General features: G+C 63.5%; 38 protein-coding genes and 1 pseudogene. 20 read left to right on the forward strand and 19 right to left on the reverse strand.

The genetic code is table 11. The annotated features are described in order from the left end of the window. From groEL to AB4Z51_RS33480, 3 genes and pseudogenes are all read left to right on the forward strand, one after another. A pseudogene (groEL, locus tag AB4Z51_RS33470) lies at positions 1 to 218 on the forward strand (chaperonin GroEL); the annotation flags it as partial. 583 nt (positions 219 to 801) lie between these two features. After that, on the forward strand, positions 802 to 1,185 hold the full coding sequence (locus AB4Z51_RS33475; RefSeq protein ID WP_135215055.1) for a hypothetical protein: 384 nt from the start codon (positions 802 to 804) through the stop codon (positions 1,183 to 1,185). 321 nt (positions 1,186 to 1,506) lie between these two features. Then, the gene (locus AB4Z51_RS33480) at positions 1,507 to 2,181 is read left to right on the forward strand and encodes a Crp/Fnr family transcriptional regulator (protein WP_063984903.1); all 675 of its coding nucleotides are present in this window, start codon (positions 1,507 to 1,509) and stop codon (positions 2,179 to 2,181) included. A 63-nt stretch (positions 2,182 to 2,244) separates the two neighbouring features. Here the strand turns inward: AB4Z51_RS33480 and AB4Z51_RS33485 are convergent, their stop codons facing one another. Next, positions 2,245 to 2,643 (reverse strand): hypothetical protein, encoded by a 399-nt coding sequence (locus tag AB4Z51_RS33485; protein ID WP_144030843.1) that lies wholly within the window; start codon positions 2,641 to 2,643, stop codon positions 2,245 to 2,247. 382 nt (positions 2,644 to 3,025) lie between these two features. Next, positions 3,026 to 3,982: a hypothetical protein gene (locus AB4Z51_RS33490; RefSeq protein WP_441498829.1), complete on the reverse strand. Its 957-nt coding sequence runs from the start codon at positions 3,980 to 3,982 to the stop codon at positions 3,026 to 3,028. Positions 3,983 to 4,238: 256 nt separating this feature from the next. Here AB4Z51_RS33490 and AB4Z51_RS33495 point away from each other — a divergent pair, with 256 nt between their 5' ends. Then, positions 4,239 to 4,706 carry a hypothetical protein gene (locus tag AB4Z51_RS33495; RefSeq protein ID WP_085404540.1) on the forward strand — a complete coding sequence of 156 codons (468 nt, stop codon included), beginning with the start codon at positions 4,239 to 4,241 and terminating at the stop codon, positions 4,704 to 4,706. Positions 4,707 to 4,753: 47 nt separating this feature from the next. On the opposite strand, the gene AB4Z51_RS33500 is transcribed toward AB4Z51_RS33495, so the two are convergent. From AB4Z51_RS33500 to AB4Z51_RS33510, 3 genes are all read right to left on the reverse strand, one after another. Next, a complete protein-coding gene (locus AB4Z51_RS33500) occupies positions 4,754 to 5,776 on the reverse strand; it encodes an alpha/beta hydrolase (protein WP_441498830.1) in 1,023 nt (340 codons plus the stop codon). Positions 5,777 to 6,011: 235 nt separating this feature from the next. Continuing rightward, positions 6,012 to 7,262 carry a multidrug effflux MFS transporter gene (locus tag AB4Z51_RS33505; protein WP_085404538.1) on the reverse strand — a complete coding sequence of 417 codons (1,251 nt, stop codon included), beginning with the start codon at positions 7,260 to 7,262 and terminating at the stop codon, positions 6,012 to 6,014. An 84-nt stretch (positions 7,263 to 7,346) separates the two neighbouring features. Beyond that, positions 7,347 to 8,693 carry a glycosyltransferase gene (locus tag AB4Z51_RS33510; protein WP_085404537.1) on the reverse strand — a complete coding sequence of 449 codons (1,347 nt, stop codon included), beginning with the start codon at positions 8,691 to 8,693 and terminating at the stop codon, positions 7,347 to 7,349. A gap of 391 nt (positions 8,694 to 9,084) precedes the next feature. Between AB4Z51_RS33510 and AB4Z51_RS33515 the strand changes: the two genes are divergently transcribed. The 7 genes from AB4Z51_RS33515 to AB4Z51_RS33545 all read left to right on the forward strand — a co-directional run bounded on the left by AB4Z51_RS33515 (position 9,085) and on the right by AB4Z51_RS33545 (position 15,944). After that, positions 9,085 to 9,387: a hypothetical protein gene (locus tag AB4Z51_RS33515; RefSeq protein ID WP_441498838.1), complete on the forward strand. Its 303-nt coding sequence runs from the start codon at positions 9,085 to 9,087 to the stop codon at positions 9,385 to 9,387. Positions 9,388 to 9,401: 14 nt separating this feature from the next. Then, complete coding sequence (locus tag AB4Z51_RS33520) at positions 9,402 to 10,034, forward strand: c-type cytochrome (protein ID WP_441498837.1); 633 nt, start codon at positions 9,402 to 9,404, stop codon at positions 10,032 to 10,034. Positions 10,035 to 10,399: 365 nt separating this feature from the next. Beyond that, a complete protein-coding gene (locus AB4Z51_RS33525; RefSeq protein WP_085404535.1) occupies positions 10,400 to 11,125 on the forward strand; it encodes a response regulator in 726 nt (241 codons plus the stop codon). A 107-nt stretch (positions 11,126 to 11,232) separates the two neighbouring features. Further along, positions 11,233 to 11,868 (forward strand): DUF1127 domain-containing protein, encoded by a 636-nt coding sequence (locus AB4Z51_RS33530; RefSeq protein WP_441498831.1) that lies wholly within the window; start codon positions 11,233 to 11,235, stop codon positions 11,866 to 11,868. Positions 11,869 to 12,054: 186 nt separating this feature from the next. Beyond that, positions 12,055 to 12,963: a cytochrome-c peroxidase gene (locus AB4Z51_RS33535; protein ID WP_234678505.1), complete on the forward strand. Its 909-nt coding sequence runs from the start codon at positions 12,055 to 12,057 to the stop codon at positions 12,961 to 12,963. Next, positions 12,960 to 15,461: a two-component system VirA-like sensor kinase gene (locus tag AB4Z51_RS33540; RefSeq protein ID WP_441498832.1), complete on the forward strand. Its 2,502-nt coding sequence runs from the start codon at positions 12,960 to 12,962 to the stop codon at positions 15,459 to 15,461. The genes AB4Z51_RS33535 and AB4Z51_RS33540 overlap by 4 nt, the downstream gene beginning before the upstream one ends. Positions 15,462 to 15,659: 198 nt before the next feature. Continuing rightward, positions 15,660 to 15,944, forward strand: coding sequence for a hypothetical protein (locus tag AB4Z51_RS33545; RefSeq protein WP_135215059.1), 285 nt, complete (start codon positions 15,660 to 15,662; stop codon positions 15,942 to 15,944). Positions 15,945 to 15,998: 54 nt separating this feature from the next. On the opposite strand, the gene AB4Z51_RS33550 is transcribed toward AB4Z51_RS33545, so the two are convergent. Next, positions 15,999 to 16,886, reverse strand: a complete 888-nt coding sequence (locus AB4Z51_RS33550) for a VOC family protein (protein ID WP_085404532.1) — start codon at positions 16,884 to 16,886, stop codon at positions 15,999 to 16,001. 172 nt (positions 16,887 to 17,058) lie between these two features. Here AB4Z51_RS33550 and AB4Z51_RS33555 point away from each other — a divergent pair, with 172 nt between their 5' ends. The 4 genes from AB4Z51_RS33555 (at position 17,059) to AB4Z51_RS33570 (ending at position 22,004) form a co-directional block, all read left to right on the forward strand. Beyond that, positions 17,059 to 18,246 (forward strand): CaiB/BaiF CoA transferase family protein, encoded by a 1,188-nt coding sequence (locus tag AB4Z51_RS33555; RefSeq protein ID WP_085404531.1) that lies wholly within the window; start codon positions 17,059 to 17,061, stop codon positions 18,244 to 18,246. 105 nt (positions 18,247 to 18,351) lie between these two features. Next, on the forward strand, positions 18,352 to 19,407 hold the full coding sequence (locus tag AB4Z51_RS33560; RefSeq protein ID WP_085404530.1) for a LacI family DNA-binding transcriptional regulator: 1,056 nt from the start codon (positions 18,352 to 18,354) through the stop codon (positions 19,405 to 19,407). Between the two features lie 213 nt (positions 19,408 to 19,620). Then, a complete protein-coding gene (locus AB4Z51_RS33565) occupies positions 19,621 to 20,979 on the forward strand; it encodes an ABC transporter substrate-binding protein (protein WP_085404529.1) in 1,359 nt (452 codons plus the stop codon). 92 nt (positions 20,980 to 21,071) lie between these two features. Continuing rightward, positions 21,072 to 22,004, forward strand: coding sequence for a dihydrodipicolinate synthase family protein (locus AB4Z51_RS33570; RefSeq protein WP_085404528.1), 933 nt, complete (start codon positions 21,072 to 21,074; stop codon positions 22,002 to 22,004). Between the two features lie 94 nt (positions 22,005 to 22,098). On the opposite strand, the gene AB4Z51_RS33575 is transcribed toward AB4Z51_RS33570, so the two are convergent. The 12 genes from AB4Z51_RS33575 to AB4Z51_RS33630 form a co-directional block, all read right to left on the reverse strand. After that, a complete protein-coding gene (locus AB4Z51_RS33575) occupies positions 22,099 to 22,401 on the reverse strand; it encodes a hypothetical protein (protein WP_085404527.1) in 303 nt (100 codons plus the stop codon). A 116-nt stretch (positions 22,402 to 22,517) separates the two neighbouring features. After that, a complete protein-coding gene (locus AB4Z51_RS33580; protein WP_441498833.1) occupies positions 22,518 to 23,255 on the reverse strand; it encodes a caspase family protein in 738 nt (245 codons plus the stop codon). 67 nt (positions 23,256 to 23,322) lie between these two features. Beyond that, complete coding sequence (locus AB4Z51_RS33585) at positions 23,323 to 24,003, reverse strand: SDR family NAD(P)-dependent oxidoreductase (protein WP_085404525.1); 681 nt, start codon at positions 24,001 to 24,003, stop codon at positions 23,323 to 23,325. Between the two features lie 4 nt (positions 24,004 to 24,007). Further along, positions 24,008 to 25,222, reverse strand: a complete 1,215-nt coding sequence (locus AB4Z51_RS33590) for a sialidase family protein (protein WP_135215060.1) — start codon at positions 25,220 to 25,222, stop codon at positions 24,008 to 24,010. Further along, positions 25,219 to 26,646, reverse strand: coding sequence for a sodium:solute symporter family protein (locus AB4Z51_RS33595; RefSeq protein ID WP_441498834.1), 1,428 nt, complete (start codon positions 26,644 to 26,646; stop codon positions 25,219 to 25,221). The genes AB4Z51_RS33590 and AB4Z51_RS33595 overlap by 4 nt, the downstream gene beginning before the upstream one ends. Before the next feature lie 294 nt (positions 26,647 to 26,940). Further along, on the reverse strand, positions 26,941 to 28,089 hold the full coding sequence (locus tag AB4Z51_RS33600; RefSeq protein WP_085404523.1) for an amidohydrolase: 1,149 nt from the start codon (positions 28,087 to 28,089) through the stop codon (positions 26,941 to 26,943). A gap of 193 nt (positions 28,090 to 28,282) precedes the next feature. Then, positions 28,283 to 29,371 (reverse strand): mandelate racemase/muconate lactonizing enzyme family protein, encoded by a 1,089-nt coding sequence (locus AB4Z51_RS33605; RefSeq protein WP_441498835.1) that lies wholly within the window; start codon positions 29,369 to 29,371, stop codon positions 28,283 to 28,285. A gap of 163 nt (positions 29,372 to 29,534) precedes the next feature. After that, entirely contained in the window at positions 29,535 to 30,296 is a 762-nt protein-coding gene (locus AB4Z51_RS33610) for an alpha/beta fold hydrolase (protein WP_201266257.1), read from the reverse strand. A gap of 90 nt (positions 30,297 to 30,386) precedes the next feature. Beyond that, positions 30,387 to 31,580: a M20/M25/M40 family metallo-hydrolase gene (locus AB4Z51_RS33615; RefSeq protein ID WP_085404521.1), complete on the reverse strand. Its 1,194-nt coding sequence runs from the start codon at positions 31,578 to 31,580 to the stop codon at positions 30,387 to 30,389. 179 nt (positions 31,581 to 31,759) lie between these two features. Then, positions 31,760 to 32,521 (reverse strand): outer membrane protein, encoded by a 762-nt coding sequence (locus tag AB4Z51_RS33620; protein ID WP_085404520.1) that lies wholly within the window; start codon positions 32,519 to 32,521, stop codon positions 31,760 to 31,762. Positions 32,522 to 32,779: 258 nt separating this feature from the next. After that, positions 32,780 to 34,024, reverse strand: a complete 1,245-nt coding sequence (locus AB4Z51_RS33625; protein ID WP_085404519.1) for an MFS transporter — start codon at positions 34,022 to 34,024, stop codon at positions 32,780 to 32,782. 187 nt (positions 34,025 to 34,211) lie between these two features. Continuing rightward, positions 34,212 to 34,496: a hypothetical protein gene (locus AB4Z51_RS33630; RefSeq protein WP_135215062.1), complete on the reverse strand. Its 285-nt coding sequence runs from the start codon at positions 34,494 to 34,496 to the stop codon at positions 34,212 to 34,214. 355 nt (positions 34,497 to 34,851) lie between these two features. Here AB4Z51_RS33630 and AB4Z51_RS33635 point away from each other — a divergent pair, with 355 nt between their 5' ends. Both AB4Z51_RS33635 and AB4Z51_RS33640 read left to right on the forward strand, forming a co-directional pair. Further along, positions 34,852 to 36,075, forward strand: coding sequence for an efflux RND transporter periplasmic adaptor subunit (locus tag AB4Z51_RS33635; protein ID WP_085404518.1), 1,224 nt, complete (start codon positions 34,852 to 34,854; stop codon positions 36,073 to 36,075). Position 36,076: 1 nt separating this feature from the next. Beyond that, entirely contained in the window at positions 36,077 to 39,259 is a 3,183-nt protein-coding gene (locus AB4Z51_RS33640) for an efflux RND transporter permease subunit (protein WP_441498836.1), read from the forward strand. A gap of 173 nt (positions 39,260 to 39,432) precedes the next feature. Here AB4Z51_RS33640 and AB4Z51_RS33645 read toward each other — a convergent pair whose 3' ends face one another. Continuing rightward, positions 39,433 to 40,140 (reverse strand): LysR substrate-binding domain-containing protein, encoded by a 708-nt coding sequence (locus AB4Z51_RS33645; RefSeq protein ID WP_085404516.1) that lies wholly within the window; start codon positions 40,138 to 40,140, stop codon positions 39,433 to 39,435. A gap of 174 nt (positions 40,141 to 40,314) precedes the next feature. On the opposite strand from AB4Z51_RS33645, the gene AB4Z51_RS33650 reads away from it, so the two are divergent. The 3 genes from AB4Z51_RS33650 to acuR all read left to right on the forward strand — a co-directional run bounded on the left by AB4Z51_RS33650 (position 40,315) and on the right by acuR (position 43,307). Next, positions 40,315 to 40,833 (forward strand): hypothetical protein, encoded by a 519-nt coding sequence (locus AB4Z51_RS33650; protein ID WP_085404515.1) that lies wholly within the window; start codon positions 40,315 to 40,317, stop codon positions 40,831 to 40,833. Between the two features lie 28 nt (positions 40,834 to 40,861). After that, on the forward strand, positions 40,862 to 42,547 hold the full coding sequence (locus AB4Z51_RS33655; RefSeq protein ID WP_135215063.1) for an alpha/beta hydrolase domain-containing protein: 1,686 nt from the start codon (positions 40,862 to 40,864) through the stop codon (positions 42,545 to 42,547). Positions 42,548 to 42,674: 127 nt separating this feature from the next. Then, positions 42,675 to 43,307 (forward strand): acrylate utilization transcriptional regulator AcuR, encoded by a 633-nt coding sequence (gene acuR, locus AB4Z51_RS33660; RefSeq protein WP_085404513.1) that lies wholly within the window; start codon positions 42,675 to 42,677, stop codon positions 43,305 to 43,307. Positions 43,308 to 43,765: the final 458 nt, after the last annotated feature.

Raw genomic sequence — 43,765 nt, forward strand, 5'->3', positions numbered from 1 at the left:
CCCAGACCGGCGAGTACGTCAACCACGTCAACCTGGTCACCAAGGGCATCATCGACCCGACCAAGGTGGTCCGTACCGCGATCCAGAACGCAGCCTCGGTTGCGGCTCTCCTGATCACCACCGAAGCCATGGTGGCCGAGGTGCCGAAGAGGAACGCCGGCGGCGGCGCGCCTGCGGGTGGCGGCGGCATGGGAGGCATGGGCGGTATGGATTTCTAGGTCAAACCGCTCATGGCTGAACGGCAGACAAGGGAAGGGATGGCCGATTTCCAGGAGGCAGAAGCGACGATCTGCTCACAGGAAAGGGTCAGTTGAGAACCGCATGCGCACTCCGCAGTCCGGCAAACCCTTCCAGGGAAGCTTCTCCTCGTTTGCCGAGACGCCGAGGTGAGACTGCTGTTCTATCGCCCTCGACTGCGAACGGCCTTCCCAAGCGAAAAGCCCGGCCGCGAGGGCCGGGCTGATCGGTAATATATTCAAGTCAGGCAATGCAGGAATAAAGCGGGGAGAGGCGTCGCCGTCTGTTCGAAAAGGAACACCTGAACCGATTATTGGTACCGCCCGCGCTCAACTGCGAAAGGCGGAGAATCTCACAAAGGCCCTGCATTTCCAGGAGCATCAAGGGTGCAGATACTCGCCGTGGCGCGCTGGCATCAGACTGCAGCGAGCCGGCGCATCAAGCCATCCCGAAGGTATCCCTACGCGAGTGTAGTGAGCAATTTGGTACAGACGCCGATCCCTCGACGTGTCTAGCCTCCTTAACCGGTGAAGCTCAACATACCTCCAAATCAAGGCGAAAATCATGGAAATCTCCAGCGAGACGAAAGCTGCCGTGCGGCCGGCACTGTGGGGAGCCGCGGCCGGAGCAATTGCTCTGGCAATCGTGGGTTTCAGCTGGGGCGGCTGGGTGACGGGTGGGGCCGCCGAGACGCTCGCGAGGAATAGTGCTGCGACGGCTGTCGTCGCAGCTCTCACACCCATCTGCGTTGAGAAGTTTCAACAAGCCGCTGATGCCTCGGAAAACCTGGTCGCAATGAAGAAGACGACCTATGCGTGGGATCAGAGCAAGTTCGTCGAAAAAGGCGGTTGGGCCACGATGCCGGGAAGCACTGAGCCAAATTCAGCCGTTGCGAAAGCTTGTGCCGAATCGCTTGGTAGCAAGAAAGCTGTGGAGCTGCGCGGATAGTCAGGCAAGTCGCGCGGCGGAAATCTGCGCATAGACGCGCCGGCCCCTCGACACGTCTGCATCTTGCGCAGTGGAAGGGGGCTCCTGCAAAGCAGACCAGGCAGTCGTCGCCAGATGGTCAAGCATCAAATTCGTCGTATCTACTTTGAACGGAGAACTCGATGGGACGAAATCCCTGAAGCCCAGGTCGAGCCGAGCGCTTCCCCTCGTCATTTCAGTTCCCGATTTGCCGCACGCCACGCGGCCTTCCAACGGGTGAACATCCTTTCAATTGTGGTAGTATGATTGCGTGTTAATGGTCCAGCGAACGAGAGTCCTGCCTTGGTGAAAGCGGCGAAGGACTTTGATCCCAGAGCATTCCTTGCCAAGGTCGGGGCCGGGAAATCGATCTCGAAAGTTGGCAAAGGTCGGAGCGTGTTCGTGCAGGGAGATGCCGCGGACGCGGTATTCTACATTCAAGAGGGAAAGATCAAGCTCACGGTCGTTTCGGACCAAGGCAAGGAAGCCGTCGTTGGGATTTTGGAGCCCGGACAATTCTTTGGCGAGGGCTGCCTCAATGGTCATCCATTGCGTCTTGCCACGACTACGGCAATGGAGTCCTGTGTCATCACGAGAATATCGAAGACGGCGATGACTACGGCGCTCGAAGGCAAGCCGAAGTTCTCTCAATTGTTCATGGCGTATTTGCTCGCGCGCAATAGCCGGATTGAAGAAGACCTGATCGACCAACTCTTCAATTCGAGCGAGAAACGCTTGGCGCGCCTGCTGCTTCTGCTGGCGAACTTCGGCAAGGAAGCCAGCTCGCAGCCCATTGGCGTCAATATCAGCCAGGAAACGCTGGCCGAAATGATCGGTACGACCCGGTCACGGGTCAGCTTCTTCATGAACAAGTTCCGGAAGCTTGGCTTCATCAGCTACAATGGAAAGATCGAGGTCCATAGCTCGCTTCTGAACGCGGTTCTGCGCGACAAACCCGAGATAGACCGGAAGAACTGACCGCCGCGCGGCCAAACCGAGCGCCGGGCCAAACGCGGGACATTAGCCCACTCGAATAGCGGATCAGGGCGGCAGTTCGTCGCGGACCGAGCCTCCCTCGTTCTCCCATCGTGACAGAGCGGTTGCGCTCGATCTCGCATCGCCAGGCGTGTCCTTTTTCAAAGGCAGCTTGTTGCGACCGATTTCATTGTTGCGCCTGTGATCCGTCAAAAAGACGAAGCCGGCCCGCCAGGTGTTGAATTTACAGCTTCCCTCAGCGCTGGCCGAATCCTTAACGAGCTCGCCGGACGCGGTCGCTCTTGCGCGATGCTGCTGAGATTTGGACATATGCAGAGCCCTTTCGTTGGAAGTCTCCGCGCACTCCGGCCAATCTCGACGGTTGACCAAGGTGGACTTGAATGTGGGGATCGAAGCGATGAATAGCGAGCCCTCGGCATAAATAAGATTGCCAAAGGAGCGCACGGATCGCTTTGCCGTGCGTCCAATCGTGCCGCGCGGCAAAAGAGCCGCTGTAGCGGATTGTAGTCAGAAACAATTCACTGCCATCTTCGACGACATCGTAGTTGCGAGCGATGGAGTCGGCAGCAATTGGCGGCGAGGAGCACGCGCCCGGCAGCGTCCGACCAATCCCTCAGGCGCGGCAATGATGCTGACAGACAGAAACACCGTAATCGCGTCCCGGCGCTGGTTCGCACCCAAGCTTCTGATCTATCGACCAGTGGGATTCGCTGCCGGATGGTAAGACAAGCTGTCCTTGCTTCATTTGGAAATGGCGCAGTCCGCTGCCCGTTGAAGAGAGATCGGGCAGCGACGGCGGCACGGTGGGGCCGTTGGCGATTGATGATCAACTCGGCGTTCGCGGCTTGCTGCTGTTTGATGATGGGCCGCCTGATGCTTGCCGTTCCTTCGCTTCGTAATATTCGGCCGAGAACTTGATGGACCATCGCGCGAAGAACGAACGCAATTCCTGAGTGGGCTTCTCGACGCCCAAATGCTCTGCGACATGCGCCTCGCGCAACCATCGCACCGCCGATGTGAGACCGGCGATGCGCTCGAGCCTCTCAACCGCCGCGGTCCCGGCGATCTCTGCCTGCCGATAGCGAAGGCCGAATTTTCTGATCACATGCACGCGCTTGATGATGTCGTAGCCCTTGAAGGCGAGCTGAACGAGTGGATGCTTTCTGGCCTGCGGCCAGGCTGCCGGATAGACCGGTAGCACCAGAAGCTTGCTCTTCGCGATGACCGTTGCGAGCGGATGCAGGAGTTGCATCCAGGCTGGCCAGGATGTGACCTTGGCAAACAATACCGCGTGCATCGCCGTTGCCGCACCGAAAGAGATCGGCAGCCAAAGGACCGCGCACAGGATCACGAGCAATGCGGCGTTCGGCGTGAGATGCCGGCATGTTCTGAACACCCATGCCATGCCGCCTTCAAAGGCATCATGCACAGCGTGTTCGAAYGCCCGATAGCTGATCTTCCGCCGGAACCACAACCAGTTGCGCCGAATCGATCTACCCCACTGTCGACGCTTCGCGGCGGACAGGGGAAGGAAGCGCACCGCGCCATCGATGACGGTCAAGATGACATCGCCGACAAGTCTGGCCGCGAAGAGCGGCAGCCAGACAATCTGCATCGCATAGGGGAAGGCGTAGTCGAGCATCCGCATCAAGATCGAAAGAACGAAACGCAGGATCTTGTTCGTGACGAGCGCGACAACAACAAGTGGGATGATAATCACATCGTCGAGCGCACCGCGAAAGCGGCTTTCCTCGGTCCATGCCGGGTGACGACCATCGGTCACGGTGCACCGTCCGGGCTGAGTGCCGGCTCAGACTAGCACATTGCGCGCTCGAGGGGGGCCTCAGGTGCCGGTCGTTAGGCGACACCGAGCACTCCGCATAAGGGACCAGTTCGCATGACCCGCGTTAACCCTGTCTCTGATCTTGTCCGGTCGCCGCGCCGGCTGGTTTAGTTCTGCCGCCAAGCCGCCTTATTGGATGTCTGCAATTGGTCTCCGGCTTTGAACGAGGCGTCTCGTTCGGGAAGCGTGAAATCAGATGAAGGCGGCTCTCATCCTCGTTGGCTTCAGTACACTCGCGGTGATGGAGCTTGAGACGGCGCCCCGCATGACCAAGCCCGTGAACGCGCCGCCTGTTCAGGCGACCGTCGGGTTACGCGTCTCAGCCGATACGCTGACGACGGCAGACCGGCTCGGGACCCCGCACATGCACATGCAATTTGAAGCGCCTCCGCAGCTGGTCTCCTTGAGCGAACCGATGCCTCCGCCGGATCAAACGGCGAATGTTGCGCCAGAGCCTTTGAAGATCATCGCGCCACACCAGCGCACCGCAAGCGGGAGAAAATTCGCGGTCATGCTGCCCAGACCTCGGCCCGTGCAGGAAACGTCCAAGGCATTTGCGAATGCCAAGCGCGCCAAGCCAGTCGCGGAGGTCAAGCCCTGCCGGTCAGGTGTCTTCGATGGCCTGTTCAAGGCATTGAACCTGTCAACGGGATGTCAGAGCTAGCCCTAAGATACCTCTCTATCAGCGATATCGTTTCCGCCACGCCGGGTTCACGCGGCCACGGTATCAATCGAGCGGCGTATCACCTGGCGCACCTCTGCATTCGACAGGAACAGGTCGTGGTTGATAACGCCCCAGCCTGCCTCGGACGCATCGACCACGCGCACCCCGAGCCCTTCGATGGCGGTCTTCTCGGCAGCGCCGACCCGTGTCATCCCACCAGCGAGTTGCCCCGACAACGCCAGCGCGCGGTCGTTCGTTGCGGCGATGACGGTGATCTTGCGCGAAAGCGGACCGATGCGGTTGATCGACGACGAGAACACGTCCATGTCGATGTCCGGCGCGGCGAACACCACGGCCCCGATCCTGCCCGCAACGGCGTCACCGGATCGCGCATAGAGCTGGCGCAGGCTTTCGAGCGTCAGCATGGTTCCCATGCTGTGCGCGACGATGTGGACGCGGCCGGCGCTTGAACTCGTCACGACGGATTGCAGCACGCGTTCGAAGCCATCGCGGGACCACATTGCGCTGTCGCGGTCATAGGCGTAGTCGAACAGTCCAGCCTTCGAGGGCCAGGAGAATACCATCGTCTGGCCGCGGAACCTGATGCCATCGGAGAGATGCGCGGCATCGAGCGCCGCTGTCTCGAACGTCTGCTCGAAGCCGTGCACGTAGATCAGGACGTCTGGTCCGCCGCCGGCCTGCGCGACAAGACTGCCGACATCGCCCGATACCGGCTCGATCCCATCAAGACGCCAATCGTCAAGTCCGGCTGCAGCCAGAGAAAAACGGCTGTCACCAGGCGCCACAAGCTTCGCTCGTGCGACGGTCATCGTAGAAGCCCGCTCCGGCCCAAACCACGGCTTCGACCGGCCGCCGTTCACTGGCTTGCGCGTGGTTACGACGAGCAACGTAGGGTCGACCGAGAGCGACGAAGCGTCGTACCGTGCGCCGGTAGCACCCAGGCTGGCGCATCCGCCCAACGCGACGACGCAGGCTGAGGACGCAAGCCCGCCAAGGAGCGCACGGCGGGACGCAGTCACTTCGTGTTGCACTAGACGTCGGATGATCACGCAGAACCTTTGGGAACTGCCCCCTGGAGGAGCCCGCCCCCTGCGCGCGTTCCTGAATGATGATGGCGGCGAGAATAAGGGCGGGGCGCGCCACGCCGCTTGTTCCAAATGCGGATTGAAATCGTCGAATAATCAAACAGGTTTTGGTTCCGCCATGCGGAGGTTCGATCCCTCACAGGCCTAGTCAGCTGGCAACCCGACGGATGCGCCGGGCTGCCAGCTGGATTCGGCCAACTCAGGACTTCGTGGGGCTGCGGACCGCCACGCCGGGATCGATCGTCTGCGACGGTAGGCGGCGTTCGGCGGGGCGCGCGACCAGCAGATAGAGAACCAGAGCGAGCAGCGACGTTGCCGCCATCACCGCCGTCATCGACAACGCGGTCCGCCCGTCGAAGCGAAGTGCGACCAATCCGCTCGATATTGCGCCGGCGGTCAGCTGAATGCTTCCGGCGGCAGCGCTGACGGCGCCCGCGATCTCCGGGAGACGCTGCATCGTCGCGCTCATCACGTTCGGCACGCTGAACCCGAAGCCGAGTGCGACCGCCATCAGCAGCGCAACCACGAGTGACGTGGGCATCCACCCGGCCAACGTCATCGCGAGCAGGGCGGTGCTGGCGGCGGCCGACAGCGTCAGCCCGGTTGCGAGCATGCGGGCGGACTCTACGCCGCGCCGGCCGAGCTGGCCGTCGAGAAAGGCGCCGACCATGACGGCCCCCGAGCATGCGCTGAAGATCAGGCCATATTGCTCCGGGCGCAGTCCGATGGCGCCGACGAAGAACAGCGAGGCGCCGGTGACGTAGGCAAACACGGTCGCGCCGCCCGCGGCGCCGACCAGGATGAAAGGCAACGACACCGGATGCGTCAGCACCTGGCGGTAGCTGTCGATGACGGCCGAAAGCCCCAGGCGGCCGGCGCGGTCGGTCGTCGCAGTCTCCGCGAAGCGAAACATCACCACGACCAGCAGCATGAGACCGATCCCCGCCTGGACGGCATAGATTGATCGCCAGCCGGCGATCGCCAGCAGGGCGGCTCCGGCCGTCGGTGCGATCACGGTCGCGACATTGACCGTGACCATGACGTTGGCGATCTTGCCTCGCGCGGCGTTGCCGTCGAAGAGATCGCGAATGATGGCAAAGGTCGTTGCGGTGGCGGCGGCGCCGATGCCCTGGACGAAGCGGCCCAGCAATAGAACCGGCAGCGAGGACGCTTTCGCGCAGGCAAGGCTTGCGGCGACGAACAGTACGAGGCCGAATGCCAGAATCGGCTTGCGGCCCAGGCGGTCGGAGATTGGTCCGTAGATCAGCGGCGCGGTGGCGAGGCTGAGCATGAAGGCGCTCATGGTCAGCCCGACATCCGACGCGCTCGCGTCGAGCGTCGCGCCGGTCGCTGCCAGCGCCGGCAGATTGATGTCGATGCCGGAATAGGGCACGGCCGCCAGAAAACCGAGCAGCAACGTGAAGGCGAAGGATGCGGGGTCGATTTGCATGGACGGTTATCCGGTTCCGGCTTGTTCGATGTGCATGAGGTGATGGAGGTGCGGTCGCCCGCCCTCCATCGTCGCGTTCGGCGATTACGCGCGCCGTTCGGCGCGCCGCCCCCGGCTTGCCGCCATCGCGCCGGTGTGCGAGCTCTCGTCGGCCACGAGCTCGCCGATGACCCGGAGGATTTCGGCCCGCGTGTCGATCCCGGCGAATTCGTCGGCGATCTGCGAGGCACGCGACTGGAAGCGGGATTGATCGAGCACCGTCCGCACCGCGTCGCGCAATGCCTTCGGTGTTGGCTCGTTGGTCGCGAGGTTGATGCCGACCCCGGACCATGCGACCCGCGCGTTGACGTCGGCCTTGTCTTCGGTCAGCCCCGCGGTGACCAGCGGGATGCCGAAGCTCATGGCCTGGTTGACGCTGCCATAGCCGCCGTTGGTGACGAGCACGTCGACGTTCGGCAGCAGCCATTCGAACGGCAGATAGCTGGCGATGCGCGCGTTCGACGGGATCTTGCCGGGGATGGCGTCAATCGGGCGGCCGCCTGCCGTCACGATCACCAGGATGTCTTCCTCGTCCGCGAGGGCCGCCAGCGTCGGGGCAACCAGCAGATTGAAATTGTGATTGGCCACCGTTCCCTGCGTCACCAGAACGATCTTGCGCGATCCGCCGAGCTCTTCGGCCCAGGACGGCGGCGGAACCTGGTTGGCGATGATCGGCGGGGTGCCGACGAAATGCACTGAGGGCGGAATCTCGCGAGGAAATTCGAAGCTTGGCACCGACAGTTGCAGATAGGCATCCCCGAGAGCGACCACGGAATGGAACATCGGCATCGCGATCGGCCCGACCCCGAGAGACTTCAACGCCCGGTTCAGGCGCATCGACACCGGCTGATCGACTGCCGCATCAAATTCCCGCGCCATGGCCGCGTAGCGATCGCGCTCCTCGTCGGTCTTTGCCGGCGGCAGACCGAGGAAATTGGGCCCGCCGTCCTCGCGCGCCCAATGCAGAAACGAGGTCCCGCAGAGCGCGATGGGAGGCCGCTGCGAGCGCGGTCCGAGCAGCATCGGCAGCACACCGAACAGCATGTCGTCGGCGACAATGATGTCGGCGGGGAATTGCCGCAGGATTTGCAGCAGCCCCTGGTGCTGGGCCGGAATGGCGTCGACGAAGATGCGCTCGCAAGCAACACGGAACCACTCCAGTCCCGGCGGAATGGTCTTGAGTTCGGGGAATCGCGAGAAGACGTCGTTCGGATCGAAGTCCGCGTCCTCGGGAAGGGGAAAGAACTTCACGCCGCTGGCTTCGACGCGGGCACGAAAGGCGGTGCCCGTCAGGAAAGCGATCTCGTGACCATCTCCACGCAGGATTTGCGTGATCGCCAGCATCGGATTGAGATGACCCGTCGCAGGTGTCGAAGCGATAAGAATCTTCATGTGAGTTGACCTCTTGATGATCGATGCACGGTCGCCCCAGAGCGTCCGGTCGAGTAAGAGGCAATTGAAGCGATCGCCGTTACGCCAAGACTTCCGGCGGCAGCGAAAATGGTTACGGCGGCAACGCATCGTGGCGCTGCCAAGGCCGGGCAAAAAAAGTTCGGTGCGAAACCGGTGACATCCTGCCAGCAGCGATAATGCTGGCACAGGATTACAATTGTAACGCGAGCGGCGGGCGATGAAACGGCACGGAAACACCGCGCTGTTAATCCGGCAGACCTCCGCATGGCACACCTTCGCAGATATTGGCGCGTTGGCGTCGGCCGAAATTCATTTTTGACGATCCGGATGTCGCGCGGCATCGGTCGCACCCAATTCATTGAGGACTGGCATGGAAAATATTGTCGCCCTGATTGCGATGGTTGCGTTCATCGCGTTTCTGGCCTGGCTGGGCGTTCGCGCCGCCCGGACGAAATCTGCTCTGGCGAAGTGGAGCGGCATGGTGCTGACGGCCGTGCTGGCCGTCTCAGTGTTCGGCGTCGCCGCTTTGACCGCGGTCGGTATCGTCCGGCAACACGCCCGTTCTGCACCGGTCCCGGATGTGAAGATCGAGGCGACACCGGACCAGATTGCCCGAGGCATGGCCGTGGCCGACGGCTTTGTGCCGCATGTCACTCGCAGACCGGGACGCTGACCGGCGGCGGCGATGTGGCCAAGGATCTCCCGATTCCCATCGGCGCGTTCGTGCCGGCCAATCTCACGCCCGCCGGCGTCTTGAAGAATTGGTCCGATGCCGAGATCTTTCGAGCCATTCGCAACGGGATCGACGCGAGGGGGCGCTGGCTGGCGATCATGTCCTTCACCAATGCCGGCCGGCTCAGTGACGACGACACCAAGGCCGTGATCGCCTACATCCGCAGCCTGCCCGCGAGCGGTGCGCAGACCCCGGATCCGCCGGATCGCTTCAGCCTGCTGGGCATCGTGATGCTGGGCGCCGGACTGTTGCCGGATGCGAAGCCCGTCTTCACCGGCGTGATCACCGCGCCGCCGAAGGCGCCGACGGCGCTCTATGGCAAGTACCTGCTGTCCTATCAGGATTGCCGCGAATGCCACGGCAGGGATCTCGGCGGCGGCGTGCCGGGACAATTGCCGCCGCTCGGACCGGACCTCGGTATCGTCAAGAACTGGAGCCTTGCGCAATTCGTCGACACCATGCGCACAGGCGTTGATCCGAACGGGCATCGGCTCGGCGAGCAGATGCCGTGGCGGCCGATCGGGCGGATGGATGACGACGATCTCGCCGCGATCTACCAGTACCTGTTGGCTCTGCCGGGCTCCTGATGAGTCCGTGAAGCCCGCAAACGCCCGCGCCCTGCGGGGCCGGGCAACAGCCTGCGCAGCACATCGCAGTCGCTGAACGACAGCGCAGGCCGCAGGCTTCCTATCGCCCCAAAGTAGTAAGCGTTGGGATCACAATTATTCACGTATGCGACATCCGGTGGAATTAGCCGCAGAATTACCCTGTTGCGGCGTCATCACGGCATCATAGATAGGTTCAGTGTGTGCCGATGACCGCGGATATCCCGTTCTATTTTGAGCGATTCCAATTCGGACGACATCAATATCATTTCACCACAGCCGGACGTTGACGTTCGCAATTTTTAAGTACAGCTCACTCGGCGGACGGCGAATTTTGAGAGTATGGAATGCTTGCAGATATTGGCCACATCGTCGTCGTCGATGACGATCCGACGTTAAGGCAAATGGTGATCAAATATCTCGAGGAGCACAATATCCCGACAAGGGCGGCCTCCAACAGATCGGAATTGAACCACTATCTCGATGGCAGCCAGCCGAGCCTGATCATCCTCGACCTTCGGCTTGGTCAGGATGACGGTTTGGACCTGTTGAGGGAAATCCGGTCGCATTCCGACGTGCCGGTCATCATCACGACGGGCCATCGCCCCGACGAGATCGATCGCATCGTCGGGCTCGAGCTTGGCGCCGACGACTACATCATCAAGCCGTTCTCGTTGCGTGAGCTGCTGGCGCGCGTCCGCGCGGTGTTGCGGCGGCAGGAGATGGGACGGGCCGCGCGCGCCCGCGATCCCGAGCGCGGGGGCTATCGCTTCAGCGGCTGGAAGCTCGAACGCCGCAGCCGAAAGCTGACCGATCCCGACGAAGCGCCGGTGCCGTTGAGCAAGGGAGAATATGCGCTGCTGCTGGCCTTTCTCGAGGCGCCGCAGCGTGCCCTGACCCGCGAGCATCTGCTGCAGGCGACCCGCATCCATGAGGATATTTTCGATCGCAGCATCGACGTCCAGGTGCTGCGGCTGCGGCGCAAGCTGGAGACCGATCCGAGCGCGCCGCGCGTCATTCAGACCGAGCGCGGCGTCGGCTATGTCTTCGCGGTGCCGGTCGATCCGTTCTAGAAGCAATTGGCGGATTGCAATTGTAGCCAATTTGCCGATGGCGGTGACCTTGGCGTAACAGCGGGCCGTCAGATTGCCTCCCACCAACAGCGTGTGGGAGATTTACGATGGAGAAGTATTCTCGCAGTGTGAGCCGCGTTGCCTTGCCGGGTCACATGGAACTCGACAGGGCGAACTGGGTCGCACGATCTGACGGTCGTGGCATGGTCCGTCTCGGTGCGATTGCCGCGAGGCATCGCGCGCCGGACATCGCTTCGCCACCGGACGTGCCGCCTGCCGGGCAGGATCAGCCCGTCACCACATTCTGGTGGGCGGTCTTCGCCTCCTTGATGGAAGGCTTTGCCCTTTACGGGGCGGCCTTGCATCCGACAGCAGCCGCGCCGGTTCAGGCGATGCTGGAGGCCACGAGAGATTGCCGGTCGCCCTCGGCGGGTCGCGAGCCCGCGGAGAAGCGCGGCAACGATGGAGCCGACAACAATGGGAATGACAATAATGGGAATATCGTCAGGCTCGATCGCGCCGAGCCACGCGATGCGCGACTGGAGCGGAGCTGGAATCGGCTGGGGTCGCTCGGCGCGACCCTCGGGACTCTGATGGACCTGCCTGCGCACTGGCGTCGGGAACGTGAGATCAGGAAGGCCGTCGCTGCGTTGATGGAGTTCGATGACCGGACCTTGCGGGACCTCGGGATTTCCGGCAGGTCGGACATCGAGCGGGTGGTGAGGTACTGCCGTGATTGCTGACACCATCGCCCGGAGCATGTGGCGGCCACCTTCGCGAAATCATCCAGCTTCGATCAAAATTCCTTGAGCAGCCGCGACAATTCTCGCTTCACCCCCACATTGCTGGGCGTGCAGCAGTTCGCCAGATTTCTCGGGGCCGGACGAGGTGCCGGCCTTCGACGTTGCGCGATCGTGATTTGCGCACTGGTGCCGTGCTCTCTGAAGGTCTCTCCGGCACCGTCGCAGTCGCCGTCTGCCTTCGTGTCGGTCCGCAAGGATGAGCCCATCACGCCCATTCCGGCACCGCCGGCAATCAATCCGCTGAAGGTCAAGCTCGGCGAACGACTGTTCTCCGATCGCAGGCTGTCGCACGACAATTCACGCAGTTGCGCATCGTGTCACGATATCGCGACGAACGGCGCGAGCCCGAGGCAGCACGATGTCGGCCCCGACGGGGCGGCGATCGCGCTCAACACGCTCACCGTCTTCAATGCGGCGCTCAGCTTTCGCTTCGGCTGGGAAGGAAAATTACGCAACATCGAAGCCGATACCAGGGCGTCGCTGGAAAGCCCGCGCACCATGGCGAGCAGCTCGGTCGAGATCGCAGAGAAGCTCAATGCCGATCCCGACATGCGCGAGAGCTTCTTCGCGGCTTACGGCCACCGCCCGGAGCGCGGCGATGTCGTCGACGCGCTCGCGAACTTCCAGCGCACGCTGGTCACGCCGGGCGGCAAGTTCGATCGCTGGCTGGCGGGTGACGCCGCGGCGCTGTCGGAGGACGAGCTGGGCGGCTACCAATTGTTCAAATCGCTGGGCTGCGCGTCCTGCCATCAGGGCGTCAATGTCGGCGGCAATCTGTTCCAGCGCCACGGCATATTCCACCCGCTCGCATCGCCCGAGCCGAAAATTCTGCGCGTGCCGAGCCTGCGCAACGTCGCGACCACGCCGCCGTATTTCCATGACGGCAGCGCGCCGACGCTCGATGACGCGGTTCGCAAGATGGCCTTTGCCCAATTGAACGCCACGTTGACGGAGAAGCAGGTCAAGGCGCTCGTCGCCTTTCTGAACAGTCTGACCGGCACCTATCGCGGCGCGACTGTCGGAGGCTCCCCATGAAATTTGCCCCCGCCGTGATCGGCGTAACCTGCGTGCTCGCCCTGCTGACCTGGCTGTTGTTGAACGGGCTGAACTTCAATTCGGTGCGTTACGACCGTCAGCTCCAGGCGCTTGGCGACTTCACCCGGTTCGAACGCGCGATGACCAGGGAAGTGCTGACCGCGCGCGTCGGCCTGTCGCGCAACTATGACAAGCTGGTGCAGATGACCGATGCCTATGACGACGCCCTGACGCGGCTGCGCGAAACGCCGGGTCTCAATGCCGAAGAGACCAGGGCCATCGATGTGCTGTCGGCACGCGCCCTCCGGCAGGAGGATCTGGTCGAACGGTTCAAGAGCCGCAACGCGCTGCTCCAGAACTCCTTTGCCTATTTCGGTCTGTTCAGCGACAAGTTGGCCGAGTCGGATCAGCGGGCGCTGGTCACCGCCGCCTCCGCATTGGCGGCGGCGATGCTGCGCCTGACGCTCGATACGTCGGACGTCGTGGCGCGTCAGGTCCAGGGTCGATTGGAAGAGCTGGCGCTCGTGCAAACGCCGCCGCAGGACATGGATTCGGTCCGCGCGTTGCTGATGCACGGGGAGATGCTGCATGACCTTCTGCCCGACATCGACACGATCGTGAAGACGCTCGTCGCCGAATCGAACAACCGCGAGCAGGATGCCGTATTGGCATTGATCACCAGGCGTCAGCTCGCCTCGCGGGCGTCGGCGCGCCGGGTACGCCTGTTGCAGTTCATGACGTCGCTGCTGCTGCTCTGCGGCGTGGTCTATTTCGGATTGCTATTGCACCGGCGCGCGGTCACGCTGCGCCGCCGAGCGGCGTTCGAGCACGTCATGGCCGGCATCTCGATGCGGTTCATCGATTCGAGCCRCGAGAGGATCACCGCTGACGTCGAGACCGCGCTGCAACAGCTCGCCGGATGCATCGGTGCGGATCGCGCCTATTTCGTCGGCGCGACCGGGACGACGACAAGCACCTATCGGTGGTCCCGCGACGGGATCGCATTCGAGCCGGGTTGGCCGGATCGCGCGCTGAGCCTCGCGCCACGCTTCGACAGTGGCGAAGGCGGTATCGTTTATATTCCCAAGGTCAAGGCCGCCCATCCCGACGACACGATGAACCTGCTCGAGGACGCTGGCGTCGGCGGCTGGCTGTGCGTGACGGCGGTCAGGGGACATCGCGATGAAATCCTCGGCTTCGATACCGTGCCGGCCGGGGCGCTCGCATACTGGTCCGAAGTCTCGTTGTTTCGCATGGCGTTCGACGCCATCGGCAACGCGATCCGCCGGGTCCGGCTCGAAGGCGAGAAGGAGCGCTTGCAGGCGAGCCTGCAACAGGCACGCCGCATGGAAACCCTCGGCACCTTTGCCAGCGGTATCGCCCATAACTTCAACAATATCGTCGGCGCGATCCTCGGCTATGCCGAGATCGCCGAAGCGCGAATCCGGTCGGGAGGCCGGCCGGCCGGCAGCCTTGCGGAGATTCGCCGTGCCGGCGAGCGGGCGCGCGAACTGGTCGAACAGATTCTCGGCTTCGGCCGCCGCGGCGAGGGCAGGCGGGAGCGTGTCTGTGTCAGGACCCTGATCGACGAAACCAGATCGCTGCTGGCGGCTTCGTTGCCTTCGCACGTCCAGTTCGAGGTGAATGAGTCGGCCGAAGAGGCCACCGTGATGGGCGAGCCCGCCCAGTTGCAGCAGGTGATCCTGAATCTTTGCAACAATGCGGCACAGGCGATGACGGAGCCGGGTTGCATCGAACTCGGCATCAAGGTGCGCGATCTTCAACAGCCATTGTCGATCGGACGCAGTGAGGTCGGCCCCGGCCGCTTCACCGTGATTTCGGTCACCGATCCGGGGCCGGGAATGGACGAGGCGACGCTGGAACGGATATTCGAGCCCTTCTTCACGACGCGTCCGGACGGCAACGGCATCGGGCTCGCAACCGTTCGCGAGATCGCGGAGCAATATGGCGGCGCCGTCGCCGTGCAGAGCGAGCCGGATGCGGGCACGCGCTTCGACGTCTGGCTGCCATCCGGCGATCCCGACGAGGCGGTGCCGGTTCAGCACAGCCCCGATCTTGCGTTCCGTGGCGCGGGCGAGACGGTGCTGGTGCTCGACACCGATCGCCGTCGCCTGTTGCGCCATGAGGAAATCCTCGCGGCGCTGGGTTATGAGCCGGTCGGGTTCACCAGGCTGGCGGAGGCGATCACTGCCTGCCGCACCGCGCAAACGCGCTTCGATGCGGCGCTGGTGTGTCACATGCCCGGAGGCTCCTCGATCGAGCTGGCTGCGGCATTGCACGCGGCAGCGCCGGCCTTGCCGATGATTCTGGCGAGCCCATCGACGCGCGAGCTGGCGGTGCCGTCGCTGGAGACGTCAGGGATCACCGAGCTCGTTCATCACCCGCTGATATCGGCGGAGCTCGCCGGCGTCCTGGCGCGGAGCGTCGCCTCGTCGGCCGCACGACGACGCGTGAGGCGGTCCGCCGCGGCGCGGTAGAGCGTTTTCGAGCGAAGCGGATACCGGCGCGCGCGAAGAAAGCGCGTCAAAACAGGAATCCAGAGCTGGCGCACGACAATCGGCGATCGCGGTTGCAATGGTAACGCGATGTCGCCGCGGGCGAAATGGTCGAGTAGCCGGGACCTCCTATCCATCGCATGCGCATCGTCGCAACGTCACCGCGATAGGAGAATGATGATGTCAATCAGACTTGGCGTGACCGTCGTCGCAGCTACGTTTCTGTTCGGATCGGTTTCCAGCCTCAGGGCTGCCGGAGGCGCAAGCGCGCCTGTGACCATGTCCTCGCCTGGCAGTGTGGACGCAATGAAGTTCGCGGACCTGTCCCGGCAGGCTCCCATCGGTCACCGGCAGCCGCGACGCAGCGACGTGCCCGGGTCGACGCAAGCCTCGCCCCAAGACGCGGAGCTGCAGCGGCTCGACAGGGAGATCGACCGCCGGCTGATCATCTGCCGTGGCTGCTGATGGCCGGCCGAGGTCACGGATGGCGCGCGCCGTAAGGCGCGCGTTCGCCATCTCCTATCCCTCGTATTGATCCGGCCCCATCGCCCAGAGCGACTGATCGTGGCCGAATGCGTAATTGCGGTTGTTGATCGCCGGATTGCGATTGACCATCGGCCGCATGAACATCGGATGGGTCGCGCTGCGGACCTCGTGCTCGACCGTGAAGAGATGCCTGCCGCTGTCGAGATCGACGATGTCGCAGAAGCGGTACTGGTATTGATTGTCCTCGCGCGAGATCAGGTCGCGCGCCAGCAGTTTGCGGTAAGGGCCGGAGAAGTCGGTGATGTACATCTGCACGTGGTGGCCGTCGTAGTCGCCTTGGGGCCGATCGGTCTCGCGGAACAACAGATGCTGGTCGCGGCCGGTCTTCACGGCGGCGACCTGGCCGTCGCCGTTTCGCAAGCTTGCGGGCATGCCCATGATCTCGGGGTAGAAGGCGCAAATCGCCTTCGTGGTGCCTTCCGGCACGTCGAACTCGACATAGGGAATGCCGAGCGCGATGCGGCCGAAGCGTGCGGCGTCCGGCTCGTAGCAGCGCAGTCGGTTGCCCCACGGACAGATCGCCTCGACATGATCGTTGTGCTCGGCGAATGCGAACGCCGTGCCCTCGAGCTTCTTCGCGACCGACGCGAGCCGCGCCAGCAGCGCCTCGCGGCCCTCGATGACCAGCCCGACATGGCCGCGCAGCACCTGCGGCCTGCCGCTCGGCAGGTGAAACTGGCTCCGTCCGGCATTGATCCACATGTTGGTGTCGGACACCATCAGGTAGGGATCGCGGGTCAGTCCAAGCCCGGTCACGTAGAACAGCGTGGCGAGGCGCTGGTCGGGGACCTGGATGTTGACGTGCTCGAAATGGATCGCGTTGCCGAGATCTTCTGCGGATCGATCGAATTGTTGCGGCATGGATGTGCTCTGGCTGGGGGGACTGAGAGATCGATACTAGAGCAGAATTTCCGCCGGCCGAAACTGTTCGCCGATCACATCTTGAGGGCAGGGGCATGATGTCCGTTGCCGCCTTGCCGTGGCAGCCAGTCCCTGTAATCTGGCCAGAACATATGAATATGGGAAGGGATCGATGGGAGGAGTTTTGGAGGGCGTGCGCGTCCTCGATTTCGGGCGCTATATCGCAGGGCCCTATTGCGCGACCTTGCTGGCCGAATTCGGCGCCGAGGTCATCCGCGTGGAAAAGCGCGACGGCAGCGAGGATCGCTTCGTGGCGCCGGTCGGCGAGGGCGGCGAAGGCGCGCTGTTCCTGCAGGTCAACCGCAACAAGAAGTGCATCACGCTCGATCCGATGAAGCCGGAAGGGCAGGAGGTGATGCGCCGCCTGATCGCGACCGCGGACGTCGTCGTCGCCAATCTGCCGCCGCAGACCCTGCGCGCGATGAAGCTCGACTACGACTCGCTGAAGGCGATCAAGCCCGACATCATCCTGACGACCGCCACCGCGTTCGGCGGGCCGGGGCCATGGTCCGACCGCGTCGGCTTCGATGGCGTCGGCCAGGTCATGTCGGGCTCGGTGTACATGACCGGTGCTGGCGACCCGCCATATCGGGCCGCGGTGAACTGGGTCGATTTCGGCACGGCGCTGCATTGCGCGTTCGGGACGCTTGCAGCCCTGATCGAGCGCGGCAAATCCGGACGCGGGCAGATCGTCGAGGGCGCGCTGCTCGCCACCGCGCTGTCCTTCACCAATGCCACGCTGATCGAGCAGGCCGTCATCAATGTCAATCGCGTGCCGACGGGCAATCTCGGCCAGACTGCAGCACCGGCCGACATCTACCGCACCAAAGACGGCTGGGTGCTGTGCCAGGTCACGGGGCATCCGCTGTTCAAACGCTGGGCGAAGCTGATGGGTGAGGAGGACCAGTGGCTGAACGATCCGCGCTTTGCCGACGACATCAGCCGCGGCAATAACGGCCCCGTCATCAGCGCGCGGATGGCGCGCTGGTGCGCCGAGCGCACCACGCAGGAGGCTGTCGACACGCTGGGCAAGGCCATGATTCCGACCGGGCCCGTCCTCAGCCCGCAACAGGCGCTGGACCATCCGCATATTCGCGCCGCCGGCTTCATGCAGGATGTCGAGTATCCCGGCCTGCCGAAACGCGCACCCGTGGCCCGCGCTGCCGTCCGGCTGTCGGAAACGCCCGGCGAGATCGCATCGCGTCCGCCGACGCTCGGCGAGCATACCGACCTCGTCCTGACGGAGCTTGGCTACGACGTGGCTGCGATTGCGGCGCTTCGGCAGGGCGGGATCGTCTAGGAAGCGCGCGCGCCTCACGCTAGGAGATTTTCATTGAGGACTCCGGTGGTCGTCAATACCATGGCAAGGTATTGATCGATCAAGCGTTCGACCGACGTGGCGGGGATGGTGGCAGGTTCAAAGAGAGCGCGTGGAGGCAGCGGCCGCGTCAAGCTCGAGGAGGTCGCCCGCAAGGCCAATGTCTCGACCGCGACCGTCTCGCGCGCCTTCAACGAACCCGACAAGGTCTCCGAAGAGGTCAGGCAGCGGGTCAAGGACGCCGCACGCGCGCTGAACTGGATTCCCAATGCTGCGGGACGGGCGCTGGCCTCGCGCCGGACGCATATCGCCGGCGCCATCATCCCGACCCTGGACGACGAAATCTTCGCCCACCAGATCGGCGGCATGCAGACCGTCTTCAGCGAACGCGGCTTCACGCTGTTCCTGGGCTGCTCGAACTACGATCCGGACGAGGGCTTGCGGCAGGCCGAAGCGATGCTTGCGCGCGGCGTGGAAGCAATTGCCGTGGTCGGTGAAAATCATCCCCCCGAGCTCTTTGACGCGTTTAACTCGCGCGGCATTCCCTATGTCGTGACATACTCATACAACAAGCTGTCACCGCATCCGTGCATCGGCTTTGACAATCGCGCCGCGTTCAGCCGCATGACGGAGCATCTGCTGTCGCTCGGCCATCGCCGGTTTGCCGCCATCTTCCAGCCGGACACCAACAACGACCGCGTCAAGGAAAGGCTTCGCGGCGTCAGCGAAGCGCTCGCGGCCGCGGGTTTGGAAATTGCGGCGCAGGATCTGATGATGGGTCCCTCGACGCTGGAGTTCGGCGCGGCCAGCTTTGCCGGATTGATGACGCAAGCCGTCGACATCCGGCCGACCGCGATCGTTTGCGGCAACGACAATCTGGCGCTCGGTGCGTTGATGGCCGCGCGGGAATGCGGCCTCGACGCGCCCGGGGATTTTTCGATCACCGGCTTCGATGATCTTGCGATTTCATCGCGCTTTTCTCCGGGGCTTACGACGATGAAGGTCGACAATCAGGAGATCGGTGTCCTGGCGGCCAACGAGCTCCTCGCCGTGATCGCGGGCCGGCAAGCGCAGGCGCAGTCGCGCGAAGTCGTGCCTGTTCTGAAAATCCGCGACAGCGCAGGTCACGCGAGGGGCGCCTGATCCCGCAGAGAGCGGTCGTCTCTTCGATAGCGCGCCTGGTCCCGCCAAGAGGGCGGCTTCCCGCGCAAAAGGGCCGCTTGACTCCTCATATGTAAGCGCTTACATAGCCGCGTTTTAAACGCCATGAGCGCAACCGGCGGGCCCCTCGCCGGATGAGACGGAGAGGAAACGACAATGCGGAATAGCGTTTTGCGGTGGGCCAGAAACTGTTCGATGGCGGTTTCGCTGCTCTTGCCGATGATGGGAACGGCGAGCCCCGCGGCCGCCGAGGAGAAGCTCGTCGTTTGGTGGAACAAGGGCTACTACAAGGCCGAGGAAGACGCGCTGCTCGCCGTCATCAAGAAGTTCGAGGCCAAGACCGGGGTCAAGGTCGAGCTGTCGCAATATGCGACGCAGGACATGATGCCGAAGCTGGTGGCGGCGCTCGATGCCGGCAGTCCGCCCGACGTGACCTATGCGGACACCTACCATTTCCAGGGCGCCGGCAAGTGGGCCTCCGAGGGCAAGCTGGTCGATCTCGGCTCCGTGCTCGCACCGATCAAGGGCGAGTTCTCCCCGCAGTCGCTCGAAACGGTCATGCTGTACAACGACAAGACCAAGGCGAAGGCCTATTACGCCTTCCCGCTGAAGCAGGCGACGCTGCATCTGCATTATTGGAAGGACATGCTGGAGGAGGGAGGTCTCAAGGAGACCGACATCCCGAAGGACTGGAAGGGCTATTGGTCGTTCTGGTGTGACAAGGCGCAACCGGCCGTGCGCAAGGCGTCCGGCAAGCGAATCTACGGCGTCGGCCATCCGATGGGCGTCGACGCCACCGACAGCTTCATCTCGTTCCTGGTGTTCATGGACGCCTACAACGTCGTGCTGGTCGACGACAACGGCAAGCTCCTGGTCGACGATCCCAAGGTGAAGGCGGGCCTCGTCGCCGCCATGACGGACTATGTCGAGTTCGCCGCGAAAGGCTGCACGCCGCAATCGGCGACGAGCTGGAAGGATCCCGACAACAACGTCGCCTTCCACAACAAGACGACGATCATGACCCACAATTCGACGGTTTCGCTCCCCGGCAAATGGCTCGACGACGCCGGCAACGAGACGCTCACCGCCGAGCAGCGCGACGAAGCCAAGAAGAACTATAATGACCGCATCCGCACCATGGTCTGGCCCAACAAGCCGGATGGTACGCCGGTCCACACCCGCGCCTCCGTGGTGGTCGGCCTGATCTTCGAGCAGGCCAAGAACAAGGACCGCGCCAAGGAGTTCGTCTCGTTCCTGCTGCGCGACGAGAACCTCCAGCCCTATGTCGAAGGCGCGCTCGGCCGCTGGTTCCCGGTCAAGACGGCCGCACAGAAGTCCGCCTTCTGGGACGGCGACGTTCATCGCCGCGCCGTGCGCGACCAGTTCTTCGCCGGCGTCGGCGGCTACGAGATGAGCAAGAACTACAAGTTCACCACCCTCAACAACGAGAACGTCTGGATGAAGGCCGTGAACGCCATCGTCACCAACAAGGTGCCGGTCGACAAGGCCGTCGACGACATGATCGCACGCATCAAGGAAGTGGCCGGCAACTGATCGCCGGCCCGAACAGCTACGCTCACGCGTTGCAAGACGCGTGAGCGGCAGGCTCCTGCCTGTCAACAATTTCAACGCCTGGGAGCCGATTTGTGACCGCAACCATCAAGGGCATCATTCCGGTGATGCTGACGCCGTTCACCGAAGCCGACGCAATCGACTATGCGGGCCTCGAAAACCTCGTCGAATGGTACATTGCCAACGGCGCGGATGCGCTGTTCGCCGTGGCCCAGTCGAGCGAGATGCAGTTTTTGAGCCTCGAGGAGCGGGTCGCGCTGGCGCGCTTCGTCGTGCGGCAGGCGGCGGGCCGGGTGCCCGTCATCGCGTCAGGCCACGTCAGTGAATCCCGCGACGATCAAGTGACCGAGCTGACCTCCATCGCCGCGACCGGCGTGGACGGACTGGTGCTGGTGACGAACCGGTTCGATCCGAAGGGGCAGGGCGGCACCGTCTTCATGGATCATCTGCGCCATCTGCTCGATGCGCTGCCCGCCGATCTTCCGCTCGGCCTCTACGAATGTCCCGCGCCGTTCCGGCGGCTCATGTCCGACGACGAGCTGGCGTTCTGCGCCGAGAGCGGGCGCTTCGCGATCCTCAAGGACGTGTCCTGCGACCTCGAGACGGTGAAGCGTCGCGTGGCGCTGACGAAAAACTCCTCGCTCGCCATCGTCAACGCCAATGCGGCGATCGCCTTCGACGCCATCAGAAGCGGATCCGCCGGCTTCACCGGCGTGTTCACGAACTTCCATCCCGATCTCTACAAATGGCTGTTGACCGATAGCGCGCGGCATCCGGCGCTGGCGGACGATCTCTCCGTCTATCTCGCCCTCGCGGCGATGGCCGAGCCGATGGGATATCCCAAGCTGGCCAAGCTGTACCATCAGAGGCTCGGCACGTTCGCCTGCGCCCACAGCCGGACCATCGATTTCGACATCCGTGAGCGCTTCTGGGCGCTCGATGCACTGCTCGACAAGATCATGCAGGGGCAGGCGAGCTTCCGCGCAAGGATCGCGGCCACGCGCTGATCGCGGCTCTCGCAAATCTCGATGATATGGGGCGATCGTCGCGTGACTGCGGCAGAGCGGCACCATCTATCGGATGCGTACTGGGCTCGTGCCCTCACTCCGCGCTGCGCTTCCAGGCGCCGGTGCCCAGCTTGCCCGTGATCACCGCGAGTGTATCGCGGATCTCGTAGGCGCCGCCATCGCTATAACCCGAAAGGCCCCTTCGGGCTTGTAGGGTCCAGTGGCCATTTGCAGCAATCATCGTGCCTTCGTGCGGATGGGCCGAGCGCTGCGGCACGGCGTGGAATTTGTAAGTGCCGTCGTTCATGATCTGCCAGATCCAACGCGATTGTCCGCGGCGGCCCGGTACCATGATCTCCCAGGTGCCCACCAACGCAGGATCGATCGTCGATGACATCGACGCGCCTGACGGTGCCGGGGACGCGACAGCCGGAAGCGGGGCGACAGGTTCCGCTCCCTCGGCGCCGCCCTTTGGTTGCCCGGCCAGGTAAATCCCTTGCGAGACAGCGAGCCCTAGACGAACGGCTGCTGCTCGTTTCGGGTGGCTTCCATCACTTCGTCGCGGACGTTGCGGAACATGAACGTGACCTCGACGCCCGGTGTCTCGATGTTGCGAAGGAGCGCCGCTGCAAACGGACTGTTACGCGTGTCGCCGTCAAGCGCCGTGGTGCCGTCTCGTGCGGCATAAGCGACCAGAACGTTGCCGACGGGCTCGATGCGACCGAGCCCGCTGGTCGGCGTCCCCCGGGTGGCGAGCGTGCGGTTCATCCTGGCGGCAAATGGATTATTGCGGCAGGCGTCGAGGATGACGAGGCCAAGGCTCGTGGTATTGGAAACCTGCAACATCACGCTCTGCAGGCTGATGGCTTCGTTTGCCGCGTCCGTGTCCCGCTTCAGTTCTGCGTCGATCGGGATCAGCCAGTTTTCGCCATTGATCTCCATGCCATGGCCCGCGAAATACACGGTCGCCATATCGGCTCCGGCGGCGTCGCGCCCCAATGCGATCAGGCCGCGACGCATCTCGTCGAAGCTGGCATTGGTGACCAGACGGACCGAGAAGCCGAGCCGCTTCAGCGCTGCAGCTATGTCGCCGGCGTCGTTTGGCGGATTGAGCAGCGTGGGCACGTTCCTGTAGGCGCCGTTGCCGATCACCAGCGCGACGCGCCTGCCTTCCGCCGCGGCGCCGGTCGGCATCAGGCCTGCCGCGGCAGTCGCAAGGGTCAGTCCCGAAACAAATTCGCGTCGGTCCATTGGGATCTCGCTTGCTTGAACGAGATCCATCGTACAACAACCGATTTGGAGTAGCCACGGGTCGAACTCAGAGCGAGCTGCCGCCGCAGATGACGAGTTGCTGTCCAGTGATGGCGGCCGCTTCCGTCGAGAGCAGGAAGGCCACGGCGGCTGCGACTTCCTCCGGGCGGATGAAGCGGCCGATCGGCGGCAGCTTTGGCATGACATTGGCGCGCGAGGGATCCTTCAGCATCGGCGTCTCGGTTGCGGCGGGGGCAACGACGTTGACGGTGATGCCGCGAGGTGCGAGCTCGAGCGCCCAGGACCGCGCCAGCGCGACCAGCGCCGCCTTGGTCGCGGCATATTGCCCGCGGCCCGCGGCGCCCGATGCGGTGCGGCTGCCTATGAAGACGATGCGTCCGCCGTTCGGCAGGCGCGGCGCCAGCGCGTTGGCGAGGCGCCCGGCGACGTCGACATGCAGCCGCCACATCGCCGCGCCGTCGTCATGGTCGAGCGATCCGAGCGCACCGACCTTGAGCAGGCCCGCGGCATGAACCAGCGCGGTCGGCGTGAAGCCTGCCAAGGCGTCGGCAATGCTGTCGACATCATCGAGGTCGAGCGACAAATGATCGAACGCCGGATGGTCGAACGTCGCAAGGCGGCGGCTGATCCCGGTGACGCGCCAGCCGTCGCGCAGCAGCTGCTCGACGATCGCCGCACCAATCCCCGAGCTTGCGCCCGTCACTAGCGCGTGCGGCCTCTTGTCCATGCTCTCAGTCCCGGATGGCGCGCTTCACCCATGGCTCGGTCACGCGCACATATTTGATCGCGCGGCGATGGAAGGTGAAGGCCATGTGGATCGCCCCGTCGGCGGTCTCCTTGACCGAAGGATAGGACAGTTCGCGATTGGTCTGATCGCGTGAATTGTTGGTCATGCAAAGGCCGTCACCGGTCTCGACATTGCGCTTGCTCCACGTCCGCCCGCCGTCGGCGGAGACGGCCAGCGTCATCGGCGCCCGCGGCGCGCCCCAGAACGCGGTGCGTTCATCCGTTCTTTTGCCGTCGCCGGCGAGCACGGGCGGCAAATCGTCCTCGATCTCGTCATAGAGCGAGAGGCGGCGCCCGGTCGCATCCCTGGCGCTGGAATCGTTGAAGACCAGCGCGAGATGACCGTTGCCAAGTCGCGTGACCTGGATCGAGGAGTTGTTGTTGGGCAGCACGGTCTGGACCGGCGCCGACCAGGTGCGGCCGTGATCGGTGGACCGGCTCTGATAGATGTTGTCCGCCCAGCGGCTGCGGTAGAGGGCAATCAGCGAGCCGTCGTCGAGGCGCGCGATACACATATGCACGCAGCCGCGGCTGCCGGGGACGTCGACGTCGCGCCAGGTCGCGCCGGAATCGGACGAGATCTTCACCGCGCTGGTGTCCTCGTCGCCGTTCCATTTCCGTCCCGGGGTGCTGTGGCAATAGAACACCGGCAGCAGCCAGTCGCCATTGTCGAGCACGACGATCGGCTGCCGGATGAAGGTGCCGCGGCCGCGCTGCTCGGGAAACAGCGTCTCGATCGGGCCCCAGTTCTTGCCGTTGTCGCGGGAGAGGCGGCGGCGGATCAGCGCGGTGTCCTGGTTTCCCGCCAGCTGCGCCGTCCACATCAGCCACAGCGTGCCGTCAGGTGCGGGAAACAGCACCGGGTTCTGCTCCGAACGTCCGTTGTCGTCGGACAGCTTTTCGGCCGGAGACCACTGCGTCGCGCCGCGGGGCAGGCGCGAAAAATAGACCGAGATGTCCGACATGCCCTCCTGCGTGCCGCCGAACCAGACGCAGGCCAGATCGCCGTTCGCGAGCGGCATCAGATTGGCGGCGTGGTTCTGCACGCAAGGCGAGGGAATGAAAGCGTCGGACCGGTCGGGATCGCCGGCGGCCGGGCGAACGACGCCGTCGGCGGCGGTCCCGATGTCGGTGGTCACGATCTCGGTATCGATGATCATGTCGAAGTCCTTTCCATCAATGCATTTGGCTGCGACGTCGCGGCGGCGGCCGGAGCGCGGCCCATCACCAGGCGCTCGACCGCCATCACCACCAGCGGTGTCGCGGCCGCGACATACATGTTGTCGATACCGAAGGGGTTTCCGAGCATGTACCAGGCCGTCGTCGAGATCGCGGCGCCGATCAGGCCCGCGGTGGCGCCGCGGTTGCTGGCAAACAGCGGCAGATAGAATCCCATCATCGCGATGATGGTGATCGACAGGCGCAGCGCGCGCGTGAAGAACGACAGCTTGAGGATTTCCGGGATGAAGAAGACGAAGACCAGCGGTGCAATGCCGATCGCCACCGAGAACAGGCGGGTCATCTTCAGCTCCCGCTCGGGCGTCGGCTTCCAGTAGGGGACGTAGAAGTCGCGCACCACCAGCGAGGCGATCGCGAGCGCAACCGTGCAGACGCTGACGAAGATCGAGGCGACGAGCGAGGTGGTCACGAAAGCCGAGGCCAGCGGCGGCATCTTCTCCAAAAACACCGGCAGCGCGTAGAGGCTGTTCATGTCGGGATAGAGGAATTTCGCCGCGACGCCGATCAGGGCGAGCAGAAATCCGAGCGGCAGGCAGAACGCCGCCGCATAGAAGGTGGCCCTGCGCGCGTCATCAGCGCTCGGCGTCGAGGAGATCGCCTGCACGATGAACTGGGTCGAGAAGATCGCGCCGACGGTGCCGAAGGTCCAGGCGAAGATGGTCGCAAAGCCGATCTTGCCGTCCCAGCTGAAGTAATAGGCGGGCAGCTTGGCCTGGATCGGCGCGATGCCGCCGGTCAGCGACATCGCAACCGAGAATATGATGACGATACCGACGACCTTGATGGCGCTGTGCAGGATCGTCACCCAGGCGACGCCCTTCAGCCCGCCGAACACGTAGTAGAAGGTGCTGACCACGGCGATGATGCACATCGCAACGGGCATGCTGACATGCAGTGCGGTGGCGATCGCGGCTGCGCCGCTCACATAGTTGCCGACGTTCACGAGCGGCAGCGCGTAGATCATGATCACCGACACCGTGAGCATGGTCGACTTGCCGTATTTCTGCGCGATCGCCGCCGAGATGGTGTATTCGCCGGAACTGTAGAGCTTCTTCACCATCAGGAACCCGAACAGCAGGAAGCCGATCGAGGCGCCGAGCACGGCCCACCCCGCCGCGATGCCCGACTGGAACGCTTCCTGCGCCGTGCCGACGGTCGATTTGGCGCCGACGAATTCGGACATCATCAGCACGCCGACGACCACCGCCGGCATCGCGCGTGCGCCCGTCATGAACTGATCGCTGGTCCTGCTGCGCAGTTTGAACGTGAGCCAGGACGTGAAGGCGATGTAGGCGACGATCATTGCGACGATGAGCGTGCTGTCGCCATTGAGGATGGCTTGCATCGATGACGTTTCCTCTGGTGGCGCGGATGCGGTGTTGTGAGCCCGCTTGGTCCCGCTGCAGTTTGTTCGGAATGCGAACAATTGTTCTTTAATTTCATTATTCCTGCCCGCACGTCCCGCGTCAAGCGCGCGCAGCGGTGCGGTGCTGCAACGCGCCCGGTCGGGCAGTCATCGCCGCTGCATGTTCAAAGGGTTGCAGGCCAAAGAAAAAAGTGTCGGTGGGACAGTGCGGCGGGACGGTCGGCGCACGGCCGACGTCATGCGCAGGGAATCCGAGGTCCTGCCGTTCCGGGGTCAGTTCGACTTCAGCGCCACCTTGGCGACCTCGGCCATCCAGCTGGACGCGACGGGCAAAATCGCGTCGTTGAAATCGTAGCGCGGGCCGTGCAGCTCGGCGCCGTCGCGCAATTCACCGTTGCCGATCCAGGCGAAGGCGCCGGGGCACTGCTTGAGGAAGAAGGCAAAATCCTCGCCGGCCATGCTCGGCGCGAGATCGCGTCGCACCTCGGTCTGCACCCTCTCCGCGGCAAGGCGCGCCAGGCCCGCCTCGGCAGGCGTGTTGACCACCACGCCGACGCCCATGACGATTTCGGGCGTGACCTTGACGCCGAAGGTCGTTGCAATGCCTGCGCAGACCTCTCCGATCCGCGCCAGGATGACGTCCTTCACCGCGTCGCGATGATACCGCAGCGTGCCGCCGATGGTGACGCGTCCCGCGATCTGGTTGCGCGCCGTGCCGCCTTCGAGCGTACACAGCGAGAGCACGGCGGTGTCGAGCGGATCGATGCTGCGCGACACGACCGATTGCAGCGCCACGATCAGGTGTCCCGCCGCCATGACGGGATCGCGGGTCAGATGCGGCATGCCGGCATGTCCGGCATGGCCGTCGATGGTGATGCTGACGCGTCCGCCGGAAGCCATCACGACGCCGTCGTGGACCGCGATGGTGCCGGCTGCGAGCCCCGGCCAGTTGTGGAAGCCGAACACCCGCGTCATCGGAAAGCGGTCGAACAGGCCCGCCCCGACCATCGCGCGCGCGCCGCCAAGGCCTTCCTCGGCCGGCTGGAAGATGAAGTCGACGGTGCCGCTCCAGCCGGTGTCGGCCACCAGCAGCGCGGCCGCGCCGAGCAGCGAGGCGGTGTGCCCGTCATGACCGCAGGCATGCATCACGCCTGATGTCGTCGAGGCGTAGGGCAGGCCGGTGTCCTCGGTGATCGGCAGCGCATCCATGTCGGCGCGCAGGCCGACGCGGCCCTGCGCCGCCCCTCGCGTCAGCGTCGCAACGACGCCGTGGCCGCCGATGCCCGCTTCGAAGGGAATGCCGAGCTCGGTGAGCTTCTCCTGCACGAAGGCCGAGGTGGCCTTCTCGTGGAGGCCCAGTTCCGGGTGCGCATGCAGATGCCGGCGCCACTGGGTCAGTTTCTGGTGCAGCTCGGGGGGCAAGGCGGGGATCTTTCGTAAGGAGGGCCGGCTAATGCCAGCATAGCCGAATATTGAGCCGACCCGTCAAGCGCCTGCGAGTGTCTCGCGTGCAGCAACATCGTCATGGCCGGGCATAGCCGTCCGAAGGACGGCGTCGCTTCCGCTCGCCTATGACCCGGCCATCCACGTCTTGCTTCGGCCATGACGGATTGCCCTACGGCGAGAGCTTCGCCAGTCCTTTCCAGTCGAAGCTGATGCCATGGCCCGGCCGGTCCGGCGCCACGGCCTTGCCGTCCGCGAGCACCAGCGGGTGCTCGATATACTTGTCCAGCCCGAATCCATGCGCTTCCAGATACGAGCGGTTCGGACAGGCCGCGAGCAGATGCACCGTGATGTCGTGCGCGCCGTGGCTGGTGACCGGGAGATTGAACGCCTCCGCCAGCMGCGCGATCTTCATGAACGCACTCACGCCGCCGCAATTGGTGACGTCAGGCTCGGGATAGGATACCGCGCCCGCGACGATGTAGTTCTTGAACTCCCACAGCGAGCGCAGATTCTCGCCGGCCGCGATCGGCACGCCGCCGGCCTGCATGATGCGGGCATGGCCCGCGACGTCGTCGGGGATAACAGGCTCCTCGAGCCAGGTGAGGTCGTAGGGGACGAAGGCGCGGGCGGCGCGAATCGCGTCCTCGACCGTCCATTTCATGTTGGCGTCCGCCATCAGCGGAAAGCCGTCGCCGAGATGTTTGCGCATGGCCGCGACGCGCGCGACGTCGGATTTGRGATCGGGCCGGCCGACCTTCATCTTGATGGCGCGAAAGCCCTTGGCGAGATTGCCGTCGGTCTGCGCGAGCAGCGCCTCGACGGAGAGATCGAGGTCGATGCCGCCGGCATAGCAGGGCACGTGCGCATCGAAGCCGCCGAGCAGGCGGAACAGAGGCAATTTCGCGCGCCGCGCCTTCAGGTCCCACAACGCGATGTCGAGCGCGGACAGTGCCAGCACCGCCGGTCCGCCGCGCCCGCCATAATGCAGGCCCCACCAGACGTGATGCCAGATCGCCTCGGTGTCGTCGGCCTCGCGTCCTTCGACGAGTGGCGGGATCTCGCGTTTGAGGATGTCGGCAGTCGCCCCGCCATTGCGCCCGACCGTGTAGGTGTAGCCGACGCCCTCGGCGCCGTCGGCATCGCGGATGCGGCAGGTGATCAGCTCGAACGCCGCGATCTCGCCATGCGTCGAGTCCGACAGCGTGACGGGGAGGGGGATCCGGTAGAACCCGGTCTCGATTGTCGAGATGCGTGCCATGTTTCCTTCCTGCTTTTCCTTGCAGGCTAGGCCGACAGGCATCGGCGGGCAACCGCGGGCGATGCAGGGCAGTTCTGTAGGATGGGTAGAGCGAAGCGAAACCCATCATCTTCGTTACCGCGGCGATGGGTTTCGCTGCACTCTCCCCATCCTGCGGACGACTTCATGCGAAGAAACGACGCAGCTCCGCCGCAACGCGAATCGGGTCGCCTTCGTTGTCTGCCGCGATGTGTCCGGCGCCCTTGAATTCAACGCGCGTCGCGTTCGGCAGGATCGCGGCGAGAGCATCGAGAGCGGTGGCGAGATAGCCCTGGCTCCGATCGCCGCCAAGCAGCAGCGTTTCCGTGCTCAAGCTCCTGAAGCGGTCAAGGTCGCCGGCTTTCTCCGCAATCAGCTCGATGTCGTAGTGGACCGTGGGGATGAGCGTGGCCAGAGGCGGCCCGTTGCCAACGGCCGCGTTGGGACGGAGCCGCATCATCATGGCGAAGAACGATTTAAGGACAGGCGCAGGGAGCCTTGTCATGATCTCGTTGTCGCCGGTGCCTTTGAGCACGGCAACAAGGGCGCCCGGCAGATCCCCCTTCGCCAGGGCCGCCTCATAGCCAGCGGCCCAGTAGCGCGGCTGGACCCCGCCGAATTCGAGCGGCGGCTCGTAAAGCGTGAGGCGCGCGATCGCCGGATTGGCGAGCGCGGTGTGCATGGCAACCAAGGCCCCGGCGCTCAATGCAAACACATTTTGTGCGCCCGTCTCGGCGAGAAGCCGGCCGAGATCATCGATCTCGGTCGCCATGCAGTGGTCGGGCCGGAACGGTCCGCTCAGACCACGACCGCGCCGGTCCGGGATGAGAACGGTGAAGCGGTCGGCCAGCGCTGCGCCAAGGTCAGTAAAGCTCGCTGCGCTCTGCAGCGCGCCATGGAGCAGCACCAGTCCGGGGCCTGAGCCCAGTTGCCGATATCCAATGACGGTGCCGTCATTGGCGACAAATGATCTCTCTGAGCTCACGCGCGACGCGCCTCACCGCATCGTCGCGAGCTGCACGGCCAGCGCGCAGGCGCGGTCGTATTCGTCGAGGTTGATCCACTCGTCGATCGTGTGCGCCTCGTTCTGGCCGGCACCGAAGGTCACGGTGGGAACGCCGTGGCGGACCATCCAGTTGGCATCGAGGCCGCCATTGGCGGTGCGGACGTTCGGGGTGCCGCCGACCGCGGACACCGCCTCGACCGCGCGTTTGACGACGGGGAGATTGTCCTTCATGCGGAACGGAAAATAGTCGGTCTCGGCCTTGAACTTGATCTTGCCGGACTTGCCCTGCGCGTTCGTCACCTTCTTGGCGGCCTTCTCGAACGCGGCCTTGTAGGCCTTGGTGATCTCCTTGAAGAACTTTCCGTCGTGGCTGCGGCTCTCGCCGCGCACATGGACGTAGTCGGTGACGACGTTGGTGGCATCGCCCGCCGGGCGGCCCTCGCCGCCGGTGACGGGGCCGACATTGCTGGTGCCTTGGCTCTTGCCCTTCACGACCTTGCCGAACCAGCCGCTGGACTTCACGTCTGCAAGCGCGAGCGCCATGATCATGGTCGAGGAGATGCCGCGCTCCGGTGCAACGCCGGCATGCGAGGCGCGGCCGAAGATCTCAACATTCCAGCGGTCCGCGCCGACGGCGCCGATGATGACGTTGGAGGCCGAGCCGCCGTCATAGTTGAAGGCCATCGCCGGCGAGCCGAGCTCGTCCAGCTTGACGTGGCGCGCGCCGTAGAGCCCGCTCTCCTCGCGCACGCAGAACAGCAGCGTGATCGGGGGATGATCGAGCTTCTGCTTGGCGAGCTCGGCGGCCAGCGTCACCAGCACGCCGCAGCCGCAGCGGTTGTCGCCGCCGAGCGCGGTCTTGGCCTCGTTGACGATCTTGCGGCCGGATTTCTTCGGCTTGGCGCCGGCACACAGCGGCACGGTGTCCATGTGGGTCATGAACATGATGCGCGGCTGGTTGTGCAGCGCGCCGCGGCCGGGCAGGTCGACGATGAGGTTACCGGTCTCGGTCGGCACGGGAATGCGGGTGTTGGCGTCGTCGAGCCGGATCGCCTTGGACGGCACGCCGCTCTCCTTCAGCGCAGCGGTGAGCTCACGCCCGATCGCCGCCTCCTGTCCGGTGACGCCCTCGACGGAGAGGAAGCGCATGAGGCGATCGGTGGCGGCTTTGGTATCGACAGGCATGAGATGGTCCTTTGATGCACGGTACGCGTCAGCATCCTTCGCTGCGCCGTGTTTCGCAAGGCCTCTCGGACAGTCCGGTGAGTTTTAGGGCGGGGCAGGGACGACCGCATCAAAGCCACGGCGGCTGTTGGCGGCGGCGCGCCGAACACGACGCGCCGCCGACGCTTTCGGCACAAAAATCAGTATCGCGCGACGAGCGGGGCGACAGCCGTATTGAATCGCCAATTCACGCCGAGCATGACGGTTTGCATGTTCTGCCGGACGCTCGCCGGGAAGAAGGGAGTAGCACATCCGGGACTGCTGGTGCAGTTCAGGGTGTAGCCGTTCGTTCCAAAGTCGAAATAATTGTATTCGGCCTTCAACGACAGGTTTGGCAGCAGCGCATATTCGAGGCCGGCGCCGACGACGAATCCCGTCACATCGCGCGACCCCTTGAAATCAACCGAGAAGGCGGCGAAATCGGTCTGCGTCATCTGATAATTGAAGTGAGCGAAGGCGGCGCCGCCCTTGGCGTAAAACAGCACGCGATCGAAGGCGTAGCCGATGCGGCCGGTCGCGGTGGCGACGCGATCGAGCTGGGTCGTCAGCAGGAAGCCGGCGGCGCCGCCCGGAATCAGTGTCGTGCTGGTGTCCTTCATGTCGGCCCAATCGAACTGGCCTTCGAGGCCGACCACCAGGGAGCCGACCTGATAGTCGCAGCCCCCTTGCACGCCAGCGAGCCAGCCGCTGTTGTGATCGGCATTGAATGTTTGCCCGACGATGGGCTGCTGCTCGTTGACCCCGCGGCCACCGCCGCCATTGCCGCCGACATAGCAACCGGTCCAGGAGAACGCCGGGGCCGCAGGCGCCGCCTTGTACGGCATCGACACGTCCGCCGCCATGGCCGAGGTCAACGTCGAAACGGCCAGCGCAATGGCGCTGAAAAGGGTTTTGGTGGTCATGCGAGGATCTTCCTTCAACTAACGGCAATGGCGCCTGAGGCGCATCGTGCGTGTCGGCATCGCACAGGCCAGCGACTTCATCTGGTGAGTTGTCCGACTTCGCGATCCGGTCACAATATCCGGCGAGTCATGCGGCGGCTGTAACCACCGGGTCACAGTGGAAATAACGGCCACTGCAGGTTGCGACTTTTCACAGAGGCTGGCGCGACAGGACGAATCGGGAGCATCCCCTGCGCCACGCTGTTGTACGAGGCTGCTTCACGCAGTGCGCGTATAGGCCAGGAAGATCAGCGCGCCCAGAAGAAGCGCCGCCGCCATGAACAGCAGCACCGCCGGCAGCCCCGCGAACGCCGCCACCGCGCCCGTCATCGACTGCATCAGGGCGGCGCCGAGGAAGAAGGCGAGGTTGATCGCCGCGAGCGCCTTGCCCGCGGTTTGCGCATCGACCAGCTGCCGCGACATGCCGAACAGCAGCGGCTGGGCGGAGGTCGCAAGGCCGATGAGCACGAACAGCACGAGATCATATTGCGGCGGCATCACGGGCACGCCGAACAGCATCGAGACCGCATAATGCGGCGCCCCCAGCGCCATCAGCGCCAGCAGCAGCGCGCCGACCATATGCGTGCCCGCCACCAGCTCGCGGCGGCGACTGAGCCTGCGGTCGATCATGCCGATGCACAGGGGACCTGCGATCATAGCCAGCGTGAATGCGCCGAGCTGGTTGCCGGCCTCGACCCGCGTCAGTCCCTTGATCTCCATCAGCCAAGGTCCGCCCCACAGGCCGCGCAGCACCAGCGAGGTCGCAAGCGACACCAGCGCCAGCGCGATCAGGCCACGCAGGGGGCGCGAGAGCCCGAGCCGCAGCACCTCGATCATCTGCGACAGCGGCGAGGACTCGTCCTTGTGCTCGGCCGGTTGCCTCGGCACCAGCAAGAACACGGCGAGCGCGACGAGGACGCCGCCGAGCGCCGAGATCCAGAATCCGGCGCGCCAGCCGTAATGATCGACCACGAAGGCGAGCGGGCTCGACGACAGCAGCATGCCGATATTGCCGATCGAGAGGATCGCGCCGGACCATAGCCCGAACCGCGCCGCCGACAATTGCTTGGCCGCCAGCGTCATCGGGCACATCAGCATGCCCGACGTCGCGATGCCCAGCATCACCTGCCCGACCGCAAAGCTTTCCGGCCCCGTCGCGAATCCCGACGCGATGGCGCCGATCACGGTTCCCATAAGCAGGCTCAGCGACACCGGCCGCACGCCAAAGCGATCCATCGCCGCACCGACCGGGATCTGCGCGGCGGCAAAGGCAAAGGGATAGACCGAGGTGAGGCTCGCCAGCGCCTGCGGCTCGATGTGGAAATCCGCCGCCATCAGGTCGAGGCTGACGGCGGGAATCGTGCGCAGCAAGGTCGAGAGCATGTGCCCGCAGGCGAGCGCAAGCAGCGCAAAGATCAGCGCGCGGGTGCCATCTCCCGCGTTATCAGTAGCAACCGCACTCATCAGCGTCCCGTCCCGGCGAGGGTTTCGGCCGGGTTACACGATTGGCGGGACGGTGCCAATGGGGGAGGGCCGATCCGGTGCGCGATGCTTTGTGTCTTCCGGAGCCCCGCTGATCGAGGCATGCCCCGCGTCGATGCCGCTGAAATTGCGATTCGTCGTTACGTCGCCAGTTGATGACGGGCGCTGTTCAATTCCTGCATTCCGATTTATCGAAGCACAGGTTCGATTGCTCGAGCCTGGAAAAGTCCTCTGTTGCAATGAATACGAGAAGTCCGAGCAGAACCATTGCTGCGATGTTGGAACGCATGCTGGGGCGGTTCTCGACAGTGGCGCGATGGTGTTCGAACTTCGAGAGGTCCAGCATGCGCAAGATGTTGTCGGGCCGTGCATCATCAGCCGGATCTCGGCCGCCTCCCGATCGCGTTCGAAACGGTACGACATTTCCCCGGTGGTTCGGTTGATCAGCCTTCATCCCGCGCCTCGTTCCCATCAAGCAGCGCTTGCTGAATTTCAATGATAGGGCCTGACTTGAGGCGAGCGGTCCTGAAATTCGCGATTGTTGGCGCAATTCAGCGTGATGCCGCGGTGACCTCTCACGTCTCTCCATTTCGTTTCTGTTTGTTTCTGCCTGTCCTTCGTTGGACGGCTTTGATCGAGCGACTGCGTTTTGCGACGAGCGAACATGAAAATTTGTACAGATTTTCGCACGCGATCGTCATTTTGACGCTGGGATTTTGTCCGCGATACTTCCAATCAGAGGCGGCGGTTTCACCTGCAATCAGTCGAGTCACCCGTAGGCAGGTACAAACAGTTAGAGGGCCATCAATTTGTCAACGCGACCGAAGCTCAGCGTTGCGCTGTTTGGAATCCTTGCAATAGCCGCGGTGGCCTATGGCGTGTGGTATGAGCTCCTCGGGGGCGTCAAGCCAGCCGCAGCGGCCGCCCAAAGCGCTGCCAGTCAGGCCGCGGCGAAGATTCCCGTCACCTCGTTCGTAGTGAAGAAGGCCGACTTTCCCGTGCGCGCCTACGGTCTCGGAGTCGTCTCGCCGTTCAAGACGGTGACGGTCAAGAGCCGCGTCGACGGTCAGATCATCAAGGTGTTCTTCAAACAGGGGCAGATGGTGAAGGAGGGCGATCCACTTCTGGAGATCGATCAACGCCCCTTTACCGCGGCTCTCGAGCAGGCGGTGGCGAAGAAGGCCCAGGACGAGGCCAATCTAAGGAACGACCGCTTGAACCTGGAGCGCTTTCAGAAGCTCGCGAAGCAGCAATTCGAGACCCAGCAAAATCTCGATACCCAGCAGGCCCTGGTCGATCAGATGATCGCGCAGGTGAAGGGCGACCAGGCCGCCATCGACAATGCGCAGACCAATCTCGGTTACACCTCGATCAAGGCGCCGATCAGCGGACGAACGGGTTTCCGGCTGGTTGACCCCGGCAACATCGTGCATGCCGCGGATACGACGGGGATCGTCACCATCGCCCAGCTGCAGCCGATCGCAGTGCAGTTCACGGAGCCTGAAGAGCAATTGCAGGCCATCGACAAGGCCTTTGACACCGGCGAGGTGCCGGTCGAGGCGCTGACCTCGGACGGAACCAGGACACTGTCGCAAGGCAGGCTCGTGGTCATGGACAATTCGGTGAACCAGGCCACCGGGACCATCAGCCTGAAAGCGCGCTTCGACAACAAGGACAATGCGCTGTGGCCCGGCCTGTCGGTGACCACGCGGATGCTGATCGATACGCGCAAGGACGTCATCGTCGTGCCGCAGGATGGCGTGCAGCACGGGCCGTCGGGTCTGTTCGCCTATGTGATAGGCGACAATGGCAAGGTCAGCGCGAGGCCGATCAAGGTCAGCCAGAGCGGCGATGCAAATGCCGTGGTCTCCGAAGGCCTGAACGTCGGAGACAGGATCGTGGTGGCCGGACAGTCACGCCTGTTCGATGGCGCACTGGTCGACGACAAGCCCCAGGCCGCGCCGACGGCGGATGCGAGCGCCAGCACTGCTCAGGCCAATAGCGGAACCAAGACCACCGGATCGGCTGACTGACATGGCTGGCGGTATCTCGGCTCCCTTCATTCGCCTCCCCATCGCGACGTCGCTGCTGATGGTCGGCATCGTCTTCGTCGGGATCATCGCCTATGCGCAATTGCCGGTGGCGCCGCTGCCGGAAGTCGACTTCCCCACCATCCAGGTCTCCGCCAACCTTCCCGGCGCGGATCCGGAAACGATGGCTTCTTCGGTGGCGCAACCGCTCGAATCGCAGTTTGCGCTCATTCCCGGCGTCTCGGAGATGACGTCGCAGAGCCAGACCAGCTCGACCCAGATCGTTCTGCAGTTCGATCTCTCGCGCAACATCRATGGCGCCGGCTCCGACGTGCTCGCCGCCATCAATGCCGCGAGCGGGCAATTGCCCAAGAACATGCCGACCCCGCCGACCTACAGAAAGGTCAATCCGGCCGACTCGCCCATTCTCACGCTCGGTGCCACCTCGACGACGCTGCCGATGACGCAGGTGTCCGACGAGACCTACACCAAGCTCGCGCAGGCGATCAGCCATATCAGCGGCGTCGGCCAGGTCAGTGTCGGTGGACAGCAGGCGCCGTCGATCCGTGTCCAGATCGATCCCGCCAAGCTGGTCGCCAAGGGCCTGTCGCTGGAGGATGTGCGCACCCCGCTCTCGGTGATCACCGTCAACAATCCCAAGGGAACCCTCAACGGCGACACGCGCACCTACACCGTCTATGCCAACGATCAGTTCACCAAGGCCGAGGCCTGGAACGACATCGTCATCGCCTATCGGAACGGCAGTCCCGTCCGTGTCGGCGACATCGGCCATGCCGTCAGTGCGCCGCTGGACAATACCCAGTACGGCTGGGTCGACGGCAAGCCCGGGGTGTTCCTGGTCATCTTCAAGCAGCCCGGCGCCAACGTCATCGACACCGTCGACAGCGTCATGAAGCAGCTGCCGCATCTGCAGGCCGGCATTTCGCCGGCCATCAAGGTCTCGGTGCTGTCGGACCGCACGCAGACGATCCGCGCGGCGGTGAAGGACGTGCAGTTCACGCTGCTGCTGACGATCGGCCTCGTCGTGATGGTGATCTTCGTCTTCCTGCGCAGCGTCTGGGCCACCATCATCCCGTCGATCACGGTTCCGCTCGCGCTGCTGGGCGCCTGCGCGCTGATGTGGATAGCCGGCTACAGCCTCGATAATCTGTCACTGATGGCCCTCACCATCGCGGTCGGCTTCGTGGTCGACGATGCCATCGTGATGCTGGAGAACATCACCCGCTACATCGAGGAGGGCGAGACGCCGATGGCCGCCGCGCTCAAGGGCGCCAGCGAAATCGGCTTCACGATCATCTCGATCTCCGTTTCGCTGATCGCGGTCTTGATTCCGCTATTGCTGATGAGCGGGATCATCGGCCGCCTGTTCCGCGAATTTTCGGTGACGCTCGCGATGACGATCGCCGTGTCGGCCCTGGTATCGCTGACGTTGACGCCGATGATGGCGTCGCGCTTCCTCAAATCGCACGACGAGGAGCATCACGGCAGGCTCTATATGCTCAGCGAGCGGATGTTCCAGGCCCTCGTGAACGGCTACGCGCGCGGCCTCGACCTCGTGCTGCGTTTCCGCTTCATCACCTTGATGGTGTTCTTCGCGACGATCGCGCTGACGGTCTATCTCTTCGTGATCATCCCCAAAGGGTTCTTTCCGCAGCAGGATACCGGGCTGATCACCGGAGTCGTCGAAACGTCGCAGGACGTGTCGATCGCCGATATGGCGAAGCACATGCAGGAGATCGGCGCGATCGTGCTGAAGGACCCTGCGATCGACCACATGGCGATGCGGATGGGCGGAAGCGGCAATACGCTCAACGACGGCACGATGTACATTACGTTGAAGCCGCGGGATGAACGCACCGACTCGGCCGACCAGGTCATCCGTCGTCTGCAGGTCCAGACGGCGAAGGTCCAGGGCGCGCGGCTCTATCTCCAGTCGGCGCAGGACGTTCGTGTCGGCGGCCGGGCCTCCCGGACGCAATTTCAGTTCACGCTGCAGTCGACCGACATGGACCAGCTCAACACATGGGCCCCGAAGCTGCTCGCGAAGATGAAGGAGATGCCCGAGCTTCGCGACGTCGCGTCCGACCAGCAGACGTCAGGCACCACGCTGACGCTGTCGATCGACCGCAATCAGGCCGCGCGTTTCGGGATCACGCCCGACGTGATCGACGCGACCCTGTATGACGCATTCGGGCAGCGGGAGATCGCGACATATTTCACCCAATTGTCGACCTACTATGTCGTCCTCGAGGTGCTGCCCTCGCTCCAGAAGAATCCGTCCACGCTGGAGCAGATCTACCTCCGCTCACCGACGACGGGGGGAGAGGTGCCATTGTCGGCGTTCACCAAGTGGACCACGGCTCCAGTGCGGCCGTTGGCCATCAATCACCAGGGCCAGTTTCCTGCGGTGACGATCTCCTTCAATCTCGCGCCCAACGTCGCGCTCGGCCAGGCGACGCAGGCGATCGACGCGATGGAACAGCAGATGAACGTGCCGGCCGCGATCACCTCGACTTTCGCAGGCACGGCGAAGGCATTCCAGGAGTCTCTCTCCTCTGTGCCTTTGCTGATCGTGGCGGCGCTGATCGTGGTCTATCTCATTCTCGGCGTGCTCTACGAGAGCTACATTCACCCCTTGACGATTCTGTCGACCCTGCCGTCGGCCGGTGTCGGTGCTCTGGCGACGCTCCTCATCTTCCATTTCGACTTCAGTTTGATCGGGTTGATCGGCCTCGTCCTGCTGATCGGCATCGTCAAGAAGAACGGCATCATGCTGGTCGACTTCGCGATCGCGGCGGAGCGGGATCAGGGCCTGTCGCCGGTTGAGGCCATTCGAAGGGCATGCCTTCTGCGCTTCCGTCCGATTCTGATGACCACGATGGCGGCGGTGCTCGGCGGCGTGCCGCTGATGCTCGGCCACGGCACCGGCTCGGAGCTGCGTCAACCGCTCGGCTACGCCATGGTCGGCGGTCTCTTGGTCAGCCAGGTCCTGACGCTCTTCACCACGCCGGTTGTCTATCTTTATCTGGACCGTGTCTCGCAATGGTTCAGTCCGAAACCACACGCAGGAAGCGATCCTCAGGAAGAGGACGTTGTCGACGACGGCGATCTGGACGTCGTCGAAAAGCTGGACCCGAAGAAATCAAGGGTCTTTGCGGCAGAATGACTGTTTGACATCCGCGCCGACGACGGCGAGCGCGGCGATCTGGCTCATGTATGCATGGCCAACGCGCGGCGGCTAACCATGCGCAAATTCGGACTGGTTGTACCTGATTTTCGTGATTGTCGGACCGTTTGACGATCAGCATTTCAGCTTCCGTCTGACAGTCTCCCCCTGCTTCACGCCACCGCCTGGGCAATGAAGTTGCGGACGATCTTCGAGGTCTCGCCACGCCGGAACGCCAGAGCCAAGCGCACGATTGGAGCGATCCCTTTGACCTCACGATAGGTGACGCCGGTTACATGAAGCTGGCGCATTGACGCCGGCACGAGCGAAAAGCCAAGCTCAGCTGCCACCAGGCTGACGACAGAGCTGATCTGCGGCGCGGACTGCCCGAGGGTCGGCTCGAAGCCCGCCCGCCGACAGGCCGCGATGACTGTGTCAACCCAGGCCGATCCGCGCGGCGTCAGAATGAGCGGATCCCCCTTCAGCCTGATAAGATCGATTTCAGTCGACTTCGCCACCGGATGGCTTGCGGGCAATACGACGAGCATCGGCTCGTTGGAGAGACGCCGAAACTGTAGATCGTCCTCGCCCTCATCGGGGCGCAGGAACACCGCGTCCCGCTCTCCTTCCCGAAGGCCCGCAAGGAGGCGGGATGTGCTTGCTTCCTCCAGCGTCAGATCCACATCGGGATAAGCTCGGCGAAACGATCGGATTGTCGAGGTAACAACGGGATTAAATGGTGCCGAGTTGGTAAAGCCCACCCGCAGCGAACCGATTTGACCCCGCGCAGCCCTCTGCGCGGCGCGAATGGAGCGCTCCGCCGGCCTTGTCCGACAAAGCGCTGTCAAAAAAGATTGATGGGCGAAATCGCTTGCAGCCAAGCCGAATACTAGACGATCGGTCTAATTTATGGCACCTCGGAAAAGCGCGGTGAAATCAGCTTTGGTTGGGGCTCGGTCGCTACCGAGCGCTGACTGGTTGATGAGGGAATCTTCAACAAACATCGTCCGACCATATCTTCATGGTTGGGTGGATTTCAGCATGAGAGGTCACGCATGTTTCGCAGTATCGCGCTTGGAATGATGATCACTCTCGCAATGGCTCTAACCGCGCCGGTGGCCATTGCGCAGCAAAAGCACCACGTCAGCTATGATACGCCGGCAACTCAGACGGTATACACCCAACAACACGTCATCGACGTTGGCGACATTCCGGGACATCAAGCTCGGCTCTTCGAAATTCGGCGGACCTATGGTGACGATGCCCCCCTTATCAACGGATCGAGGTTGAAGGAGCAGTGGACACGCGGCATGTCGGACTACATCGACAACAACGGTCCGGCTCTCATCTACAACGTTTGGATACTGGAGAACGGGGAGAAGTTTTTTGTCAGGACATCTCTGGTCGCTCAAAGCAGTGGAGATGGGAAACTTACGAACATGACATCGGGCGTCATTACCGGTGGCACGGGTAGCCTCGCCAGAATGCGTGGCATCATCAGCAGTCATGGCCCGTCCGAGCCGAAGGCCGGCACCAATGCAAATCAGACGGACATCGACTATTGGATGGAGTGAGAAGGCCTTCGCCATAGGCGATGGACCGGTGAAAAAGTTGCCGGTCCATCATGTCCGTTCTGATACGGCGTGTCGTGATCAAAAAATGCTCGAAACCAGCCGCTATCCCCTATGGAGAATTCTCATGCCGCACCGTCGAAACGGGCGAATTGTGATGTTCTTGTTTTGCTTGTTCAGCCTGATCTCTACGGCGCGGCCAGTGAGCGCAGAAGTTACCCGGATCGAGTTCACGTCGAAGCAGCCTTACGGCACATTTCGCGCCGGCGACTATGTGATCTGGCAGGGCAAGATCCGCGGCGACCTATCGCCGCAAGAAGCCATCCCTGGGATCAACAAGGCGCCGCGCAATGAACGCGGGCGCGTCGACTACGCGGCGAAGGTCATTCTCATGATGCCGGCGGCTCCGCGCGGGGAAAACGGCGCGTTGCTGGTAGACGTACCCAACCGCGGGCAAGTCTGGGCCGAGGCGATCTACAACTCGCCACGCGACGTGCGGTTTCTCCCGGGCACGCTGGAGCAGGGCACCGGCTTTCTTCAAGACCATGGTTTCGCGGTTGCGGAGGTATTTTGGGAGCTTGGACAGAGTGCGGACCTGCCTTCGTTCGCTGACGCCGATGGCAAGACACGGTTCGTCGAGGGAGTGGGCTTTGCGATCGTCCGCGATGCCGCGGATTTCTTCGCGCATGCAGCTTCTGACAAGGGTGGAACGCCCAACCCGCTCAAGGGAGCGATCAACCGCGTGCTCGCGAGCGGCAGGTCGCAGGATGGACGATTCCTGAAGACCTTTCTCCTGAACGGCTTCAACATGATGGGCAACCGGCGCGTCTTCGACGGAATGCATGTGTTCGTCTCGGCCGCTGGCCTTCTACCGATCCTGCAGACGGGCCTTGGACCAATGTCGAGCGCCGAGGGGGCTCCAACATTCGACAACCCGGATTTTCCCGGCGTGAATGACGGACCGCTCACGATCGGGGAGATCACGGCCAAGGTCGAGGCGCGCGGCGAGGTGCCTCCGAGGATGATACTCGTGAGCTCCACCACGGACTACTATTCGCTGCGCGCTTCGCTTGGCCGCACGGGCGCGTCCGGAACCGCGGATCAGCCACTGCCCGCCAATGTGCGGATGTACGATATCGCGGGAGGCCCGCATATACCCGCCCCCAAGGCACCGGCCTGCACACTGACGCCAGGCCGCCTCGATTGGTCGCCGCTGTCGCGGGCCCTCCTGCTGCACCTTGATGCCTGGGTAAGCCGCGGCACCAAGCCGCCCGCCAGCGAGCTGATGTCGCTTGAAGCCGCGGGCGGCGAGCCACCTGCGCTGCGCGCCCCGACTCGGCTTTCCGCCGCAGTGATACAAGTGCCAAAGCGCGATCAGGACGGCAATGCGCTCGGCGGCGTGCGGCTGCCGGATGTCGCGGTGCCGACCGGCACCAATGGCGCCCAGAACCAGCCGCAGACATTCACCTGCATGCTGATCGGGTCCTTCTCGCCATTCGCAGCGACGAAAGCGGAACGAGAGCGTACCGGTGACGCCCGCCCGTCGATCGAAGAGCGCTATCACGGCCGCGACGATTACGTGAACCGGATCCGGATCGCCGCCCAGGATCTGCTAGCGCGTGGGTTTCTGCTGCCGGAAGACGCGGCAGTGATCGTTCAGGAAGCCGCGTCGACTAACCTGTTCGCGCCCGCACCAACGAATGCCGAGCCACGTTGAGTGAGCCAAGCCGGAGCCTAGGCCTACCACCGAACTGGTGGATGGAGTGAGAGGGTTTCCGCCACCTGCAGAACGCCGCATCACGGGCAGTTTGCTTCTTCTAGACGATCGGTCTATTACGATTTGCATGAGCAAGACGCTGCCTCGCCGCCGTCGCGGGCGACCTCCTAAGGAACTTGCCGGCACCAGCGCGACCCGTGACGCGCTTGTCCGTGCAGGTGTCGTTATGCTGACGGAGAAGGGCTATTCCGCGACGGGGATCGAGGAAGTCTTGCGGAGCGTCGACGTGCCAAAGGGGTCGTTCTACCACTACTTTCCGAGCAAAGAGGCATTTGGAGCGGAGCTGATCGACAGCTACGCTGGCTACTTTTCGCGAAAGCTCGACAGCTTCTTCCTGAACGAGCAGCATTCCCCGCTCGAAAGGCTCAGAAGTTTTACCGACGATGCTACGTCCGCCATGAAGCGCTTCCGTTATGCGCGAGGCTGTTTGGTGGGCAATCTTGGGCAGGAGATGAGCGTACTTCCACAATCATTTCGCCAGCAGCTGTTCGATGTGTTCATCGACTGGCAGCAGCGCACTGCCAAGTGCTTGAGAGCTGCCCAGGCTACTGGTGCAATCTCTTCCAACCAAGATTGCGACTGGCTTGCCGAGTTCTTCTGGATCGGTTGGGAGGGCGCGGTTCTTCGCGCCAAACTCGAACGCCGTTCCGAACCGCTTCATTCCTTCTCGAAGGGCTTTTTCAAGCTCCTCGGTGAATGAGTCGTTTTTCGTGTAGATGGCCGAAGGCAAAATCCACCACACTATCTCCGCGCTATCATTTCAACCGACTTGATCAGCCGCTCGCGCTCGGCCGCGAGAGCCTGCCGATCTAGAGCATCCCGTTGAGCTGATCGATCTCATGCTCGTGGCAAACGGCGCTAAGGTTGCGATTCTTGGTTTTGCAAGTGCATCCCCGAGTTGATCTGAATAAATGTCGCCTTCTGGCCCATCGCGACCTCTTGCCTTGCCGCACGAACCTGGTCGCTATTGGGGCAACGCAGACGTAGCCTTCGCATCACGCCGCGGGGTTTATGGGCACACGGCCTAGCACTACTTTGGCAGAATGTGTTTGCGCCCCTGTTTTTCAAGGATTTGCTTTCGGCAATATGGGCACTGYTGAGACGGCGGCCGAAGGATGAGATCGACGATGGCGTGACGTACGGCGGGCATGGTTGGCT

It is taken from the genome of Bradyrhizobium sp. 2TAF36, assembly GCF_052114925.1.
Classification (GTDB): Bacteria; Pseudomonadota; Alphaproteobacteria; order Rhizobiales; family Xanthobacteraceae; genus Bradyrhizobium; species Bradyrhizobium barranii.

Coding starts and splice junctions, on each gene's coding strand:
- AB4Z51_RS33475 (WP_135215055.1), top strand. CDS start 802: ATGGAAATCTCCAGCGAGACGAAAGCTGCCGTGCGGCCGGCACTGTGG.
- AB4Z51_RS33495 (WP_085404540.1), top strand. CDS start 4,239: ATGAAGGCGGCTCTCATCCTCGTTGGCTTCAGTACACTCGCGGTGATG.
- AB4Z51_RS33505 (WP_085404538.1), bottom strand. CDS start 7,262: ATGCAAATCGACCCCGCATCCTTCGCCTTCACGTTGCTGCTCGGTTTT.
- AB4Z51_RS33510 (WP_085404537.1), bottom strand. CDS start 8,693: ATGAAGATTCTTATCGCTTCGACACCTGCGACGGGTCATCTCAATCCG.
- AB4Z51_RS33515 (WP_441498838.1), top strand. CDS start 9,085: ATGGAAAATATTGTCGCCCTGATTGCGATGGTTGCGTTCATCGCGTTT.
- AB4Z51_RS33525 (WP_085404535.1), top strand. CDS start 10,400: ATGCTTGCAGATATTGGCCACATCGTCGTCGTCGATGACGATCCGACG.
- AB4Z51_RS33530 (WP_441498831.1), top strand. CDS start 11,233: ATGGAGAAGTATTCTCGCAGTGTGAGCCGCGTTGCCTTGCCGGGTCAC.
- AB4Z51_RS33545 (WP_135215059.1), top strand. CDS start 15,660: ATGTCAATCAGACTTGGCGTGACCGTCGTCGCAGCTACGTTTCTGTTC.
- AB4Z51_RS33550 (WP_085404532.1), bottom strand. CDS start 16,886: ATGCCGCAACAATTCGATCGATCCGCAGAAGATCTCGGCAACGCGATC.
- AB4Z51_RS33555 (WP_085404531.1), top strand. CDS start 17,059: ATGGGAGGAGTTTTGGAGGGCGTGCGCGTCCTCGATTTCGGGCGCTAT.
- AB4Z51_RS33560 (WP_085404530.1), top strand. CDS start 18,352: ATGGTGGCAGGTTCAAAGAGAGCGCGTGGAGGCAGCGGCCGCGTCAAG.
- AB4Z51_RS33565 (WP_085404529.1), top strand. CDS start 19,621: ATGGCGGTTTCGCTGCTCTTGCCGATGATGGGAACGGCGAGCCCCGCG.
- AB4Z51_RS33575 (WP_085404527.1), bottom strand. CDS start 22,401: ATGTCATCGACGATCGATCCTGCGTTGGTGGGCACCTGGGAGATCATG.
- AB4Z51_RS33580 (WP_441498833.1), bottom strand. CDS start 23,255: ATGGACCGACGCGAATTTGTTTCGGGACTGACCCTTGCGACTGCCGCG.
- AB4Z51_RS33585 (WP_085404525.1), bottom strand. CDS start 24,003: ATGGACAAGAGGCCGCACGCGCTAGTGACGGGCGCAAGCTCGGGGATT.
- AB4Z51_RS33590 (WP_135215060.1), bottom strand. CDS start 25,222: ATGATCATCGATACCGAGATCGTGACCACCGACATCGGGACCGCCGCC.
- AB4Z51_RS33595 (WP_441498834.1), bottom strand. CDS start 26,646: ATGCAAGCCATCCTCAATGGCGACAGCACGCTCATCGTCGCAATGATC.
- AB4Z51_RS33615 (WP_085404521.1), bottom strand. CDS start 31,580: ATGCCTGTCGATACCAAAGCCGCCACCGATCGCCTCATGCGCTTCCTC.
- AB4Z51_RS33620 (WP_085404520.1), bottom strand. CDS start 32,521: ATGACCACCAAAACCCTTTTCAGCGCCATTGCGCTGGCCGTTTCGACG.
- AB4Z51_RS33625 (WP_085404519.1), bottom strand. CDS start 34,024: ATGAGTGCGGTTGCTACTGATAACGCGGGAGATGGCACCCGCGCGCTG.
- AB4Z51_RS33630 (WP_135215062.1), bottom strand. CDS start 34,496: ATGAAGGCTGATCAACCGAACCACCGGGGAAATGTCGTACCGTTTCGA.
- AB4Z51_RS33650 (WP_085404515.1), top strand. CDS start 40,315: ATGTTTCGCAGTATCGCGCTTGGAATGATGATCACTCTCGCAATGGCT.
- acuR (WP_085404513.1), top strand. CDS start 42,675: ATGAGCAAGACGCTGCCTCGCCGCCGTCGCGGGCGACCTCCTAAGGAA.